At 41.0% G+C, this 57,671-nt stretch carries 52 protein-coding genes and 1 tRNA gene; 24 read left to right on the top strand and 29 right to left on the bottom strand.

From position 1 onward, the window contains the following. Positions 1-159 precede the first annotated feature (159 nt). Complete coding sequence (locus MTBBW1_RS18230) at positions 160-1,935, top strand: formate--tetrahydrofolate ligase (RefSeq protein WP_080805691.1); 1,776 nt, start codon at positions 160-162, stop codon at positions 1,933-1,935. A 243-nt stretch (positions 1,936-2,178) separates the two neighbouring features. Beyond that, entirely contained in the window at positions 2,179-3,078 is a 900-nt protein-coding gene (folD, locus tag MTBBW1_RS18225; protein WP_080805689.1) for a bifunctional methylenetetrahydrofolate dehydrogenase/methenyltetrahydrofolate cyclohydrolase FolD, read from the top strand. A gap of 223 nt (positions 3,079-3,301) precedes the next feature. On the opposite strand, the gene MTBBW1_RS18220 is transcribed toward folD, so the two are convergent. Further along, on the bottom strand, positions 3,302-3,730 hold the full coding sequence (locus MTBBW1_RS18220) for a hypothetical protein (RefSeq protein WP_080805687.1): 429 nt from the start codon (positions 3,728-3,730) through the stop codon (positions 3,302-3,304). A 267-nt stretch (positions 3,731-3,997) separates the two neighbouring features. Between MTBBW1_RS18220 and MTBBW1_RS18215 the strand changes: the two genes are divergently transcribed. The 11 genes from MTBBW1_RS18215 (at position 3,998) to MTBBW1_RS18160 (ending at position 14,143) form a co-directional block, all read left to right on the top strand. Further along, positions 3,998-4,780, top strand: a complete 783-nt coding sequence (locus MTBBW1_RS18215; protein WP_080805685.1) for an ATP-binding protein — start codon at positions 3,998-4,000, stop codon at positions 4,778-4,780. A 13-nt stretch (positions 4,781-4,793) separates the two neighbouring features. Further along, a complete protein-coding gene (gene acs, locus MTBBW1_RS18210) occupies positions 4,794-6,917 on the top strand; it encodes an acetate--CoA ligase alpha subunit (RefSeq protein ID WP_080805683.1) in 2,124 nt (707 codons plus the stop codon). 180 nt (positions 6,918-7,097) lie between these two features. Then, a complete protein-coding gene (locus MTBBW1_RS18205; RefSeq protein ID WP_186441460.1) occupies positions 7,098-7,697 on the top strand; it encodes a 4'-phosphopantetheinyl transferase family protein in 600 nt (199 codons plus the stop codon). Between the two features lie 416 nt (positions 7,698-8,113). Then, positions 8,114-8,434 (top strand): DUF1844 domain-containing protein, encoded by a 321-nt coding sequence (locus MTBBW1_RS18195; RefSeq protein WP_080805677.1) that lies wholly within the window; start codon positions 8,114-8,116, stop codon positions 8,432-8,434. Continuing rightward, complete coding sequence (gene ispE / locus MTBBW1_RS18190; protein WP_080805675.1) at positions 8,434-9,321, top strand: 4-(cytidine 5'-diphospho)-2-C-methyl-D-erythritol kinase; 888 nt, start codon at positions 8,434-8,436, stop codon at positions 9,319-9,321. Before MTBBW1_RS18195 ends, ispE begins: the two co-directional genes overlap by 1 nt. A gap of 82 nt (positions 9,322-9,403) precedes the next feature. Beyond that, a tRNA-Gln gene (locus MTBBW1_RS18185) sits at positions 9,404-9,478 on the top strand. A 47-nt stretch (positions 9,479-9,525) separates the two neighbouring features. Beyond that, positions 9,526-10,464: a ribose-phosphate diphosphokinase gene (locus tag MTBBW1_RS18180; RefSeq protein WP_080805673.1), complete on the top strand. Its 939-nt coding sequence runs from the start codon at positions 9,526-9,528 to the stop codon at positions 10,462-10,464. 358 nt (positions 10,465-10,822) lie between these two features. Then, positions 10,823-11,443 carry a 50S ribosomal protein L25 gene (locus MTBBW1_RS18175; protein ID WP_080805671.1) on the top strand — a complete coding sequence of 207 codons (621 nt, stop codon included), beginning with the start codon at positions 10,823-10,825 and terminating at the stop codon, positions 11,441-11,443. A 9-nt stretch (positions 11,444-11,452) separates the two neighbouring features. After that, the gene (gene pth, locus MTBBW1_RS18170; protein ID WP_080805669.1) at positions 11,453-12,046 is read left to right on the top strand and encodes an aminoacyl-tRNA hydrolase; all 594 of its coding nucleotides are present in this window, start codon (positions 11,453-11,455) and stop codon (positions 12,044-12,046) included. Positions 12,047-12,346: 300 nt separating this feature from the next. Continuing rightward, entirely contained in the window at positions 12,347-12,856 is a 510-nt protein-coding gene (locus MTBBW1_RS18165) for a CarD family transcriptional regulator (RefSeq protein WP_080805667.1), read from the top strand. A 261-nt stretch (positions 12,857-13,117) separates the two neighbouring features. Then, positions 13,118-14,143, top strand: a complete 1,026-nt coding sequence (locus MTBBW1_RS18160; RefSeq protein ID WP_080805665.1) for an RluA family pseudouridine synthase — start codon at positions 13,118-13,120, stop codon at positions 14,141-14,143. Between the two features lie 225 nt (positions 14,144-14,368). Here MTBBW1_RS18160 and fdhF read toward each other — a convergent pair whose 3' ends face one another. Then, the gene (fdhF, locus tag MTBBW1_RS18155) at positions 14,369-17,143 is read right to left on the bottom strand and encodes a formate dehydrogenase subunit alpha (RefSeq protein WP_080805663.1); all 2,775 of its coding nucleotides are present in this window, start codon (positions 17,141-17,143) and stop codon (positions 14,369-14,371) included. Between the two features lie 715 nt (positions 17,144-17,858). On the opposite strand from fdhF, the gene MTBBW1_RS18150 reads away from it, so the two are divergent. Next, positions 17,859-20,114: an RnfABCDGE type electron transport complex subunit B gene (locus tag MTBBW1_RS18150; RefSeq protein ID WP_080805661.1), complete on the top strand. Its 2,256-nt coding sequence runs from the start codon at positions 17,859-17,861 to the stop codon at positions 20,112-20,114. 115 nt (positions 20,115-20,229) lie between these two features. Here MTBBW1_RS18150 and MTBBW1_RS18145 read toward each other — a convergent pair whose 3' ends face one another. From MTBBW1_RS18145 to MTBBW1_RS18125, 5 genes are all read right to left on the bottom strand, one after another. Next, positions 20,230-21,150 (bottom strand): manganese-dependent inorganic pyrophosphatase, encoded by a 921-nt coding sequence (locus MTBBW1_RS18145; RefSeq protein WP_080805659.1) that lies wholly within the window; start codon positions 21,148-21,150, stop codon positions 20,230-20,232. Positions 21,151-21,415: 265 nt separating this feature from the next. Continuing rightward, the gene (locus tag MTBBW1_RS18140) at positions 21,416-22,135 is read right to left on the bottom strand and encodes a pyridoxine 5'-phosphate synthase (protein ID WP_080805656.1); all 720 of its coding nucleotides are present in this window, start codon (positions 22,133-22,135) and stop codon (positions 21,416-21,418) included. Between the two features lie 8 nt (positions 22,136-22,143). Continuing rightward, positions 22,144-22,515, bottom strand: a complete 372-nt coding sequence (gene ybeY, locus MTBBW1_RS18135) for an rRNA maturation RNase YbeY (RefSeq protein WP_245809463.1) — start codon at positions 22,513-22,515, stop codon at positions 22,144-22,146. After that, complete coding sequence (locus MTBBW1_RS18130) at positions 22,505-24,808, bottom strand: HD family phosphohydrolase (protein ID WP_245809462.1); 2,304 nt, start codon at positions 24,806-24,808, stop codon at positions 22,505-22,507. Before MTBBW1_RS18130 ends, ybeY begins: the two co-directional genes overlap by 11 nt. Positions 24,809-24,895: 87 nt before the next feature. Further along, on the bottom strand, positions 24,896-25,852 hold the full coding sequence (locus MTBBW1_RS18125; RefSeq protein WP_080805651.1) for a PhoH family protein: 957 nt from the start codon (positions 25,850-25,852) through the stop codon (positions 24,896-24,898). Between the two features lie 244 nt (positions 25,853-26,096). Here MTBBW1_RS18125 and MTBBW1_RS18120 point away from each other — a divergent pair, with 244 nt between their 5' ends. The 4 genes from MTBBW1_RS18120 (at position 26,097) to hisF (ending at position 29,161) form a co-directional block, all read left to right on the top strand. After that, positions 26,097-26,672: a CvpA family protein gene (locus MTBBW1_RS18120; RefSeq protein WP_080805649.1), complete on the top strand. Its 576-nt coding sequence runs from the start codon at positions 26,097-26,099 to the stop codon at positions 26,670-26,672. A gap of 39 nt (positions 26,673-26,711) precedes the next feature. Next, entirely contained in the window at positions 26,712-27,536 is an 825-nt protein-coding gene (gene mazG, locus MTBBW1_RS18115) for a nucleoside triphosphate pyrophosphohydrolase (RefSeq protein ID WP_245809461.1), read from the top strand. 215 nt (positions 27,537-27,751) lie between these two features. Continuing rightward, the gene (gene hisH, locus MTBBW1_RS18110) at positions 27,752-28,378 is read left to right on the top strand and encodes an imidazole glycerol phosphate synthase subunit HisH (RefSeq protein WP_080805646.1); all 627 of its coding nucleotides are present in this window, start codon (positions 27,752-27,754) and stop codon (positions 28,376-28,378) included. 6 nt (positions 28,379-28,384) lie between these two features. After that, a complete protein-coding gene (gene hisF / locus MTBBW1_RS18105) occupies positions 28,385-29,161 on the top strand; it encodes an imidazole glycerol phosphate synthase subunit HisF (protein ID WP_080805644.1) in 777 nt (258 codons plus the stop codon). Positions 29,162-29,404: 243 nt separating this feature from the next. Here the strand turns inward: hisF and MTBBW1_RS18100 are convergent, their stop codons facing one another. The 5 genes from MTBBW1_RS18100 to MTBBW1_RS18085 all read right to left on the bottom strand — a co-directional run bounded on the left by MTBBW1_RS18100 (position 29,405) and on the right by MTBBW1_RS18085 (position 33,118). Then, positions 29,405-29,869, bottom strand: coding sequence for a hypothetical protein (locus MTBBW1_RS18100; protein ID WP_080805642.1), 465 nt, complete (start codon positions 29,867-29,869; stop codon positions 29,405-29,407). Positions 29,870-30,642: 773 nt separating this feature from the next. Then, positions 30,643-30,939, bottom strand: a complete 297-nt coding sequence (flgM, locus tag MTBBW1_RS18095) for a flagellar biosynthesis anti-sigma factor FlgM (protein WP_080805640.1) — start codon at positions 30,937-30,939, stop codon at positions 30,643-30,645. A gap of 341 nt (positions 30,940-31,280) precedes the next feature. After that, complete coding sequence (locus MTBBW1_RS18090; protein WP_080805637.1) at positions 31,281-31,709, bottom strand: DVU0524 family FlgM-associated protein; 429 nt, start codon at positions 31,707-31,709, stop codon at positions 31,281-31,283. A 119-nt stretch (positions 31,710-31,828) separates the two neighbouring features. Then, the gene (locus MTBBW1_RS30225) at positions 31,829-32,089 is read right to left on the bottom strand and encodes a hypothetical protein (protein WP_342743929.1); all 261 of its coding nucleotides are present in this window, start codon (positions 32,087-32,089) and stop codon (positions 31,829-31,831) included. Positions 32,090-32,137: 48 nt separating this feature from the next. Next, complete coding sequence (locus MTBBW1_RS18085; protein WP_342743928.1) at positions 32,138-33,118, bottom strand: class II fructose-bisphosphate aldolase; 981 nt, start codon at positions 33,116-33,118, stop codon at positions 32,138-32,140. A gap of 532 nt (positions 33,119-33,650) precedes the next feature. Between MTBBW1_RS18085 and MTBBW1_RS18080 the strand changes: the two genes are divergently transcribed. The 4 genes from MTBBW1_RS18080 to MTBBW1_RS18065 all read left to right on the top strand — a co-directional run bounded on the left by MTBBW1_RS18080 (position 33,651) and on the right by MTBBW1_RS18065 (position 38,881). Next, complete coding sequence (locus tag MTBBW1_RS18080) at positions 33,651-34,253, top strand: TetR/AcrR family transcriptional regulator (protein ID WP_342743927.1); 603 nt, start codon at positions 33,651-33,653, stop codon at positions 34,251-34,253. 456 nt (positions 34,254-34,709) lie between these two features. Beyond that, positions 34,710-36,710 carry a (Fe-S)-binding protein gene (locus tag MTBBW1_RS18075; RefSeq protein WP_245809468.1) on the top strand — a complete coding sequence of 667 codons (2,001 nt, stop codon included), beginning with the start codon at positions 34,710-34,712 and terminating at the stop codon, positions 36,708-36,710. 411 nt (positions 36,711-37,121) lie between these two features. Continuing rightward, on the top strand, positions 37,122-37,913 hold the full coding sequence (locus MTBBW1_RS18070) for an electron transfer flavoprotein subunit beta/FixA family protein (protein WP_080805635.1): 792 nt from the start codon (positions 37,122-37,124) through the stop codon (positions 37,911-37,913). Continuing rightward, a complete protein-coding gene (locus MTBBW1_RS18065) occupies positions 37,913-38,881 on the top strand; it encodes an electron transfer flavoprotein subunit alpha/FixB family protein (protein ID WP_080805632.1) in 969 nt (322 codons plus the stop codon). The genes MTBBW1_RS18070 and MTBBW1_RS18065 overlap by 1 nt, the downstream gene beginning before the upstream one ends. A gap of 191 nt (positions 38,882-39,072) precedes the next feature. On the opposite strand, the gene MTBBW1_RS18060 is transcribed toward MTBBW1_RS18065, so the two are convergent. Together MTBBW1_RS18060 and MTBBW1_RS18055 are read right to left on the bottom strand one after the other, a co-directional pair. Continuing rightward, positions 39,073-39,675, bottom strand: a complete 603-nt coding sequence (locus MTBBW1_RS18060; protein ID WP_080805630.1) for a coiled-coil domain-containing protein — start codon at positions 39,673-39,675, stop codon at positions 39,073-39,075. A 20-nt stretch (positions 39,676-39,695) separates the two neighbouring features. Continuing rightward, complete coding sequence (locus tag MTBBW1_RS18055) at positions 39,696-39,938, bottom strand: hypothetical protein (RefSeq protein ID WP_080805628.1); 243 nt, start codon at positions 39,936-39,938, stop codon at positions 39,696-39,698. Positions 39,939-40,449: 511 nt separating this feature from the next. On the opposite strand from MTBBW1_RS18055, the gene MTBBW1_RS18050 reads away from it, so the two are divergent. Further along, positions 40,450-41,367, top strand: coding sequence for an exopolyphosphatase (locus MTBBW1_RS18050; protein WP_080805626.1), 918 nt, complete (start codon positions 40,450-40,452; stop codon positions 41,365-41,367). Positions 41,368-41,542: 175 nt separating this feature from the next. Here MTBBW1_RS18050 and MTBBW1_RS18045 read toward each other — a convergent pair whose 3' ends face one another. The 14 genes from MTBBW1_RS18045 to MTBBW1_RS17975 form a co-directional block, all read right to left on the bottom strand. Continuing rightward, positions 41,543-43,261: a methyl-accepting chemotaxis protein gene (locus MTBBW1_RS18045; protein WP_080805624.1), complete on the bottom strand. Its 1,719-nt coding sequence runs from the start codon at positions 43,259-43,261 to the stop codon at positions 41,543-41,545. 72 nt (positions 43,262-43,333) lie between these two features. Next, the gene (locus tag MTBBW1_RS18040; protein ID WP_080805622.1) at positions 43,334-43,522 is read right to left on the bottom strand and encodes a hypothetical protein; all 189 of its coding nucleotides are present in this window, start codon (positions 43,520-43,522) and stop codon (positions 43,334-43,336) included. Between the two features lie 316 nt (positions 43,523-43,838). After that, the gene (locus MTBBW1_RS18035) at positions 43,839-44,573 is read right to left on the bottom strand and encodes a 16S rRNA (uracil(1498)-N(3))-methyltransferase (protein ID WP_080805620.1); all 735 of its coding nucleotides are present in this window, start codon (positions 44,571-44,573) and stop codon (positions 43,839-43,841) included. Positions 44,574-45,072: 499 nt separating this feature from the next. After that, entirely contained in the window at positions 45,073-46,653 is a 1,581-nt protein-coding gene (serA, locus tag MTBBW1_RS18025) for a phosphoglycerate dehydrogenase (protein WP_080805616.1), read from the bottom strand. Positions 46,654-46,801: 148 nt separating this feature from the next. Next, the gene (locus tag MTBBW1_RS18020; protein ID WP_080805614.1) at positions 46,802-48,502 is read right to left on the bottom strand and encodes a peptide chain release factor 3; all 1,701 of its coding nucleotides are present in this window, start codon (positions 48,500-48,502) and stop codon (positions 46,802-46,804) included. Between the two features lie 341 nt (positions 48,503-48,843). Then, positions 48,844-50,526, bottom strand: coding sequence for an energy-dependent translational throttle protein EttA (ettA, locus tag MTBBW1_RS18015; RefSeq protein WP_080805613.1), 1,683 nt, complete (start codon positions 50,524-50,526; stop codon positions 48,844-48,846). A 327-nt stretch (positions 50,527-50,853) separates the two neighbouring features. Further along, positions 50,854-51,138 carry a hypothetical protein gene (locus MTBBW1_RS18010; protein WP_080805610.1) on the bottom strand — a complete coding sequence of 95 codons (285 nt, stop codon included), beginning with the start codon at positions 51,136-51,138 and terminating at the stop codon, positions 50,854-50,856. A 73-nt stretch (positions 51,139-51,211) separates the two neighbouring features. Then, positions 51,212-53,425, bottom strand: coding sequence for a DEAD/DEAH box helicase (locus MTBBW1_RS18005; protein WP_080805609.1), 2,214 nt, complete (start codon positions 53,423-53,425; stop codon positions 51,212-51,214). A 274-nt stretch (positions 53,426-53,699) separates the two neighbouring features. Next, a complete protein-coding gene (locus tag MTBBW1_RS18000; RefSeq protein ID WP_080805607.1) occupies positions 53,700-53,879 on the bottom strand; it encodes a helix-turn-helix domain-containing transcriptional regulator in 180 nt (59 codons plus the stop codon). 5 nt (positions 53,880-53,884) lie between these two features. Continuing rightward, positions 53,885-54,061 (bottom strand): type II toxin-antitoxin system RelE/ParE family toxin, encoded by a 177-nt coding sequence (locus MTBBW1_RS30425; protein ID WP_080805882.1) that lies wholly within the window; start codon positions 54,059-54,061, stop codon positions 53,885-53,887. A 250-nt stretch (positions 54,062-54,311) separates the two neighbouring features. Next, positions 54,312-54,770 carry a hypothetical protein gene (locus tag MTBBW1_RS17990; protein WP_080805605.1) on the bottom strand — a complete coding sequence of 153 codons (459 nt, stop codon included), beginning with the start codon at positions 54,768-54,770 and terminating at the stop codon, positions 54,312-54,314. A gap of 11 nt (positions 54,771-54,781) precedes the next feature. Then, complete coding sequence (locus MTBBW1_RS17985) at positions 54,782-55,477, bottom strand: M48 family metallopeptidase (RefSeq protein ID WP_080805603.1); 696 nt, start codon at positions 55,475-55,477, stop codon at positions 54,782-54,784. A gap of 178 nt (positions 55,478-55,655) precedes the next feature. Continuing rightward, the gene (locus tag MTBBW1_RS17980) at positions 55,656-55,901 is read right to left on the bottom strand and encodes a hypothetical protein (RefSeq protein WP_080805601.1); all 246 of its coding nucleotides are present in this window, start codon (positions 55,899-55,901) and stop codon (positions 55,656-55,658) included. Further along, positions 55,856-56,941 (bottom strand): type I restriction endonuclease, encoded by a 1,086-nt coding sequence (locus MTBBW1_RS17975; RefSeq protein ID WP_080805599.1) that lies wholly within the window; start codon positions 56,939-56,941, stop codon positions 55,856-55,858. Before MTBBW1_RS17975 ends, MTBBW1_RS17980 begins: the two co-directional genes overlap by 46 nt. Before the next feature lie 146 nt (positions 56,942-57,087). On the opposite strand from MTBBW1_RS17975, the gene MTBBW1_RS17970 reads away from it, so the two are divergent. Beyond that, positions 57,088-57,300 (top strand): type II toxin-antitoxin system HicB family antitoxin, encoded by a 213-nt coding sequence (locus MTBBW1_RS17970; protein WP_080805597.1) that lies wholly within the window; start codon positions 57,088-57,090, stop codon positions 57,298-57,300. A gap of 20 nt (positions 57,301-57,320) precedes the next feature. On the opposite strand, the gene MTBBW1_RS17965 is transcribed toward MTBBW1_RS17970, so the two are convergent. Further along, positions 57,321-57,596, bottom strand: coding sequence for a BrnA antitoxin family protein (locus MTBBW1_RS17965; RefSeq protein ID WP_080805595.1), 276 nt, complete (start codon positions 57,594-57,596; stop codon positions 57,321-57,323). Positions 57,597-57,671 lie beyond the last annotated feature (75 nt).

The following is a 57,671-nucleotide window of genomic DNA, read 5'->3' as shown; positions in this document are numbered from 1 at the left end:
CCAATTAAATTTACTTGCTGATGCTCTTGGCTTTAATCGGCTACCCTATATCATGAAAATGAGACAGGGTTTTGTAATGGCAAGTTAAATTATGTTATTTATGATGTGATCATCTGTTATGATGAGCTTAAACATTATTTTCAAAAAAGGAGTTTTAAAATGGCATTAGATCCAACCAAACATGCTGACTGGGAAATTGCACAGGATGCAGAAAAAGACATGCTGACCATCTATGAAATCGGTGAAAAGCTTGGGCTCACAAAGGAAGAACTTCTTCCCCAGGGACATTACATCGCGAAAATTGATTTCAGGGCTGTGCTTGAGCGTCTTAAAGACAAGCCTAATGGAAAATACATTGATGTGACAGCTATTACTCCGACTCCACTTGGAGAAGGAAAATCAACTTCTTCCATGGGTCTTGTGCAGGGACTTGGCAAACTTGGGAAGAACGTTTGTGCGGCCATTCGTCAGCCTTCAGGCGGACCTACCATGAATATCAAGGGTTCTGCCGCAGGTGGAGGCCTTGCACAGTGTATCCCTCTTACACCTTTTTCCCTTGGTTTCACCGGCGATATCAATGCCATCATGAATGCACATAACCTTGCAATGGTTGCACTTACATCCCGTCTGCAGCATGAGAGAAACTACACTGACGAACAGCTTGAAAGACTCTCCGGCATGAAACGCATTGACATTGATCCCACAAGGGTTGAGATGGGCTGGATCATGGATTTCTGCTGCCAGGCACTGCGAAATATCATTATTGGTATTGATGGTGTTAATGGAAAATCCGATGGTTTCATGATGAAATCAAAATTCGGTATTGCCGTATCTTCAGAGGTTATGGCAATTCTTTCCGTATCCCGTGATCTTAAGGATATGCGTGAAAGAATGGGCAAGATAGTTGTTGCATACACCAAAAAAGGCAAACCTGTTACCACAGAAGATCTTCAGGTTGCAGGTGCAATGACAGCTTGGATGGTTGATGCTCTTAATCCGTCTCTGATGCAGACCCTTGAAGGTCAGCCGGTTATTGTCCATGCAGGTCCTTTTGCAAATATCGCAATTGGCCAGAGTTCAATTATTGCTGACAGAGTTGGTCTCAAACTTGCTGATTACCATGTAACAGAATCTGGATTTGGTGCTGATATCGGATTTGAGAAGTTCTGGAACCTTAAATGCCGCTTCAGTGGCCTTGTACCTGACTGTGCAGTTGTTGTTGCCACAATCAGGGCATTGAAATGCCACGGTGGTGCTCCTGTGCCTGTACCAGGAAAACCAATGCCCCAGGAGTATCTTACAGAGAATGTTGAGTGGGTTGAAAAAGGTTGTGCAAACCTTATTCATCACATCAGAAACGTTAGAAAAGCTGGTATCTCTCCTGTTGTATGTATCAATGCATTTTATACAGATACCGATGCTGAGATTGCCAAGGTTCGTGAGCTGAGTGAGGCAGAAGGCGCCAAGGTTGCTCTCTCCCGTCACTGGGAAAAAGGTGGTGACGGAGCCATTGAGTTTGCAGAGACAGTTATTGAAGCCTGTGAAGAGAAGACAGAGTTTAAATTCCTCTATGAGCTTGATATGCCCATTAAAGAGAGAATCGGCCTCATTGCCAAAGAAGTTTATGGCGCAGACGGTGTTGAATACTCTAACGAAGCCAATGCTGCCATTGACAGAATCCAGGCCGATCCTGAGCTGTCAAAAATGGGTATGTGCATGGTAAAAACACATCTGTCACTTTCAGACAATCCTGCCCTCAAGGGAGTTCCCACTGGCTGGACCCTCAAAATCAGGGAGGTTCTCACATATGGTGGAGCCGGATTTATCGTGCCTGTTGCAGGTACCATAAGTCTTATGCCAGGTACAGGTTCCAATCCTGCTTTCAAACGGGTTGACGTTAACCTTGAAACAGGCAAGGTTGAAGGTGTATTCTAAACCACGTTATTTCAGGGTTTCTCATTATAAAAGCTTGAGAAAACAGCAGCTTGTTTCAGGCTTTGTCATTATATAAGCTTGAGAAAAACAGCAGCTTGAGAAAAAAACGCATAATGTAGAGACAAGGCATGCCTTGTCTCTACAATTATGTTTTTAATATGGGATATTTGTAATTATTGCTTTATGCAGTTTGTGAAATCAACAGTGTTCATTATTTCTGTGTTGAGCATAGGGAGATGAAGAATGACCGCAGAACTTATAAGTGGTACCGAGATACGCAAGGATATCCTTGCAGAAGTTAAAGCAGAAGTTGAAGAGATGAAGGCTAAACATGGCATGGTTCCGGGCCTTGTAACTATCCTTGTGGGTAGCAGTCCAGCATCTATTAGTTATGTGACTCTCAAGGTTAAAACAGCTTTAAGTGTTGGTTTTAAAGAGATTCAGGATGATCAGCCTGATGATATTTCAGAAGCGGATCTGCTGGCACTTATTGATAAATACAATAATGATCCAGAAATCCACGGAATTCTTGTGCAGCTTCCACTGCCAAAGCATATTGATGATAAGAAGATTCTCAACGCCATTAACCCGGACAAGGATGTGGATGCATTTCACCCTGTTAATGTCGGACGACTTATGATTGGCGGAGATGAGGCTATTTTCCTTCCCTGTACACCTGCCGGTATCCAGGAGATGATAGTTCGTTCCGGTACTGAGACGTCAGGAGCTGAGGTTGTTGTTGTTGGGCGTTCAAATATTGTGGGTAAACCCATTGCAATGATGATGGCCCAGAAAGGTGTGGGTGCCAACAGTACTGTCACCATCGTTCATACAAGAACAAAAGATCTGGCAGCTCACTGCCAAAGAGCTGATATTCTGATAGTTGCTGCCGGTGTACCGGATCTTGTAAAACCAGAGTGGATAAAACCTGGTGCCACAGTTATTGATGTTGGTGTGAATCGTGTTGGTATGAATGAAAAAACAGGTAAGGCAATTCTCAAGGGCGATGTTGATTTTGAGAAAGCCAAAGAGATTGCAGGGAAAATTACACCTGTACCAGGTGGCGTAGGGCCAATGACCATTGCCATGCTCATGAAAAATACTCTGAAATCAGCACAGTATGCCATCAAGAAAAAAGCATAAAGCAATTTAGTTGAATGTGTAAAAAAGTCGATAATTAGTGTTTTAAGTCTTAAGATGCTGATTTTATTTTATATGATAGTCTCAATAAATAGCTGTTTTTAGAACAACTTTCATTCCTTCGATTGTGGCGGGCATCCGCCATGTACGTTATATTGAGATTCAGATCAAAAGGGCAGGTATATATTTTTAAATGCCTGCCCTTTTTTAAAAGCCTGATAAGAATCTAAATCTCAACCTCATCCCCAGAGTAAGTTCTTATCTCCCCGTCAAATGTCAAAACAGTCCACTCCCCTGACTCATCCTTGGCTTTTACAAGGCATGGTAGGCTGTCATTGTTTTTTAATTTTAATATGCACTCCTGTGACTCACTCAGGGCTATAATCTCCTTGAATTTTTTTTCAGAAGCAAGTTTCTTGAATTTTGCGGATGCTTCTTCAAAACGCACAATCCTCTCAAACTCTTCCGGATCGATCTCTTTTATTTGTGTTCTCAGTTTAGCTACCTGATCCTTTTTTTGCGAAATGAGACGAAGAGTGTTTTCGATCTCCTGTTTATTATCTGAAGGAATGGAAAAAATAATCTGTCTGTGAATCTCCATATCTGCTTCAATGTAGTTGATTTTTTTTAAAATATCCTGTGTTGTTAAACCCATTTTAATATCCGTTTCTATTTTGTTTTTATTTAGTATTTAAAAAACCATCAAAATGTCGATTTTGAGTAAGTATGGAGAATAGTATATTGCCATATATCTGTGCAAGGTAAATCTGAAAGTGGAGAGCTTGAGGCTTGATTTTCACGAACATCTTGTTATTTTATATTTTTTATGGGAGAAGAATCACTGCGACAAAGGTCGGATTATTATTTATTAGACTTTTTTTATTTTCCGAAAATATATAAAAAGATACATCTTGGAGACGTAATGAGTAAAATTATAGCACTTGCCGGTAAAGGTGGAGTTGGTAAAACAACTGTGGCATCCCTTGTTCTGCGCTACCTGTCAAAGAGGGGACACTCTCCTATCTTAGCTGTTGATGCTGATCCCAACAGCAATCTTGGAGAAACCCTTGGAATGAATGTTGAAAAGACAGTCGGAGATATCCGTGAAAATTTTATGAAGGATCCCCAGGGCGTTCCTTCAGGGATGGACAAGATTGTTTATCTTGAGATGCTCATGAATCAGGTATTGATGGAGAGAAAAGAGTTTGACCTTCTTGTTATGGGACGTCAGGAGGGCCAGGGATGTTACTGCATGGTTAACAATATCCTTAATCGTTTTACAGAAGAGCTTGAGAAAAACTACAAATATCTTCTTGTGGATAATGAGGCTGGCATGGAGCATTTAAGCAGGCGCACTTCAGGCAAGGTGGATATGTTGCTTTTGGTGACTGACTATGCCTTGAGGGGATTGAGAGCTGTTGGGAGGATTCACTCAATGCTTGGTGACCTGAAACTGACTGTTGGAAATGTTGGTCTTGTTGTCAATAGAGCTCCTGAAAAGCTTGGCATCACTTTTATGGATGAGGTTACAAAAATAGGTATTCCTGTTGTGGCGTCCATACCTTCTGATGACTCACTTCTTGAGTTTGACATGGATAGAAGATCCCTTATTGAACTGCCTGATGATTCCCCAGCAGTAACTTCTGTAGATTTGATGATGGAAAAGGTGTTGTCAACAATAAATTCCGGCACAAAAGCCCCTTGATGGAGATTTTTTTATGGATAAGCTTGATGCCATATTTGCACCTGATTCCATAGCTGTTCTTGGGGCTTCCACCCAGAAAGGCAAAGTTGGTCATGATATTTTTGCAAATATCCTTTATGGAGGTTACCAGGGAACCCTTTACCCTGTTAATCCCAAAGCTAAATCAATATTAAGTGTTAAATGTTACGGAAGCATTACTGATATTCCGGACCCTGTGGATCTTGCCATGATCATTTTACCGCCGAGGCTCTCATTAAATGCAGTTGAAACCTGTATTGCCAAAGGTGTAAAAGGGGTTGTGATTGTCTCAGCAGGATTTAAGGAGGTTGGTGGAGAGGGGCTTGAAATTGAAAAAAAGATACAGAATATGTGTAGGGAAGCTAATATCAGACTGGTTGGGCCTAACTGCCTTGGAGTTATAAATCCTGCCCCGTCAGTTTCTCTTAATGCAAGTTTTTCCAAAAGAATGCCTTCTGCCGGCAATATATCATTTATATCCCAAAGTGGTGCTCTTTGTACCGCAGTCCTTGACTTTGCCGCTGACAAGGGTTTTGGTTTTTCAAAGTTTATATCCATTGGTAATAAGGCCGATGTTGACGAGCTGGATCTGCTGCGCTATTACCACAAAGACCCCAATACAGATGTTGTGATGATTTATATGGAGGAGCTTTCAAGGAGCGCCGAAGAGTTTATCTCCGAGGTAAGAGAGATGACATCTGGTATCAACCCCACTCCTGTTATTGTAATAAAATCAGGAACATCCGATGCTGGGGCTGCGGCTGCTGCATCCCATACAGGATCACTTGCGGGTTCTGATACGATTTATGATGCCATATTTGAGCAGTCAGGAATCATACGTTGCCACACAGTTAACGAGCTTTTTGATTATGCCGAAGTGCTTGCTTCAAAAAAGGTTCCCCAGGGTGACAGAATTGCAATTGTCACCAATGCAGGCGGCCCTGGCATAATTGCCACAGATATGAGCGAGCATTCTGGCTTGAAACTGGCTGTGTTTTCCGAGGAAACCATTAAGGAGTTGCATAAGTATCTTCCACCCACTGCCAATTTTCACAATCCAGTTGATGTTATAGGAGATGCTGCAAGGGATCGGTATGAAAACACCCTTGCCACCGTAATAAGCGACCCTGGAGTTGACAGTGTCCTGATTATTTTGACACCACAGTCAATGACAGACGCTGTAGGTACTGCCGAGGCAATTGTCAAGATTGCCAGGTCAGCGGTAAAGCCAATTGTATGTGCATTTATGGGTGTTGTGGATGTTTCCGATGGTGTTGGATTACTTCAAAAAAATCACGTACCAGTGTATCAGTTTCCGGAAAGTGCTGCCCGTGCTCTGGGTGCTCTTTATGCACAGACACGCTGGCTCTCCAGAAGAGTGCTTCCCCAGTACAACATTGAATTTGACAAGGTAAAGGGAGAGGCAATTATAAATGAGTGTATGGAAAAGGGTATGACAGTTCTGGGAGAGCTTGAGGGAAGTCGCCTTCTTAAATGTTACGGATTTAATGTTCTTGATATGGAGATTGCCCGATCTTCTGAAGAGGCTGTTCGTATCGCAGAATCCATTGGATATCCTGTTGTCATGAAAATTGTTTCATCCCAGATTCTGCACAAATCCGATGCAGGTGGAGTCAAGGTTGGCATAGAAAATTCTTCTGATGTTGTGGCTACTTTTAATATGATCATGGAAAGGGCACGAGCCTACAAGCCTGATGCTGAACTTGATGGCGTACTTGTACAGCAGATGGCTAAACAGGGTAAAGAGGTTATTCTTGGGGTCAGCCGTCATCCGGGTTTTGGTCATGCTGTTATGTTCGGCCTTGGTGGAATCTTTGTTGAACTCTACAAAGATGTTGTATTCCGTATGGCCCCCATGGGAAGAAATGTAGTTAGAAGGATGATTAAAAGCATAAAAGGTTATCCAATTTTAAATGGTTTTCGGGGGGAGCCTAAAACCGATATAGAAACCCTTGAAAAAAATCTTGTAAGTCTCAGAGCCATGGTTAAAAACCATCCGGTTATAAAGGAGCTGGACATCAATCCGCTTTTTGTGCATAAAGAGGGAGAGGGTACAACTGTTGCAGACATTATTATCAAACTTGAGCCCGTGGATTAGCTGCTCCTAATTGATGAACTTATCACTGACTAGTGTTCTTTCAAGGTTTGATTATCGGGTAGAAAATGCCTCTTAGCTTTGCATTGCCTGTAAAATCACCCGACAGTTTAAACTTGAAGAAGCATTAATTAATATGGTGGTTGCCAAAGATATCATGCTGGAATCTCAGGAGCTTGCATAGTGCTTTATCCTGCAATATTAAAGGTGCCTGACTTTGTTGCCGGGCTTAAAGTGCGGGAAAAAAACAGGGCACTTTCTGTATGTGCCCGAAGATCCCTTTTAGTTTCGGCAGAAGCTTCAAATATTTCACTTGAACACCTTAAAAAGGGAGAATTTGGGGAGCCTCTGCCGTGTGAAGGGGTATATTGGTCAATAACCCATAAGTCAAAATATGTTGCAGGAGTTGCTGCAAGATTTCCTGTTGGCATTGATATTGAAGAGATAAAGCCAGTTAGACTTTCACTTTTCAGAAAAATATGCAGTGATGAAGAGTCTGAATTTTTTGATAACATTTATGAAAAAGAGACAGTTTTTTTTAGAGTCTTTACAGCCAAGGAAGCGGTTCTGAAATCCAGGGGCAGAGGCATTTCACATCTTTCATATGTAAAGGTCGCAAAGGTACCTGACAGTGAGAGTATGTTGCTTTTTTATAATGAATTTAATGGGGAAAATAGAGGGTATTATTGCGTAAAGAATTTTTATTATAAAGAGCATGTACTCTCTATTGCAACTGCTTCTGAGGAATACAATAAATTGAATTGTTCTGTTTTGTTATACTGAGTGTTTGAAGATTATTACTGCTTATGATTGTTGATGGCCTTGTAAAAAGTGAGGAATGCCAAAATTGAGATTAATATTTTTAGTTGGTTCTGACTGATCAATTTTCGCCATTGTACTTTTTTTACATGTTCATCAAGGTTCCCGTAACAGCTTTTTTTTAAATGGCTTTCAACGCTTCTATTGTGGTGGCTACCCGCCTGTACGTTTTTATATGAAAGTCTCGGTAACAGCCTGTTTTTAAAAACGACTTTCATCTTTTCGATTGTGGCTATCATCAGCCATGTACGTTTTATAAGAAAGTCCCCGTATTTCAAGGTTTTTTTCAGGGCTTTCATGCTTCGTTGTGGCAGGGGTGTCTGCTATGGCCGTTATAGAGGAATATTATCTAATACACATTCCTGATAAGGAGGTTTTGTATGTTAGCACAGGGAAAGGATTTTGTAATGAACGAGTGTGCAGAGCCGGGTCCGGAGAAATGTCAATGCAACTCCCTTCCTGCGGTTGATTTTTCCACATTTATGATATCGTTATACTCATCGGCTTTGGTCCAGCTTGGAGAGATGCCTGATCCATCCACAGGCTCCAGAAGTAAAAATCTCTCAGTGGCAAGGCAGACCATTGACATGATCGATATGCTGGCCCAAAAGACTCATGGAAACCTGGATTCTGAAGAAGAGAAACTCATGAAGAGCCTCAATCATGAGCTTAAACTTGCATATGTAAAGGCAAAGTGCTGATGCATCAGGTAAAATCCTATGCAAAGATTAATCTGTTTCTTTATGTGACAGAAAGAGCACCAAGTGGCTATCATGAACTGCTAATGCTGATGAGCTGCATTGAGCTTCATGATAAATTGACGGTGGAGTTTGATCAGTCTGAAATCACAGTGATTTGTGATCATCCTGATGTTCCGGAAAATGAATCAAATCTTGTATTTAAAGCTGTCAGTATTTTTTTTAGCAGTTTGACATGCAAAACAGGTTATCTCAACCGCCAAGGAATTCGTGTAACCATAGAGAAAAATATTCCTGTTGGAGCCGGACTTGGTGGAGGAAGCAGTAATGCAGCAGCAGTTTTAAAAGTCATGAACCATTATTATGGTCAGCCTTTTTCCCCGCAGGAACTGATGACGATTGCTTTTAAAATCGGAGCTGATATCCCGTTTTTTATTGATGCCCGTACTTCGATTGTAAAGGGGTTCGGAGAGCAGATTTGCCCAATCGGAGCTCTTTCTGATTTGCCCGAATCTATACTTCTGTTTTATCCTGGAGTCGCAGCTTCTACTGCAGAAGTATATAAAAATCTGGATTTGGGATTGACAAAACAGATTAAATTTAATATTAACTCCCTCTTAAAAACATCAGGCAACAATAAGATGTCGGATATTGATGGAATTATGCACAATGACCTTGAAATTTCTGCATGTGCACTGTATCCCGAAATTGGACAATTCAGGAAAGAGCTGATAGAAAGCGTGCCGCAAAAGATAATGATGACAGGAAGCGGTTCAACTTTTTTTGCACTGTTCGATGATTATATAAAGGCAAAACACTGCTATGAGGCTTTGGCCAAAAGATGGAATAAGACCGGAAAAAGGGTTTTTATGACAAGTTTTGTTGTATAATATATCAATCAAGGAGTAAGCAATAATAGGTAATGTCCTTTCAATAATTGCGACTTAATGCATAAGTCCATGTCAAAAATACTGGGGCGTCGTCAAGCGGTAAGACACAGGATTTTGATTCCTGCATTCGGAGGTTCGAATCCTCCCGCCCCAGCCATAAAACTAAAGATTTTTTAAAAAGAATGCGCTTCAAAGAGAGATGCTATGAATTCAATGTCAATATTTTCAGGGAATTCAAATCTACCCCTTGCCCAGAAAATATCCGATTATCTTTCAAGGCCCCTTGGTAATACAAAGTTGACCCGTTTCAGTGATGGAGAGATTCAGGTTGAGATTCAGGAAAATGTAAGAAGACAGGAGTGTTTTGTAATTCAATCAACCTGTCACCCTGTAAATGATACTATTTTTGAACTTCTGTTGATGATTGATGCGTTAAAACGATCTTCTGCAAGCTATATTACAGCGGTTATCCCTTATTACGGGTATGCACGTCAGGATAAAAAGGTTGTGCCAAGGGTCCCCATCAGTGCCAAACTTGTGGCGGATCTGCTTACAAATACAGGTGTGAACCGCGTCATTACCCTTGATCTTCATGCAGGCCAGATACAGGGTTTTTTTAATATTCCTGTTGATAATCTTTATGCCGCTCCTGTGATTCTTGACTATATAAAAACAAATTTTCAGGATGAACTGGTTGTTGTCTCTCCTGATGCAGGGGGTGTTGAGCGTGCAAGGGCATTTGCAAAGCGTTTGCATGCAGGACTTGCAATTGTTGATAAACGCCGCAGCGCACCAAATCAGGCAAAGGCCATGGCAATTATTGGTGATGTCGAAAATAAGGTTGCAGTTATTTTAGATGATATGGTTGATACGGCAGGAACATTGACAGAGGCAGCAGGGGTTCTTGAAGCCAAGGGTGCTAAGTCAGTCCATGCCTGTTGTACTCATGCTGTTCTTTCGGGTCCGGCTGTTGACAGATTAGAGCAATCCTCCCTTAAAACCTTGACAGTAACTGATACAATTCCTCTTGCACCCAAAGCCCAGGAGTGCAGTAAAATTAGACAGCTCTCCATTGCAAAGCTTGTTGGTGAGGCCATAATAAGAAGTTACAGAGGCGATTCAGTAAATTCACTTTTTGTTTAGATTTTTATTTCGATTGTATGCAATCTTTTTAATCCTTTTTTGCACTTGTTTATATGATGTATTGTGATTTGACATTAAAATAATCTCTGCTTTACCGTGAAAATTTTTCTATTATGTTCATGATACCGGTGTCGATCAGGCCATAACGGTTCAGCTTAATTTTTTATGTTGATGATATATCCAATATCTTATATAAGACAAGATTTGAAGGGAAGGGTGGGATTGCATATTTGCGTTTTGGGAACAATCTCTTTTGGAAGATCATTTGGAATAAAATCTACAATGATGTTTAACGTATGTTGATTTAATATATTTTGTAGTGCTGCCTTCTTTGAATGCAGACATGGAGGAAAGAAAATTGGAACTTATTGATTTGAAAGCTGAAATCAGAAAAGGCAGTGGTAAAATAGCAGCTCGTGCTTTGAGAAAAAACAAGTCAGTACCTGCGGTTCTTTATGGCTCAAAAATTGAACCTCAATCAATTGCAGTCAATACATACGAATTTTCGGAGCTTATAAGAAAAAATGGCTCAAGTGGTCTTTTTATCAATCTTAATATAGCGGGTGACACTAAACCTTCCAGAACCGTACTTCTGAAAGAAGTTCAGATGGATACATTCAGACTGAACTATCTTCACGCTGATTTTCAGGAAATTGACATGGATGAAAAGGTTTCAGTTATGGTACCTGTTGAGCCTGTGGGTGCATCTCCTGGAGTTAAAGCAGGTGGTCTTCTTCAGGTTATCAGAAGGGAGCTTGAGTTGTGGTGCCGTCCTGCAGATACCCCTGAATCTGTTTCAGTGGATGTCTCTTCTCTTAATGTGGGCGATGCAGTTCATGTTGAAGATATTGATCTTGGCAGTGATATTGAGATTCCGCATGAGGTTAATTTTACTGTAATTACTGTGGTTCCACCTGTCACTTCAGGTTCTGATTCAGATGAAGAGGTTGAAGAAGAAGAGGAAGAACTTGAGGCATAATCAAGGGTAATGATCAGAAACAAGACATACATGATTGCGGGGCTGGGAAATCCTGGTCAGGAGTATTCCCAGACCCGTCATAATATGGGGTTTCTTGTGGCTGATGAGCTTGCCCGACGCTACTCTTTATCCTTCAGTAAATCACGTTTTGATGCCCTGACTGCAAGGGGTAGGATTGCAGGTGATTCTGTTGTTCTTGTTAAGCCTATGTCCTACATGAATAGAAGTGGCTTTCCTGTACAGAAAGTATCTGCCTACTTTAACATTGATCTTCCCAGTATAATTGTTGTTCATGATGAGCTTGACCTTAAACTCGGACGTATAATGATTGTGAAAGATCGTGGTCATGGCGGACACAATGGAATCCGCTCTTTGATTGATCTTCTTGGCAGCAGAAATTTTATAAGGGTACGCCTTGGAGTTGGCCGTCCCGACCATTGTGGCGAAAAAAACGTGACATCACATGTGCTCGGAAGATTTTCAAATGAAGAAAAAGCAGAGATTACCAATATTGTTTCTAAAGCAGCAGATGCTTGTGAGATTATAATTTCAAAAGGCGTTCAACATGCCATGAACACCATTAATACTAACCCTCCTTCCTGATTTCTCCTTCAAATGTTGTTTTTTTCAAAACACTGCTTCCTGATTTCTCCTTCAAATGTTGTTTTTTTCAAAACACTGCTTCCTGATTTCTCCTTCAAATAGTATTTTTTGAAGACACTGCTTCCTGATTTGTCCTTCAAATAGTGTTTTTTCAAGACACTGATTTTTCTCTGGATTCTTATATCCCTTTTTTTGTTTGATAAGAATATGAGCTTGTGGTATATTATTCGATGATAGCAGTACTGTTTGGTGAATAATCACAACAAAATACTGGTGCTTAACTATAGGGGGTAAGTCATAATGACAGTTGTTCGTGAACTTGGCAAAAAAGAATTCAACAAGGGAGATCTGGCTGTTTATCCTGCACATGGGGTGGGGTGTATTGAGTCCATTGAGAGTAAGGAAATTAATGGCGAGAACATGAACTTCTATATGATGAAAATCATTGAAAATGGAATGGTTATCATGATTCCTACTTCAAATGTGGATTCTGTGGGACTGAGAGAAGTTATTGCTGAACAGGAGATTCCCCAGGTTTACAAAGTCATGCAGGAGAAGGCGCAGGTGCCTGATAACCAGACTTGGAATCGAAGGTATCGTGAATATATGGATAAAATAAAAACGGGTTCCATATATGATGTTGCAGAAGTTTATAGGGATCTGTTTCAACTGAAACTTGAGAAGGATCTATCATTTGGTGAGAGAAAGTTACTTGATACTGCTCAGAGTCTTCTTGTGCAAGAGCTTTCCATGGCAAAATCTGTTGATGAAAAAGAGATGATTGTTGAGATTGAAAATCTGTTTGCCTGATGGTTTTTAATTTTTGTCACCTTTTGGCAATGTTGATTTCCAGAAAAATATTTTGGCATCTCAATTTTGAAGGGCAAGCAAAAAGGAGTGCACCCACAATTTTTTTGCCAATTATATTATCTGGAATACTATAGAATGAAGAAAATTGAGTCCAATATATAGTTTTGAGACCGGCCTTACTCTAATACATGAGTGATGCCGGTTTTTTGTTTTTTAAATTCATAGAGATGCCTTACTCTAACCGAGATTTTGAGTTATTCCATGGATATTAAATTTGTTGTCATGTCAGACTATCATGGGGTGCGCCTTGATCTGTTTTTGGCAGCTCAATGCCCTGATTATTCCAGATCAAGAATTTCTGCTCTGTTGAAAGAGGGCGCCATTCTTGTTGGTGATGAGAGGAAAAAAGCTTCATATAAAGTAAGTGTTGGTGATATTGTATCTGGCTCTATTTGTTCTTCGAATGGCGATGAAGGGGTTCCGGTTCCTCAGCCCATTCAACTATCCATTCTTTATAAGGATTCCCACATATTAGTGATTGATAAACCTCCTGGTATGGTTGTTCATCCTGCTCCAGGAAATACTGAAAAAACCCTTGTAAATGCTTTGCTTGATTATTGCCCTGAGATATCTTCTGTGGGAGATGACTTTCTAAGACCCGGTATTGTGCATCGGCTGGACAGAGATACAAGTGGTGTAATGGTGGTTGCCCTCACTAATCCTTCATTTGAATTTCTTAAGAAGGAGTTCATGTTCAGAAGAGTTGAAAAAAAATACCTTGCTTTTATTTCTGGTAACCTGGAGCAGATGAGTGGGAGGGTTGTAATGCCCATAGGGCGCCATCCTGTAAAGAGAAAAATGATGTCAGTTGTTAATGAAGCTGAACGGGGACGTTATGCAGAAACAATTTGGCGGGTATTAGAGCGGCATGATGGTACTGATCTTGTTGAGGCAGAGCTGAAAACAGGAAGAACCCATCAGATCAGGGTACATTTTAAGGCGTTGGGCCACCCATTAATAGGGGATAGTGTCTATGGGTTTAAAAGTGACTTCAGAAAGAGATCAGGTGGACTGTGTCAGGGTGGACAGTCGAGAAGGGTTAAAGATATATATAATTATGATATTGTGGATGATATGAAAAATAAGGCTAAACGGCATCTTCTGCATGCATGGAAACTAAGCTTTCGTCATCCATGGACAGGGCGTAGGATGTTTTTTACTGCACCTGTGCCTGAAGATATGAGAAAGTATATGAGAGGTGAATTGCTGATAAACCCTCATGACTGATAGGTATCACAATGATACATAAAATTATTTATATATCAGTATGTTATGAAGACTTTCTAATAAGCCCCCATGTTTGCTAACGCATCACAACGATACATAAAAGGTTATTTATGTCAGCATGTTATGGAGGCTTTATAATAAAACTTGTAATAATCGAAATCAAATAAAAAAACTCCCTCTCCGTATATGGATAGGGAGTTTTTCATAGATCAGGTCAATTTATTTTCAAGCTGCCTTTTCTATTGTAATTGCACATACCTTGAATTCAGGTATTTTGGCAACTGGATCAATTTTGGCGTTTGTCAGACGGTTTGCAGCGGCCTTTGCAAAATGGAACGGGATAAAAACTGTTCCATTGACGGCTTTTGGTGAAATCTGTGCCCTTGCCTTTATTTTACCTCTTCTTGAAAAGACATTTATCATTTCACCGTTGGCAATGCCCATTCTGTCTGCATCTCCTGAAGATATTTCAACAAAACACTCTGGTGACATAATGTTTAGCCCTTCGGACTTCATTGTCATTGTACCGGTGTGGTAATGGTATATTACCCTTCCTGTGGTGAGCATCAACGGATACTCATTGTCTGGAAGCTCTGCAGGAGGTTGATGATCAATGGCATGGAAAAGCCCTTTTCCCCTTGTAAACTGAACTGTATGGAGAATAGGAGTTCCAGGGTGATCTAATGTCGGGCATGGCCAGTGAATGCCTATTTTATCAATGCGTTCCCATGTTATGCCGGCATAGGATGGTGTGACACTTCTTATCTCTTCAAAAATCTCCTCTGCATTGTCATATTTCATGGGGGTACCCATGCGAGTTGCAATTTCACATATGATTTTCCAGTCTTCCCTTGCAAATCCAGGGGCTTCAACAGCTTTTCTTATCCTTTGAACCCGTCTTTCTGTATTGGAAAAGGTGCCGTCTTTTTCAGCAAAACAGAAGGATGGGAGAACAACATCTGCCAAGGATGCGGTTTCCGTAAGGAAAATATCCTGAACCACAAGAAATTCAAGATTTTTGAAGGCTTTTTCAGCGTGGTTTAGATCAGGGTCAGAGACCAGAGGATTTTCACCAATTATATAAAGAGACTTAAAATCACCATGTTCAGCTTTTTGTATCATCTCTGTAACAGCAAGGCCAGGCTTTGATGATAATCCTGTAATATTCCATGATGTTTCAAATTTTTTCAAGGCTCCTGCATCATCAACCTTCTGGTATGCAGTGAGAACGTTTGGAAGGCCGCCCATGTCACATGCACCCTGAACATTGTTCTGCCCCCTGAGAGGATTGACACCACCGCCGGGTTTTCCCAGGTGTCCACAGAGCATGGAGAGGTTGGCAAGAGATTTTACATTATCTGTGCCACAGGTGTGCTGGGTTATACCCATACAGTAACATATACTTGCTCTTTTGGCTTTTGCAAATATACGGGCTGTCTGAATTATATCATCTGAAGAAATACCTGTTATATCTTCAACATACTTAGGAGTATATTTTTTTACGGTTTCTTGAAGAGCATCAAAACCTTCTGTGCGATTTGATATAAAATCGCTGTCCATAAGATTTTCTTCAATTATGACATGCATAAGGCCGTTTATCCACGCAATGTCAGTTCCAGGAGTAGGACGCAGCCATTTTGCAGAGTGTTCGGTCAGTTTTATCTTTCTTGGGTCAATAACAATAACGGTTGTGCCCTTCATGGCAGCCCGTTTTATAAAGGTTGAAAGTACCGGATGATTTTCAGTGGTGTTTGAACCTGTAACAAGAATCACATCCGCAGTTTCAATATCAGCAATGGTGTTTGTCATTGCGCCACTTCCAAATGCTGCGGCCAGACCGGCCACTGTGGAGGAGTGTCAAAGTCGTGCACAATGATCTATATTGTTGGTCTTAAGAACTGCTCTGGTGAATTTCTGGGCAATGTAATTATCTTCATTTGTTACTCTTGCAGATGTGAGAACGCCCATTTTATCTGCCCCGTGCTTCTCCTTGATCTCTTTGAGTTTTTCTGCAACAAATGAAAGAGCTTCATCCCAGCCAACTTTTTCAAGAGAGCCGTTTTTCTTTATAAGAGGGGTTGTAAGTCGGTTTTCAGAGCTTACAAAGTGATACCCATATCTACCCTTTACGCACAGGCTGCCGTTGTTTGGAGGGCAATTATCAACACCGTTGACTTCAACGATTTTATTGTCCTGGACTGTAAGGTTGAGCTGGCATCCAACACCGCAGTATGAGCAGGTTGTTCTAACTGTGTTTGTAGTTGATTCATCAAAGCGTTTTTTTGTTGCCAGTGTCTCTTTGGGGATAAGTGCTCCCACGGGGCAGACCTGCACACATTCTCCGCAGAAGACACACTCTGAATCCTTAAGCGGCACATCAGTACCTGCAACAATTTTGGCATCTGCTCCTCTGTAACCAAAATCAATTGCATTATTGACCTGTATCTCTCGGCAAGCCTGCACACATCGACCGCAAAGAATGCACCGGGAAAAATCCCTCAATATAAATGGATTTACCCGCTCCATTGGGTATTTGGATTCTGATATTGGCATCTCTTTTGTGATAACCTGATACCTGTATGCAAGATCCTGAAGCTTGCAGTCTCCCCAAACAGGACATAGTTCATTGTACTGGTCATCATTGAGAACCTTGAGATGGAATGAAGTCCAGTCATCCGGATCAAATTTTCTGATTGCACAGTTGTGGTTACCGGATGAGAGCATCAACTGGATGATATTTTTCCTGGCTTTGATGACTTCCCGGGATTCGCTGTGTACCTTCATGCCTGGTGCGGCTGGTGTGGCACATGAGGGGACAAGATCCCTTGCGCCTTCCACCTCAACAACACATACCCGACATGCGCCTGTTGGAGTGGTACCTTTAAGATGGCAAAGTGTGGGGATAAAAATATTATTCCTCTCAGCCACCTCCAGGAGGGTCTCTCCAGGCTCAAAGGTAAACGGATGATTATCAATTTGTATGATATTCTCTTTACCCATGAATTGCTCCTAAGTAATGGGTTTAAATAACTTACTCAAAGTCGACACCTATGGTCTTGTAAGCCTTGTCAACACTGTCTGAATCAGAATGCTCAAGATTAACAGGATAAGGCAGGATTATCTATCCTTAGCATCCTATTCATCCTGGTTATCCTGGTTCAGACAATGGCAATAACTTCTGAAAAAGCAATAAGATGTTGATTTTGAGAACTTAACCAAACTTCCTCTCTACAGCCATAAAAAGAGTGCTGGAATTGAGGCGTATGGGCAAGTTATTTAGACTCTGTTCCTAAGTTGATTGAAATTGAACAAGAAAAAAACAGTATATTAACAGAATTAAGTACAGGATAATCTTTGCAATGTCAATGAATGTACTCCATTTTGATCTCTCCATTTTTGATGCATATCTTGACTTTTTACTTTTCAGATGGTTATAAGAATTGAGTTATTAAATTTATGGAGCTTCTTGGTGGAAAATCGAGCAGATATAGTTGCCAGGATATCAAGTTTGATGAACCTGTAAAAAGGTCAGTTTATCGCATTTTTGCAATTATAATATAATATAATATAGATTATAATACTGAAATTAAATATTATAATACTGAAATTAATAATTGCGATTTTGCAGATTTTTACTTTTTACGAAACCATCAAATTTTACCAAATGTGTTTTTTTGCACAATCGGTTTTTCTGGAAACTGTAGAGAGGAGAAAAATGATACAGTCGGTAATTATGATGGGTGGCCTGGGTTTGGTTATCGGTGGTGCGCTTGCGTTTGCGTCCAAAATTTTTTATGTATATGTGGATCCGCTTGTTGCGGCAATAGATGATGTTCTTCCAGGGGCAAACTGCGGAGGATGCGGCTATCCTGGATGTACTCCAAATGCAGAAGCCATTGCAAGCGGGAAATCATCTCCGGATTCATGCGTTGCTGCAGGGCCTGATGTTGCCATTGCAATTGCCGCTCTTATGGGAGTAAGTATTGGAGAAAAGGAGCCTGAAATTGCCCGTTCTGGATGTTATTATGGAACAAAAGATGCTGATGTTAAATATCTGTATGATGGCATAAATGACTGCCGTGCTGCTGCAATGGTATTTGGTGGCATGAAGGAGTGCAATATTGGCTGCCTTGGCATGGGAACCTGTGTTGCTGCATGTCCGTTTGGTGCCCTGGAGATGGGTGAACATGGCCTTCCTGTTGTTGATGTTGAAAAGTGTACGGCCTGCGGTACATGCGAGAAAATATGCCCCAAGAACATTATTAGAATCACCTCTGTTTCCATGCGTATCATGAAGGAATATACAGAGGATAAGTGCATTACACCTTGTCAGAGGGCGTGTCCCACTGGAATTGATATCCGTGAATATCTGGCGAGAATCCGTCAGGGCGACAATGGGGGTGCTGTTCAGGTAATCAAGGAGAGAAATCCTTTTCCAACTGTAATAGGAAGAATATGCCCAGCTCCCTGTGAATCTGAGTGTAGAAGGCAACTTGTTGATGAGTCCGTTGCCATTAACAATCTGAAACGTTTTGTCTGCGACATAGAGATGGATCTCGGTAAAAGAGTTCAACCATATAAAGCACCTGCAACCGGTAGAAAAGTTGCTGTTATAGGTGGTGGTGTTGAAGGTTTGTCTGCTGCATTTTTTACAGCACGATTGGGTCATGAGCCTACTGTATTTGAGGCAACATCAATTCTTGGTGGACTTTTAAGAATTGCCATTGCTGATGAAAGATTGCCAATGGATGTCCTTGACTGGGATATTGAAGGTATCCTTGAAATGGGTGTCAATGTTAAAACCGGTATGAAAGCAGGTGAAAACTTTACAATTCCTTCTCTGCTTGCAAAAGGATACGAGGCTGTATTTACCGCCACAGGTGGATGGGACAGCAGGTTGTCAAGGGGTGAAATCTCTGAAATTACAACCGTTTTTCCAGGTGGATATCTCATGATTGACCTTCTGAGGGCTGATATTCAGAAGTCCCAGAGAATTCCATGTGGCAGAAACGTGGTGATTGTCGGTGGCGGTTCCATGGCTTCTGAAGCTGTGAAGGTGTGTCGTGAGCAGGGTGCTGAAAATATTACAGTGCTTTCAAGAAAAACTGCTGAATTATCTAACTTTGACAGTGATTCTGTTGATTCAATGACCGGAAATGGAGCCACAATTATTTATTCTGCCGGCCTTACCAAAGTAATTGGTCAGGATGAAAAGCTTTGCCAGATTGAATGTACAGATCTTGCCACAGGAAACAAGACGTTGATTGATGCCCAGACTGTTATTCTATCTGCCGGAAGGTTTCCTGAACTTGTTTTTATCAGGACAAACCTCAATGAGCAGGAAGGTGAGGAAAATGAGGCTGTTAAAGTGCAGGAAATTTCTGACAATTCTTCCACCTCTTCAACTGATAATGGTACTGCTTTTGCTGATAAAGATGAATTGTCAGATCAGGGTGCGTCATCAGATAAAAAGCAACAGCCTATTTTCTGGGAGGGTTATGAAATTTATAAAGCACCTTCAAATAAAGCAGAGCTTGGCTTTCTGTCCCCTGAAGATGAATTGAGCGGATACAGTGCTGCTGTTGTTGCCATTAATGGCGGAAGGCGTGCTGCTGCAACAATTCACAAGCTTATGTATGGCCTTCCTGTAAATGATGTAAAACGACCTGTGACAAAGCGTTCAATCCTGCAGGGAGTAACCTCTGTGGAAAATGTCCAGATAATGCCAAGAAATTTTATGCCTCTTAATGAATCTGGTGCATTAAAGGCTGGAAAAAATGGCAAAGTAGCTGAGCTTTATAATGGCTACACTCCTGAAAAGGCTCAGAATGAGGCAGAAAGATGCCTTAAATGCGGATTGCTCTGCTATGAAAGAACTTTGATTCAGGAAGAGGTGGATGAGGTAAATGAAAAGAGTGCATCTGAAAAGAACACTCCTGAAAAGAGTACTCCTGAAAAATCTGCTGCGTGATGTGATGATTATGATAACAGTTTGATTTAAAAACTAAAAAGGGGCAGATCCTTCGGGATCTGCCCCTTTTTGATTTATGAATTGGGATAAGATTTAAAATCAATCACCAAAGTTTTTATGCAAAGGCTTTCTCAAGGTTTGGAACAACCTGTTTTTTACGGCTCATAACGCCATCAAGCCATGCTTTTCCATCGGCAGGTTTTACGCCAAAAGCTTTTTCAATAACAGAGTCATCATCAGAAACGATAAGAACTTCAGAACCCTCTTTGATAATGTCTGTAAGAAGCAGGAATATACTGTGATGTCCGCCCTCTTTTTTCAGGGTGGCAATGTCAGCAGCAAGATCAGCTTTAACACCGTCAAGGATGGAAAGATCCACAACCTCAAGCTGTCCAATACCAACCTTATTTCCACTCATGTCAAAGTCTTTGTAATCACGTTTTACAAGGTCTCTTATTGGAGTTCCTTCAACTGCTGATTTAACCTTGAACATATCCATTCCAAGTGCCTGAACATCATCAACACCTGAAATCTTTGCAAGATCTTCACATGCCGCCTTATCTTTATCTGTGCAGGTTGCAGATTTAAAAATAACGGTATCACTGAGGATTGCACAAAGCAGGATACCTGCAATATCCTGTGGAATCTCCACATTAAAAAAGTTATACATTGATTTGATCACGGTGCAGGTACATCCTACAGGCCAGATCCAGCACTCTAAGGGCTGTGATGTTGTGACATCACCAAGTTTGTGATGATCAACAATACCCAGAATATTGGCCTTTCCAAGATCATCAGGACTCTGAGCAAGATCTGAATGGTCAACCAGGTAAACATCCTTGCCTGCATATGAAGTAACAACTTCCGGAGCAGCTACACCAAATTTTTCAAGAACAAACTTTGATTCAGGTGTCAGCTCACCCTGCATGGCAGGAGCAATATCTTCACCAAGTTTCTTTTTAAGATCTGCAAGTGCAATTGCAGCGCAGACAGAGTCTGTATCTGGATTTTTGTGACCAAACGTTAAAATTGACATAAAACCTCCTAAGTAAATTGTCTCTTTGGTTAATATAAAGCGATGATCAATGGGACAATTGATCATCAGTGTTTTTGTGGATTGTCTATAAGGTGGTGTCCCAAATATGTTGATGAGCTCTTCACAAACCTTGATTCAGCAGGGCTTTCACAAAAAGATATCAACACTTTTATGACACTACCGTCTATAATGATTGTTGCCTTGTTGAGGCAAAAGTTTTGCTATGCTGTTATAAAGATAAAAACAGATATTCTCAAGAGAAAATTTAAAGTTCTCTTACAAGTGCCACCATATCACGGACAGCCTGTTCCATACCTGTTATGGTGGAACGTGCAACTATGCTGTGACCTATGCTGAACTCATCAATGGCATTTAGCCCCCTGAAGCGTTTTATGGTGTGGTAGCATAAGCCGTGACCGGCATTTACACCAAGTTCAAGCTCTTTTGCAATCTTTGCGGCCTCCACAATGCGTCCAAACTCCTCTTCCCGCTCCTTTTCGGTCTTTGCATCGCAGAAAGCACCTGTATGAATTTCAATCATATCTGCGTTTAGTTTCTTGGCAGTTTTTATCTGCTCTAAATCAGGGTCAATGAAAATGCTGACCAGGATTTTAAAGCTTTGAAGTTGCTCAATAGTTCTGCTTATGGCATCTTTGTGGGTTATTATATCAAGACCACCTTCTGTGCTTATCTCCTCTTTTCTTTCAGGGACAAGGGTGACAAGATCAGGCTTGATATCTGCCGCAATGTCAAGCATTTCCGGAGTCGATGCCATTTCAAGTATAAGTTTTGTTCTGACAGTCTGCCTAAGAATTCTAACATCCCGCTCCTGTATATGACGTCGATCTCCCCTGAGATGAACAACAATACCATCTGCGCCTGCTGTTTCAGCAGCAAAGGCTGCTGCAACAGGGTCAGGATAGTTTATCTTTCTTGCCTCTCTGATTGTTGCTATGTGGTCAACATTAACTGCAAGTTGTGCCATGCTGCCTCCTAAAAATAGTCAAGTTCGCTTTCTGGTTCTATCAGTTTCAGAAGTTCAAGGCTTTTTTCAACCATTTTTCTCTCTTGATCTTCCCCTGTTTCATGGTCATAGCCGACAAGGTGCAAAATTCCGTGTACCAGAAGCTGGGAGAGACGCTCTTCAAGAGTGATTCCTGATTCAATGGCCTCTTTTTGTGCAGTTGGAAGAGATATTACAAGATCACCAAGAAGGTTTGCCCCCATATCCTGAAAATCACCTTCGATCATGGAGAATGAAAGTACGTTGGTTGTATTGTCAATGCCTCTGTAGGAACTGTTTAATTCCCGCATATGATCGTCATCGGTTATGACAATGGAAATTTCATGATTATCATATCCCAAGGCGCTTAAGATTTGCCTGATTTTTTGTTTTATCCGGCTGAGGCTGATCTTTGGCAACTTTTGCAGGTTCTGAATCTGTATGTTCCGGTTTTCCATTTTTCTCTTTTTTAGGCTCCTGGGGTTTATTGTCGTACTCTATTCTGTGGTGGTAAAGCCCTGTAAGAATTTTGTTGAAACTTTTGGCAATCTGGTGAAGATCTTTTAGTGTAAGTTCACACTCTTCAAGCTGCCCGTCTGCAAAAATTGCGTTTATCAGCTCCTGCACCCTGCCTTGAATCCTTGCCGGAGTTGGCCTTTCAAGGGTTCTGAGAGCAGCTTCAACAACATCTGCAAGCATGACAATTCCGGTCTCCCTTGTCTGGGGTTTAGGGCCGGGGTATCTGAAATCGCTCTCTTTAACTCCATCTTCTCCGTGTATTTTGATGCTTTTGTTGTAGAAGTAGCGAATGAGGCTTGTGCCGTGATGCTGCTGGATTGTATCCATTATATCCTGACCCAGCTTGTACTCCCTGGCATACTCTACCCCTTTTTTTGTATGCTGGATTAAAACAAGCGCTGACATTGAAGGAGATATCTTGTCATGGCGATTTTTACCATCACTTTGATTTTCAATAAAGTAGAGCGGTTTATCAAGTTTGCCTATATCATGATAAAATGCACACACCTTGGTTTTAAGGCCGCTTACTCCAATGGCCGATGCGGCAGCTTCTGCAAGATTTGCAACAATTACACTGTGGTTGTAGGTGCCAGGTGCCTCTATCATAAGTCTTCTCATTATTGGCTGATCGAGGTTGGAGAGCTCAAGGTACTTGATCTCGGTTGTATAGGAGAAGACAATTTCAATTACAGGGGTAAGTCCTGCTGTGATTATTCCTGCCGTGATTCCCCCAATAGCTGCAAGGGCTGTGTTTTTAAGTAACACTGTAATGTCCGGTTGGGGCTGAGCTGAATATATGCCAAGGGCAATGGCAAGTACGGCATTGAAAAGGGCAAGTTTAAGGCCAGCTGTAATAAAAATTTTTCTCTCCCTGCACTCTTTTATCCAGTATGCACCTGTAATGCTGCTCATCAAAATAAAAATGAATACTTCCATTTTGCTGGCAAATATTATGGTACACATAAGTGATAGAATCAGGGAAAAGCACATTGCAACCTGAAACTCAAGAAAAAGACAGACAGTCATGGCTCCGGCAGCAAGTGGCACCACAAGGTAGAGGGATTCGACTGTTATGCTAAGTGGCATGTCAAGGGGAACTTTTCCTGCAATGGGAGCTGCAATTCTGGCAATACTTAGAAACAGAATGAGCATAAGTGATAGAAAAATGATATTTTTGTTGTGGTATTTTTCAATTGACTGGTGGTGTCTAAGGGATACAATATAGATAACAAGAAGTGATAAAAAAATCACAATTGCCACTCCGCCCCGGGCAAGCATCACATTTTTTTCCTTGATCTGGCTTGTCAGTGCATTGAGCTTGATGATTTTAATCTCATCCACCCGCTCTCCTTCCCTTAAAATCATCTCCCCTTGTTTGATTTTGTATAGGACAGGTTTTATTGTATCCTCTGCTGCCTTGATTCTTTTTTCCGTTTCATTGCGGTTCATTGTGATATTAGGTCTTAGCATCTGTTGGCAGATATCAACAATAAGGTTGCTTAAATTGTAGTTGATTCCCTTAAGAAGTGGGTCTCCTATTATTCTCACCATGGTTTTTGACTGGTCAGGTCCATAGAATATTTTCAGATTATCCACCACTTTTTCCGATGACGAGTCAATGGTTCTGAGTATAATTCCCTTACCATCCTCTTTTAAAAGCAGATCCTTGTTTGCCACAACGCCATTTTTAAGGATCTCTGTCAGTATGATCTTTATTTTATCGGAGATTTCTGTATCAAAGTTATACTTATAGAGTATGTTGAATGCCCCTTTCCCAATTGGAATGCCGAGAATGCTTTCAAATTTATCTTTTGTGGTCATTATGGTTTCAAAGGAAGGGGAAGTTGTCTCTGTTGTCAGGGGGTCTATAGTGTAGAGTTTGCGGGGAATTGAAAATGCCTGATCAATTTTGTCAGAAAGCTGCTGGTGCAATGCAGGATCATAGTCATATACAATTTGTATGTTGTTTCCGGCTTTGTGGCGATTTTCCTGGGTTGCTTCACGATCTTCAATGAAAAAATCCCTGGGCGCCTTGATGTCTCTTTCTGCAATGTCACCCTGTTCGTACAGGTAGCTGATTTTTCCGCTGTGTGGATACAACAGGAAAGCCGAAAACATTGTTATGAAAACCAGCATGCCCCATATTACCGAGGGATGACTCTGGAAAAATGTACTTACTGCCTGGATTGATTTACCTTGTTTCATAGTAGAAAGTATAAAATATTATTTGTGTGTTTTTTTACAATTTTTATCATAGGCATCTATTATTTTGGATACCAACTTATGCCGTACAACATCATTTTTTGTAAAGTAACTGAATTTTAAACCTTCAATGTTCTGGAGAATGTGCTCTGCTTCAACAAGGCCGGATCTCTTGCCGGCAGGGAGATCAGTCTGGGTAACATCTCCTGTGATTACAGCCCTTGAGCTAAAACCTATACGTGTCAAAAACATTTTCATCTGTTCTGAGGTTGTATTCTGGGCTTCATCAAGTATGATAAATGCATTGTTCAGTGTTCTTCCACGCATAAATGCAAGTGGGGCAATTTCAATGGTACCGTGTTCAATAAGTTCCCTTGCTCTGTCAAATGATAGCATGTCGTGCAGAGCGTCATAGAGAGGTCTTAGATAGGGGTTGATTTTATCAGAAAGATCACCCGGCAGAAAACCCAGAGCTTCTCCTGCTTCCACTGCGGGGCGTGTCAGAATAATACGGTTTATCTCTCCTTTGCCAAGGGCAGCCACAGCAAGGGCCATGGCAAGGTAGGTTTTGCCTGTACCGGCAGGTCCTATGGCAAATACAATATCGTGGCGTCGGGCAGCATCAACATATTTTTTCTGGGCAGGATTCCTTGGGGAGATATTTTTTTTTCTGAAAGTGGTGAAGATTGTGTCCAGAAAAATGTCTCTGAGGCTGCATGAATGGTCTTTTTTAAGGGCAAGTGCGGCTGATTCAATGTCTGCCGGATGGATGGTAAATTTTTCCTTTACCAGTTCATAGAGCTGGTTGAGGATTTTTTCTGTAAGGTTGACAGATTCCTGGGAACCCTTGATGACAAGGGTGGTTCCTCTGCTGTCTATTCTGACCCCGGTTGCTTCTGAAATCCGTGCCAGGTTATCGTTGTGATGACCAAACAGATCCCTTGCCGCACCGGCATTGTCAAAGGTGATCTCTTTCATGCCCCATAGATTGCACGCTATTCCACAAAAGGTCAATAAAAACTTGACTGAAAATAGATGCAACTGATAATTAATCCCCTGTTCTGCTGTATTATCTATTACTCGTCAGTTATAAGTTTTTTCAATGATATCTACCAATGGTATTTATAAGAAATAAAAACACAACATATGGTGGCCGATCTGGGAACTTACGACTCTTAATCTATGATTGATGTAGGAAATATAATTGATGTAGGAAATATATATGAACCTATTTGATGTTTTTGTTGTTATCGTACTCTCTTTTTGTCTGATAAGGGGTTATTTCAGGGGTTTCATCAGGGAAATTTCTTCCATCGTAGGGGTCGTTGCGGGTTTTTATGCAGCTCACACATATTACATCATGTTGGCAAGCTATCTTGCCAACTGGGTGGATTTGGGTGTATATGGCAATATAATCTCTTTTATTCTGCTTTTTTGTGTTATCTTTTCATTGACATCCCTGATTGGCCATTTGATCCGTCTTCTTCTCAATGTTGCATTTCTTGGATGGGTCGATGGGTCGTGTGGTGTTTTGTTTGGTGCACTTAAAGGTTTTCTTGTTATTTCTGTTGCCTTTATTATATTGACAGCTCTATTGCCCGGGGGGGCATCATTGATTGAAAATTCTCGTACTGCCCCTTATGTTGCACATTTATCAGAAATGACAGCAATTTTTGCATCCAAAGAGCTCAAGGGTGAGTTCAGGATAAAATTTGATAAAATGAAAGCATTTTGGGAAAAACAGAAAGGAACCATACAGGAAATTCAGAAGAAAAATTTGCCTTTGAAAGGGGCTTGATTTAACAGTGATAATAAAAGGCTTGAAGTGAATAAAAAAATGCAACAAATATGTGATGAAAAGCAGAAATCTGATGATAAAATGGGAAACCTTAACACTATAATCGAAATCATCCAGAGACTGAGAGGAGAGAACGGTTGCCCCTGGGATCGAAAACAGACCCCTAAAACCATGTGGAAATGTCTTGCAGAAGAGATGTATGAACTCCTTTCAGCAATTGAGGGAGATGAGCCAGAAGAGATATGCGATGAGCTTGGTGATGTTTTGTTTCAGCTTGTTTTTATTGCAGAGATCTACAGGGAAAAAGGCACCTTTGATATTGGTAAGAGCATTGCAAAAAGTGCTGCAAAAATGATTCGCCGTCATCCTCATATATATGGAGACAAGACCCTTAAAAATGAACAGGAACTCTGGAACCGATGGGAACGCATAAAAAATGAGGAGAAAAAAGAGGCTGGCAAGAAAAAGCCAGAGTCCCTTCTGGATTCTGTACCCGCAGGTATGCCTTCACTAATGAGGGCATATAAGGTTTCCGAGCGCGCTGTGAGAGCAGGTTTTGACTGGAAAGATATGGAAGAGGTTACTACAAAGGCTTTCGAGGAGTGGAAAGAGTTTGCAGATGCCCTTGAAAATGGAAAGTCCGAAGATATTGCCATGGAATTTGGAGATATTCTTTTTACCCTTACCAATGTTGCACGCCTTGCAGGTGTACATCCTGAGGTAGCTTTGGCTGGTTCAACAGAAAAATTTGAGAAACGCTTCAGATACATGGAGCATCAACTTGGTATTAATGGTCAATCTTTAAAGGATGTGCCGCGGCAGGAGTTGGAAGTATTGTGGGATATGGCAAAAAAAAATATATGATGGCATGAATTTTTTATGTAATACGTGACTTTTATGCAATAAACCCTCATGATAGCGATGGTATCACAACAATGTATGAAAGTCTTTATATGTCAGTATGTTAGGAGACTTTCTAATAAACCCCCATGTTTGCTGACGCATCACAACGAAACATGAAAGTCGTTGTGTATCAGCATCTTATGGAGACTTTCTAATAAATACATAAGAGAGCATATATGATTGTAATAGTTGATTATGGTGCAGGTAATCTGACAAGCGTGCAGCGTGCTGTCTCATATCTGGGATATGAATCGTTGATCACCAATGAGCCTGAAAAAATTGTGAATGCTGAAAGAATCATTTTTCCAGGTGTGGGAGCCGCTGGTTCTGCCATGGAGGAGATGAAGGCAAGGGGAATTGATGATGCCCTTGAAAAGGCGTTCAAATCAGGAATACCAATGCTGGGAATCTGTGTTGGGTGTCAGATTATCATGGATGGAAGCGAGGAGAATGATGCTGTCTGCCTGGGTCTGATTAAAGGAACGGCCAGGGCTTTCCCTTCAGGTATGAAAGAAGAGAATGGAATATTATTAAAAGTTCCTCACATGGGTTGGAATGGTCTTAATGTTGTGCAGCCGCATCCACTTTTTAATGGAGTAGGGAAGGAGGATGAGTTCTATTTTGTCCATAGTTATTTTCCGGAGCCTCTGGATAGGAACAACGTTTTTGGAGTGACTGAGTATGGAGTTGAGTTTGTTTCTGCGGTTGGCTTAAAAAATCTGTTTGCCACACAGTTTCATCTTGAAAAAAGCGGCAAGCCAGGACTTTTAATTTTAAAGAACTTTTGTATATGGGAGCCATAGAGAGCCATGTTGAGTAAACGAATTATCCCCTGCTTAGATGTACGGGAGGGCAGAACAACCAAGGGTATAAAGTTTGAGAACAATGTGGATATCGGTGATCCTGTGGATATGGCACGTTTTTATTATGAGGCTGGAGCTGATGAGCTTGTCTTCTATGATATTACCGCTTCCCATGAAAAACGTAACATCATGATTGATGTTGTAAGAAGGGTGGCTGAGACCATTTTCATACCTTTCTCTGTAGGCGGCGGTATCAGAACTCTTGAAGATATGAGAGCCGTACTCCTCGCAGGTGCCGAAAAGGTAAGTGTAAATTCTGCTGCTGTTAAAAATCCGGATATCATTTCACAGGGCGCAAGGGCATTTGGAAGCCAGTGTGTTGTTCTCGGTATGGATGTTAAATATGTAGGTGAGAAAGAGGGTATTCAATCAGGGTATGAAATTGTAATCAACGGTGGCAGAACCTACATGGGAATGGATGCCCTTGAATGGGCACAAAAAGGTGAAAAACTGGGTGCCGGAGAGATATGTCTCAATTCCATTGATGCTGATGGCACAAAAGATGGTTATGAAATGAATTTGACTCGCCTTGTTTCAGAAAATGTCAACATTCCTGTTATTGCCTCAGGTGGGGCAGGTACTCCAGAACATCTTGCTGATGTACTGACAGAAGGCAGAGCAGATGCTGCCTTGATTGCCTCAATGGTTCATTATGGAACCTACACCATTGCTGATATCAAGGCCCACTTAACCGATAAAGGTATTAAAGTTAGAAAAGCATAAAATATACACTTTTTGTAAATTTTAATTAACACCTTCTGATAATGTCAAGTTAAGCCTAATCCGGCTTAACTTGATAGTATAGGAATTTCCATTTTATCTCCTGCAAAAGCAAGTGGTTATGGAAAAGCCCGCCCGCAGGGCGCTAAGTTCATAGTATAGGAATTTCCATTTTTATCCTGCAAAAGCAGATGGTTATGAAAAAGCCCGCCCGAAGGGCGCTAAGTTCATATCCGGTTCCATAATCTAAAGATAATCCCCCCTTTGAAATTTGATATACTCTGACTGTGCAGTTATGGCACAGTGACAGGCAATATCTTTCAAGGCAGCATCATTTTCAGATAACCCTTCAGTATTTTCTGTCTCCTGTAGCAGACTCTGGGCATTTTTATAGATATCTTCAAGAAGTGTGCTCATCTCCTTCAGAGTAACCTCAGGATTATCCAGTTTTCTTGAATATAGCTCAAGTTTTGAAAGAAGCTCATCTGTCTGGCTTTCAAGAATTCCAGGAGATTCCTCAATTGTCAGGTTAAAAGGGGAAGAAATTTCCCCCAAGGGGGAAAAATTGTTCTGTCCCACTCTTCCTGATTCCTCACCAGATGCCTTTTCCAGAAGGTTCCTGAATAGCTGTCCCTGCTCGGTGTCAGTGGTTTTTCCGGCAGCACTGCTGGTCTGTGTGGATGGCGTGTATGCGTGTATTGGATTAATCATTGGATTCACCTGCTTGCCCTGCGCCTTTAACAGTTAAAAATTTCTTGTAAGTTGATGTTTCAGGTTTCTTTTTCAAGTTGTATTTAACGGAAGAGATAGTGATTTAAAATAAGAAATAATAACTGTTTCAGCATTGGTTGTTGTTATTGTGGTCTTCTGTTTATAGAAGACAAATGCAATATGCATGCCGATTTAAGCTGTCTGGATTGATATTCCCGAAAAATGTACATGTTTTTTCAGACGTTGCAAAACGGCAAATGAAATTTGCAAATCAGGAGATCTATTTTGTTTAAGATCGGCAGATTGATTTGTGAAATAATAATATTTACCATGATTTTAAGATCATGTTAATCATTAAATCTATTTGATAAGGTTGGGAAAGATTTTTGGTGAGTAGATGTAGATTTGGAGGTGATGGAAAGTGATAGCAGAATATTTTTGTTAAGCTGAGGAGAGTAACTTTTAAGGTATCTGATAACCCATGGCCTGATTTCGTCCTCTTCTGATCATTAAATTTGAATTTATATCCACTATAATTTACATGGCGGATCACCGCAAAAATCGAAGAGATGAAAGATGTTTAAAAAAAACAGCAACTTACTGAGGCATTGATATTACTGAGGCTTTCATGTAACGGCCATGGAAGATCCATCTGCCACAACGAAGCATGAAAGTCCTTTAGAGACTTAAAAGACGGGGACTTTTTTATAAAACATTAAACCCGGATATGTTTCCGGGTATAGTTTTTTGATTAAAAATATTGTTGACATGAGTTATCCCATAAATGTGTTTAAAAGTTTTTCAGCCACTTGATCCGGATTTACAGTGTATTCACCATTTGCAATGGCGCTTTTCAGGGCATTTATCTTTTCCGCTCTGTCTGTCCTGGGAGTGTCCATTGCAGAGGCAACCTTCTGGAGCTGGCGGGTTGTGTTCGACAGCGTTACACTGTCTCTTTTTCCAGTAGTTCTGGCAACAGGCTGATTTGCTGTATTTTTTGATGAACGACCCACATCTGAATTGGAATAGGCCGTCTGAATCATAATGCTGCCGGGATAATTGACTTTCATGATACACCTCTCAGTTCTCTGACACCAAAAAGCTTTTCTTCTTGAGCCAAAAAGCCTTTTTTCTTGAACCTTAGTTTTTAAAAAAGAAGCCTTGCGGTATTGGCCTCAAATAGATTCTGTTGCTTTTTCAAAGGTAAAAAATGAGTGAAAATTGCTGATATCCTCTTGCTGAACTTCATGGCTGGCATCCTTTAAATCCATCATTTTAAGTAATGATATGGCAGTCATCATTAGAATGATATGGAATTTTAAGTACTAATGATAATTGTGGAAGCCAGCGGCTCCTAAATTAGGCACAACAATGCTGTGTATAAAATTTAAAAAGTACTCTCGGGATAATATTAAATATCCTCTTCTATGTTTACAGCCTGTTTTGCAAGTTGATTCATGCGATTGAGTATAAACTGTGAATCTTCAACAGATAGAGTTTTGGTGGATTTTTGATTATTCTCATCAATTGAATTGAACATGAATTTTTCACCTTTTTTGGGGCTGAACTCTATTTTTTTGCCACCAGTCTCTTTTTCAGTCTGAATTGCTATCTCTTTTTCCATTGTTGCCCTGGGGCCGACCTTTGTAATCTTGTCAACAATTCCTGATGCCACTTTTTCAATGATTGAGGCCTTTTTCCCTTCGGCAGAGATCCTGACACTGTCAGCAGACTGCTGCTGGTTCCCAGCTTTTTCATTACGGGCAATAATACGTCCCTGGCTCAACTGCTTGCTGTAAACCTTCAGTACGTTTTGTATTTGATATGAAGGTACCTGCATCTCATTTTTCTCCTTTAGCCTCTATATCGGCACGGAAGGATGTAAACTGAAAGATTATTTTTAATAATTTCTGGTGCTCATGTCAAAAATCAAAATATCAAATGTGAGTTTTAACTCTGTTAGTCATCAAAATCACCGGATGGACCAGTGGGGTTGTCCATGAGTTTGCCTTTTTCCAGGATTTGTTCCTTTGTCCAGTTTTCGGGATTTTCAATTATTCCTGTTTTATTACCGGGATCAGGAGTGCCTGTCCTTATTATATCTTCAATGGCAATGGAAGCTGTATCTTCAGCATTAAAGACATTGACCAGAATATTGTACACAAACTCTTCAACACCCTTTGCCATTCTTTCACGGATTGATTTTGGCTGGGCAAGCAAAACTGGTTCAAATGGAAGATTCAGCTTTTAAAATCTCCGCCTTTAAGCTTATGCGCATCTGCATATTGCAGCATCTTTTGCCAGGTTTTCATTAACACCAAGATCTGGCTCTTTTATAAAGTTGCCGTTGTCATCAAGTATTGCATTGCCATAATCATTTACCTGAACTCCCCAGGAGATCATCTGAAGTGCTGTGGCAACATTGGCCTTTGTTGTAAGTGTGTTTTGTGCAATGTTTCTGAGCCGCTGGGAGCTGTTGCCAGAGGTTCCGTGCTGTGCACCTGAAACATTGTAGGGCTTCAGGGTATCATGAATTTGTGCTGTTAATTCAACATTGATTCCTGAGTCACTTGATTCAATTCCGTGGGTGGTTCCGTTGTTGAGTGCAATCCAGTTTGGGAAAATACCGTGGGCATTAAGACCCTGAATAAGGAAAAGTGCCTCTTCTGGTGTGGAGAGACCAAGATTTCCTTTTATCTCACCAACTTCAGTTTCAAGGCCAGCCCAGTCAGGTATAAATGGTTTTAGTGCAATGTTTGCAAGAAGATTTTGATCATCAGGCAGATGGGATGCATCTATGGCAATGGATGTTACTCCTGCATCAAAAAGGGTTGGAATCTCAACGCTTGCCTGCTCAATTTCATCAGAACTTTTAATTCCAAAGTGGTCAGCATGAATGGCTACAGGGATGGTGATATTAAGTTCATTGCAAAGTGCATCCACATGACGGGCAATGTTCCAGAGGTTTACAGCGCAGTATGCCGATGTACCTCCTTCGGAACGGGCAATTTCGATAATAATGGCGGCATTTGCCCTTTGGGCAGCCATGAGAGAACCTTTTATTACAAAATAATTTCTTCCATTGGCTGCTATGGTCATTGCTTTGCCTTTGGTGAGCATGGCTCTGTCAATATATTTGCCGCTGACGATAAGTGCGCGGGAGTTGGGGAAAATCGATTTAATGTTTTCCGGTCTTCCTGCTTCAAGGGCTTTTGTAAAATCCCTGGTATTAATTGAATGGTTGGGCACGTTATCCTCCTTGATTCTATATTTTATTATTGTTCAAGTTTTTGCATGGAACAGGAAAAAAATCAAGGACTTGCTTTTAAATGAATTGATACTCATAAGCACTATTCGGGTTGATTGTTCATTTTATTTAAACTATCCTGTTTGTAATATGTGTTTTAATGCACTGATTTTAATTGATTTTTTTGCAGTACTTTTTTTTCGATGAAAATAAAAATATCATCTTGACACATGGAAAAAAAATTTGATAGTGTATGAATATAAATTCATTTGAGGTTTCTGGTGTGATTGTTTTATCCTTATGTTTTTGATTAACGTACATGGCGGATACCTGCCACAATCTAAGGAGTGAAAGTCGTTTTTAAAACAGGCTGCTACCGAGACTTTCATATAAAAACCTTCATGGACGGACTCCGGCAACCCCCGATCATGAAAATGATAGGGTATTTTCACGGTAAAGTAAAAAGAAGGCTTGGGCGGATGGCTGCTTACGGGTTTATTTTTGTATATTTCCACAAATTGAAGGGGTGAAGCCTTGCTGAAAGAGAGAGAAAGAGAAAAAACAGAAAAATACTATTCAATTTTAAACGGTGCCGGAGCAGTCTTTGCCAGATTTGGTTTTCATAAATCTACTATCTCCCAGATTGCGGCTGAGGCAGGAGTTGCAGATGGCACTATCTATCTATATTTTAAGAATAAAGATGATATACTGTATCAGTTTTTGAATTTTAAGAGTACCCATTTTTTCCAGAAAATGAGAGATGCCGTTAATGGTGCTGAAAACGCTGAATTGAAACTCAGAAATCTAATTGAGTGTCATCTCAGGGAGTTTCAGAATGATATTAACATGGCGGTTATTTTTCAGTCAGAGGTGAGGTATCGCAGAGGTATTGAAAGTCACCTTAAGGATGTCTCCAAGGTCTATCTGGAGTTTCTTTCGGAAATAATTGAACAGGGGCAGATGGAAGGGCGAATGCGTCAGGATCTTTTTGTTGGACTTGTAAAGAGATTTATCCTTGGTGCTGTTGAAGGGGTCATAAACACCTGGGTTGCAGCAGATGGCAAATATGATCTTGTATCCATGGCAGACCCCCTTGTGGATTTATATATGAACGGCATTCAAAACAATGCCGCATAATAATAATGCCTCATAATATATGGTTTTTCAGGCATCTTTCATTTCCCAGTTTACACTTTCCCGAACAGAATGACCGTTTTTCGAGGATACTGTTCCGGAAAGTGTAAAGTACTTTCTGTATTATATGTAAGGATGTCGTTTTTCAGCCCTGGTTTATTTTAAAAAAAATATTTTATCTGGAGAACTCATATTTTTGACCTTGGAAATTAAGGTGTACAACTTTTTTGGTGGAAATTTATAGGAACATATATGATCTGAATGGCATATAGAAGCTAAATAGCCTTTTTTCTTGACGTTTCGCATATTGTTCATTAAACATGTGAATCCATATTCAGTAAAGAGGAAAAAGGTGTTCACGTAATATTAATAATTTTATTTATGGAGTAACATCATGTCACCATTGATTGGACCAGCAAGTTTCAAGTTTTTCGGTTTTTCCCTGCTGTTATTTTGTCTGTGCTCATACCTGTGGCAGGAATAGGCTTTTTTGCCTATATCATGGCAAGGCGTATTGCACCACTTGTAAGGGCAGCCCCTGACAATCGCTTTGATAATATTGTTGACCGTTTGAAAAATCTTTTTTTCATCTGGCTTGGCCAGCTCCGTCAGCCACGTTACAGAACAGCGGGTATTCTGCATATTGTCATCTTTGCAGGTTTTCTTGTACTTTCCATTCGCTCCATATCCCTTGTATTAATTGGCATATCCCACGATTTTGTATTACCGGGTTTTAATGGATTTATTGGGGATATCTACAATTTTTTCAAGGATTATGCAGCAACAGCAGTGTTGATTGCCTGTATTGTTGCAGCGGTGCGAAGAGGTATTGTAAGACCATCAAGGTATGATGTTCCTGAAAAATATGGAAAAGATCATACAGCAGAAGCTGTTTTTGTTCTCGGTGTTATTTCAACCCTCATGATATCCGAAAGCATGTTTGAGGCAACAGAACTTGCAGCAGAAATGCAGCATACAGGACATTCTGAATTCATAGCTCCGCTTTCACTTGTCTGGTTTTTCCGTGGCATGGTTTCTGAATTTTCCCACAGCACCCTTCAGGGACTGCACCTTGTCATGTACTATATACATGATCTTACCTTTTTCTTCTTTCTCTGCTTTCTTCCCATGGGAAAACATTTCCATGTTATTACATCAATATTCAATGTCTTTTTCATGCGTGTCAAAAAGGGCAATATCAAGCCGGTTGTACATGGAGTCTCTGTGGAAGGGCTTGACGATCTTGAATCATTTGGCGTTAAAAATCTTGAGGATTTCACATGGAAGCACATGCTTGATTTCTACTCCTGTGCTGACTGCGGCCGATGTTCTGATCAATGTCCAGCCAATGCTGTGGGACGTCCGCTCTCTCCAAGATTTATCACAATCAAGGCAAGGGATCTGATCTTCAGAAATTATCCCCTGTCAGGAGAGATCTACAAAAGCGAGATGTTGGTGCAGGATATCTATACAGAGGATGAGATCTGGTCATGTACCACCTGTGGTGCCTGTGAAGAGGAGTGTCCCCTTGGTATAGAGTATATTGACAAAATGGTTGATATGCGACGAGGTATGGTGGATGAAGGGATGGTACCCCAAAGCCTTCAGAAACCTTTAAAAGCCCTTGAAAAACGTGGAAATCCATATGGCATCATGGAGAAAAAACGTGCGGACTGGAGCAGTGAAAAAGAGTTCAAGGCTGAGTGTGAAGTTAAGGTCCTTGAAAAAGGCGCTGTTGCAGATACTCTCTTCTTTGTGGACAGTATCACATCCTTTGATGACAATATAAAGACAATTGCCCAGAATACTTCAAAGATTCTCAAAAAGGCAGGGGTTGATTTCGGAATCCTTGGCAAGGCGGAAAAAGATAGTGGTAACGAGGTGTTAAGGTTTGGTGAAGAGATGCTTTTTCAGGATCTGAAAGCCCAGAACACAGCAGCTATTCTGGATTCAGGCGTTAAAGAGATTGTGACAGCAGACCCCCATGCCTACAATGCCCTTAAAAATGACTACAGTGATCTGCCACCGGTAAAACACGTAAGTCAGGTTATTACAGAAAAGATTAAATCCGGTGCCTTGGCACTTAAACCTGCCATTGATCCGGATGCAGTTTATGTCTATCATGACCCCTGTTATCTTGGACGTCATAACGGTGTATATGAAGACCCGAGAGAAGCCCTTGATGCCATAAAGAATCTCAACCGTGTTGAGCTTGAAAAAAGCCGTGATCGTTCATTCTGCTGTGGTGGTGGTGGTCTTATGCTCTTTTATGAGCCGGAAGAGGAGACAAGAATGGGCGTTTTGCGTGTAAACATGGCAGCAGAAGCCGGTGCCACTGTGATTGTAACAGCATGTCCCTTCTGCCTTGTAAATATTCAGGATGCAATCAAGGTTGCAGGCAAGGAAGGTGAAATTATCGCAATGGATTTTACCCAGCTTATTGAAGAGCATTTGGCATAAAGCCTAAATTCAGGCATTCTTCATATCATACAGAAAGTACTTTACACTTTCCGGAACAGGAGCTTCTAAAAACGGGCTTCTGTTCGGAAAAGTGTAAACTGGCAAATGAAAGATGCCTAAATTCAAACATAATTTTTTATATGATCTTTGTGGATTTTTATAGTTTTCCAGATGAATGAAATTGCCAATCGTACTGTAGGGGGCAGCCCTTATTGGGCTCTCCTCTCCAAAGTTGATGAACCTGTAAAAAGTCCGAAATAGCAAACTCGCTATTAATAATTTAAGCATGTTACAACTCAAAAAATGCTGAAATCTGGCTTTTTACGAGACCATCAAAGTTGAGATTTCAAAATTATTTTCTGGCAATCTATAGTGATAAAAGATCTATTTTAACTGAACCTGGAGGTAGCAATGGAAATTTTAGTCTGTGTCAAGCGCGTTCCCGATACTGCAGAGAACGAATTTGAGCTTAACAGTGAAGGCAATGATCTTGATCGTGATGATCTGGTCTATTCCGTAAATGAATGGGATAACTATGCAGTTGAAGAGGCCATTCAGATTGTGGATAATGTGGGTGGTAGCGTTACTGTGGTTACTGTTGGGGATGATGAGTCAGAAGAGGTTTTAAGGCGCGAAATGGCAATGGGTGCAAATAATGGTATCCTGCTCTCTGACGATGCTTTTGAAGGTTCTGATGGAAAAGGTATTGCCACAATATTGAAAGCAGAAGTGGAAAAAGGCAAATATGACCTGATTCTTACAGGTGCCCAGGCAGACGAGGGCGCAGGTCAGGTTGGTGGAATGCTTGCCGCAATGCTTGATCTTCCCTATGCATCCCTTGTGAATAAAATAGAGGTTGATGGCGATTCAACAATTAAAGTTGGACGTGAAATTGAAGGCGGAAATCAGGAGATGAACGAGATTGATCTGCCATGTGTGCTTTCAATCCAGACAGGTATTAATGAGCCACGTTATGTGGGTATCAGGGGTATTCGTAAGGTTGCCCAGGTTGAAATTCCTGTAAAGAGTGCTTCAGATCTTGGTATTGATGCCTCAAATGTAGGAGAGGCAGGAGCAAAGACCAAACGTGTTGATTACTTTGTACCGGATCTTGGAGAGGGTGCAGAGATGCTTGAAGGCTCCACAGATGAGATTATTGCTCAACTTATTGAGAGAATCAAAAGCAAAGGAGGGCTTGCATAATGGCTAAAATTTACGCATATGTTACACATGCCGATGGCGTTGCAGATGATGTGGCAATGGAATACATTGAAGCTGCAAAGAAAATTGACTCTTCTGCTTCTGTAACTGCTGTTGTGACAGGTTCCGGTGCAGATCTTGACAAGGTTGCCCAATCTATTACATCCCTTTATTCTGAAGTTATTAAAGTGGATAACGAAGCCCTTGCATACCCCAATGCTGAAGTTGTAAGAAAGGCTCTTTGCAATATCCTTGATGCATCTGCAATTGTTCTTGCTCCCCATAACACCTTTGGCATGGATCTTTGCCCTGGTCTTTCCATCAAGCTTGATTCTGCCTTTGCCGCGGATGCTGTGGATTTTGAAGGTGTTGACGGAACTTCACTTAAACTTGTTCGACAGGAACTTGGAGGTGCTGTAAGCACCCATGTAACCTGTGATATTTCAGCAGGTGCAGTTATCACCATCAGACCGGGAGCTTTTGCTCCGACAGAAGGAGGTTCAGCAGGCGGAACTGTTGTTGATAAATCAGGTGATGCAGGCGATTTGACTTCAAAAAGGCGTTTTCTTGAGGTTGTTGAGGCCGAGGTTGGTGATGTTGACATTACCAAATCAGATGTCCTTGTTTCAATTGGCCGTGGTATTGAGGAAGAGGATAATATTGAAATTGCCCAGGAGCTTGCAGAGGCCATGGGTGCTGTTGTCTCATGTTCAAGACCCATTGTTGATGCCAAATGGCTTGAAAAATCCCGCCAGGTTGGAACATCCGGTCAGACAGTTAAACCCAAGGTATATATGGCCATGGGAATCAGCGGTTCCTTCCAGCACATGGGCGGCATAAAGGGAAATCCCTATATTGTTGCTGTTAACAAAAACCCCAAAGCTCCTATTTTCCAGGTTGCTGATGTGGGTATTGTTGAAGATATCCTTGAGTTCATGCCGGCTCTGACAGAGGCAATAAAAGAGATGTAATCTTACCTTTTAGGGGGTAGAGTTCTTCTTGGCTTTTAAGGAGGGAATACTCAATATTCGTGCCTTCCTGATGTTGATTTTTTTAAAGTAACAGGCCATGCAATTATTGTAATTTTGCATGGCCTGTTTTTTTTATCATTTTTGATTTTCGTCTCGGTGATTCACCCGTTATTGATAATGGTTTCCAACTGTTAAAGCAATGCTAACCCCCGCATGATTTCAGCAAACTCCGGATTTTTGCCTGCAAACTGTCTCAATGCCTGAAGCTGCCTTCTCAAAAGAGAACCATCTGAATGATTCAAATCAAGATCGTTGTTAACTTGACGCTCAAGACGATTGAGTTGATCAGCAACTGGTTTAACCATTGTTCTTCGATCCCAGACTATATAACCAAAAAGAGCGACAATCAACGTTATAAGTGAACCAAAAAAAACAAGCATTGTGTTATAAGAATCATCCAGTCTCGTATTAAGGGCTTCATAGCTTGATTTCATTTCAGATCTAAGGGATTCATTGGTTGATTTCATTTCGGATCTAAGAGCTTCATTGGTTGATTTCATCTCGGATCTAAGAGCTTCATTGGTTGATTTCATCTCAGATCTAAGTGCTTCATTAGTTGATTTCATCTCAGATCTAAGTGCTTCCAGGCCTACCTCTAATCTTGCAAGCTTTTCGGTAATCTCACGGTCGGATATTGGAGGTGCAGGTTCAAGTGCAAAGGTTGACAACGGAGACAGACAACCCAAAAATATCAATATAAATATCATAAAATTCAAAACTTTTAAATTTGTCATCGTTTCCCTCATTAACAATTTTATAATATAAGAAAATAAATTGGTAGTGTCATAAAAATGTTGATATCTTTTTGTGAAAGCCCTGCTGAATCAAGGTTTGTGAAGAGCTCATCAACATATTTGGGACACCACCAATAAATTCTCTTCCGTGCATACAAACGGTCATGGTAGCTCAATCTACATTCAAAATCGACACCTATGATCTTGTAAGCCTTGTCAACACTGTCTGAATCAGGATTCCCAAGATTAACAAGATAAGGCAAGATTTTCTATCCTGAGCATCCTATCCATCCTGGTTATCCTGGTTCAGACAACTGAAATAACTTCTGAAAAAGCAATAAGATGTCGATTTTGAGTACAACGAAGTATGAAAGTCCTGGATTGAGTTTCTCTAAAGAACAGGTTTTTCCTGAAAGCGTAAAGCGGCAAAGAGCGCCCTCATATTTTATATGAAAGTCTCCGTAACAGCCTGTTTTGAAAATGACTTTCATCCCTTCGATTGTGGCGGTAATCCGCCATGTACGTTATTATTAATATTTAATATAAACATCAGGGAAACAAAAGACAACAAAAAAGGGAGCAACTATTTGCAGCGTTAAGTATTCAGTTCAGGCAATCTTTACTCGAACAGGCCAAATATTTTCAAGATATAAAAAAACAGGTGTTATCTGTTGCAAAGCAACTGATTATTTTGTACAAATAGCATTTATTAATATGAAACTGTGTTGCAAAAAATAGATGAATCATCACTGCTTAGGAAAAAGGGAGATAACTATGAGACTTTTGACCCGTTCAGACTTTGATGGCCTGGGCTGCGCTGCATTGCTTAAGGAAAATGGGATAATTGATGATATTAAATTTGTTCATCCCAAAGATATTCAGGATGGCAAGATTGATGTGAATGAAAACGATATTCTTGCAAATATACCCTATGTTCCAGGTTGTGGTCTCTGGTTTGATCATCATTCAAGTGAAATGGAACGACAGGCCTACGGAGATTTCAATGGTAACAGCGATCCTTCTGCACCAAGTGCCGCACGTGTTATTTATAATTTTTACGGCGGTTCAACAGCATTTCCAAGCCCCCATGTCAATGAGCTTGTAAAGGCTGTTGATAAAGCTGACTCCGGCAATTTTACAGCAGATGAAATCCTCAACCCCAAAGGGTGGGATCTGCTCTCCTTTGTCATGGATCCAAGAACAGGACTTGGGCGCTACAAGGATTATCGAATCAGTAATTACAATTTGATGATGGACATGATCGACTACTGCCGCTGTAAAAGCGTTGATGAGATTCTTGAGATTGAGGATGTAAAGGAGCGAACTCGTCGATATTTTGAACAGGATGCACTTTTCAAGGATATGGTCAGGGAAAATACAACCATTCACGACAATGTTATTGTGATGGATTTGAGAAACCAGGAAGAGATTTACACAGGTAACCGTTTCCTGCTCTACAGCCTATATCCGGAACAAAATGTCTCAATTCAGGTTATGTGGGGTTTCCAGCGACAGAACATTGTCATGACCTGCGGTTACAGTATTTTAAATAAAACCTGCAAGGTGGATATTGGTTCACTGATGCTTCAGCATGGCGGTGGAGGACATAAAAAGGTGGGTACCTGCCAGGTTCCTGTTGAAAAGGCAGATGATGTGCTGAAAGATCTTATTGAAGCTATGAAGGGTAATTGATTCTTACCATTGCCAATCCTTTACCCCCTTTCCGTTGCCGGAGAGGGGGAGGATTGGTTGCCAATTCGACAGTTAAAACTTGATAGTATAGGAATTTCCATTTTTATCCTGCAAAAGCAAGTGGTTATGGAAAAGCACGCCCGAAGGGCGCTAAGTTCAAAACACAACTATGAATCTAAATTTTAAACTGACTAACAGTTGCTTTCATCTTTTCGGAAATTTCATACAGCTCACCTGATTTTTCATTGAGTCTGGCACTGTTTGACGACATCTCCTGGGCGGACTCATTTACATCTGAAATATCCCGGGCAATCTCTTCTGATACTGCAGATGTCTGTGATACATTTTCATTTACTTCACTTATTCCTAAAGATGCCTGTCTTACATTTTCTGCAATTTCGCTTGTGGTTTTTGACTGCTCCTCAACAGAGACAGCAATTTCTGAAACCGTTGTGTTAACATTGTTGATAACATCCGAGATCTCTTCAATATCCTTTACAGTCTCCATGGTGGATTTCTGGATACCTTCAATCATGTTATTGATTTCACTTGTGGCTTCAGATGTCTGCTTGGCAAGCTCTTTTATCTCATTGGCAACAACAGCAAAACCCTTTCCTGCCTCTCCAGCCCTTGCAGCTTCAATGGTTGCATTTAGTGCCAGAAGATTTGTCTGCTCTGAAATGCCACTTATGGATTCAGTTACCTTTCCGATTTCTGTGGCAGCCTTGCCCAGCTTGTCAACCCTTTCCGATGCTGTCATTGCCTGTTTCACAGCTTTAAGGGTAATTTCCCTTGCTTTATCTGAGTTGTTTGAGATGGTGTGAATATTTCTTGTAATGTCTTCTGCCGATGTTGCAACAATGCTGATATTTGTGGATGCCTGTTCCATAGCAGCAGCAACAGAGTTCATGTTGGCACTCATCTCTTCTGCTGCAACAGCCACGGTATTTGCATTACCGGATGTCTTTTCAGAACCCGAAGATAATGAATCGGCAATGGCCTGAAGCCCGCTTGATGAGTTGAACAGAACCTGGCTGTTTCCGGATATCTCCGTCATCATGCTTCTGAGGTTTGCTGCCATCTCATTGAGGTTGTGAAACATTTCGCCAAATTCATCCTTTGAACTCTCTTGAATGCTGTCGGTCAAATCTCCCTTGCTGATTTTTTTGATAAACTCTCTTGAAGTTTCAAGGGGTTTCACAAGGTTTATTCTGATAAGCAGCCACACCATAAGACTAATTACAATAAGGATTGAAGATGTCCAGAGGGTAATTGTCAGCCTGGCCTTTGAGACAGCTTCATTGGCAGCATCAAGGGAGGTTATTATCTCAAATGCTCCATGGATTTCTCCCTCTTTCCAGCCTTCCATTGTGCCTCCTGTTGGATCTTTTTGTCCCTTTGGATTTCCATGACAGAAGAGGCACTCCTTTGTTAGGCGTACAGGTTTAAAGTAGCGGATTTGATCTTTTTCAATAACAATTTTTTCTTCCAGATTATTATTGCTTATCTCCTTAAGTATGGCGCTCTCAAGTTCTGTGGGAGTGTTTTGGGGGTTTCTGGGATTGAATTTTGGAACCCTGAATTCATATCCTGCCTTTTCAGCATTGATTTTTGCCATGTGAATTGCAGTTATTATGGGAACAGCCTCCACAATTTTACTTTTATCAATCTCCTTGAAAGGCTTCATTATCCCCAGCTTAAGTTTTGACGCCATCTCATTTCTGCCGGCTTCTGCCATAAGAACCACAGCGCGGCTCTTCTCAATGGTGGATTTTTCAGCCCATACCCTGATATCATTAACCCTTTGAACCGCAAGTATCAAAGCTACTGCAATGGGGCCTGCCAGGACAATTCCAAAAATTTTCCATTTGATACTGATTTTTTTAAAATCCATTATTAATTATCCTTTTTGGGGTTTAGTATTTAGTGAGATGGTTTTAACACTAAAACCAAGAGGGGTAAAGAATTACTCTCTTGAGACTATGAATTCTTCAAGTTTCTTGAACATTGATTCCGGCCACTCTTCTGCATGGAGAAAAAGCTCTTTTTCCGTTTCATCCATACTGTTCTTTATATGGGGTGGAAGGCTTTCAAAGGCCATTTGACGTTCAGGGTCTGTTTTGGGATTTTGTGAGACAATCTTTTTTTTTGTCATTTTTTATATCCTGTTTATGATAATAGTTTTCCAGATAATGAAATCGGCAATCGTAATGTAGTGCACTGCCAACACTTAATTTTAGGCTTATCTGCAACGTAGAGACAAGGCATGGCTTGTCTCTACAATTAACCGAACCCTAATTTTTAGCTTTGACAATACAGTAGGGGCATCCCTTTGTGACTACCCTTTCAAAAGTTGAAATGCCAAAATGTTTTTCTGGAAATCTATAGTAATGTCTGGGTATCTAATAATTGTGTTAATATATAAAAAATGATCAGCCCGATTTTTGAGCATTTCAAGTTATTTGCAACAACTACTTAAAAAGTCTGGCTGTCACATAAGGAATGGCTGTTTCAAGTCTTAATATTCTGTTGCCAAGCTGTACTGTTTTAAAACCAGCTTTTTCAAGAGATGCAATTTCCTTGTCAATAAATCCGCCTTCAGGGCCCATGGCAAGGATTGTGCGCTGTTTGACCTTTTCAGGACATGGGGGCAGTTGTTCTCCTGGATGGGTTGTCAGAAGAAGGGGAGGGGATTCAATCTGGGAAGATTGTTCAATAATATCTGGTAAATCTTCTGTGATAAATGGCATAAACAGCCGCTTGAGATGTATTTTGGGCAAAAGAGTGTCTTTTGCCTGTTCCAGTCCAAGTATCAGCTCTTTTTCAAGGTTTTTCTGATAGAGAAGCGGAGAAGACCAGAAGCTTTTTTCAACACGCCATGTATTTATAAGATATATCTCCTTTATCCCAAGGGAGGCTGTTGTCTGTAGTATCCGTTTAAGCATTTTGGGACGTGGCAGTGCAAGAATAAGGGTCAGAGGTAGGGGAAGAGGGGGGGCATATGTCAGGTCAACACTCATTTGAATTGAGTCTTCTGAGATGGAAGTTACTGTGCCTTTTCCCATCTGGTGATTGAGCAGCCCCACTTTCAATGTATCCCCTGGCTTTACGCGGTTTACATTTTCAAGGTGGGCTTTTCTTCTACCCCAGAGCGTAATGGTCTCCGGTCCTGTGAAATCACTTTGGAAAAGGATAATCATGTTCATTTTGGCTGGTTTTGTCCTGTATTTTTAGTCTATTTGGCCGGATTTTCATCCGGCCATGCTTGCTTTAGTATGATGGGTCGTAAAAAGTCCGATTGCAGTTTTTTTACCGTGAAAACACATTCTGTTTTCATGATCGGGGGTGGCCGAAATATCATTTGGCCATGAGGGTTTACCGTGAAAATGGATACAAATTTTCATATTCGGGGGTGGCTGAGTCACAGCCATATCCGTTTACCGTGGAAATAGATACAAATTTCCATATTCGAGGGGGCTGGATGCCGGCCATGACCGTTTACCGTGGAAATGGATACAATTTTCAATATTCCGGGGTGGCTGGCTGGCAGCCATGACCGTTTACCGTGAAAATGACTATCCTGAACATCCTTTTTATCCTGATTCAGACAAATGCAATAACTTCTGAAAAAGCAATAAGATGTCTATTTTGAGTTAATAGCAAATTGGCCTGTTTGGACTTTTTACAGGGGCATCAAGTATAGTTCTAAAATTCAAAATTTATTATTGAATGAACTTTGTCAAGGGATTCAATCTCATTGGAGACCTCTTCCGATACAGGAGTATCAGTTCTGATGAAAATAATATTGCGGTCTCCATCATCTTCCCTGCCGACCATCATTCTTCCGATATTTATGTTGTGCTTGCCAAGGCATGTTCCTATGTCTCCGATGGCTCCAGGAACATCTTTGTTATGGATAAGGGAGAGATATCCTTCTGGCACCACTTCAAGACGGAACTTGTTGATTCTGATGATTCTTGCGTCATCCTTTCCAAAGATGGTTCCTGAAATAAGGTTTGTTCCATCTTCATAGGTAACCTGCATACGGATTAGGTTAATGTAGTGGGCGCTCTCCTGACTTGTACTTTCAGATATTTTTATGCCCATATTCCTTGCAAGTGCATTGGCATTGACCGAGTTTACTTCATACTTGACAAGCGGAGTAAGAATACCACGGACAGCAGCAAGGGTTACAGGTTTGAGATCCAGATCCATAAAATTGCCGGCATACTCAATGTTGATCTCTTTGATGGGCCCCTGGGTCATGAATGTGTGCATTTTTCCAATGCGTTCTGCAAGGTAGAGATAGGGCTGAAGCTTTTTTAACAGCTCTCCAGTTACTGATGGAACATTTACGGCATTTATAATGGTATTGTATTTAAGATAGGCAATGATCTGATTTGCCACAGCAACCGCTACATTGGTCTGGGCCTCCTGGGTTGATGCTCCAAGATGAGGTGTTGCAATAACTCTGTCAAGTGTCAATAGGGGATTGCCCTTTGGCGGCTCTGTTTCAAATACATCAAGTGCGGCTCCTGCAACCTTTCCACTTACAATTGCATCATACAGATCCCCTTCGTGTATGATACCACCCCTTGCGCAGTTGATGATCATAACCCCCTGTTTCATCATTTCAAAGGCTGCCTTGTTGAGAAGGTTGGTTGTGCTTTCAAGTTTTGGCACATGAATTGTTATGTAGTCAGAACGCTGGTAGAGCTCTTCTAAGGTTACACACTCATATCCAGACTTTTCAATGTGCTCGCAAGTTACATTGGGGTCAAATATAATGACTTTCATTTTAAGACCCTGGGCAAGGGAAGCAACAATAGAACCAATATTTCCAAATCCAATAAGCCCAAGGGTTTTGTCGAAAAGTTCACGTCCCTGGAGATTTTTCTTTTCCCAAAGAGACTGCTTGAGAGTGGCTGTACCCTGGGGAATATTGCGGGTCAGGGACATCATCATGGCAATGGCATGTTCTGCTGTGGTTCTGGTGTTACCGCCAGGAGTATTCATGACTGCGATACCTTTCTGGGTGGCAGCCGGAATATCCACATTATCAAGCCCTATACCTGCTCTTCCAATTACTTTTAGATTGGTGGCAGCATTTATAATGTCGCTCGTTACCTTTGTGGCGCTTCGTATGGCAAGACCATCATACTGACCGATTATCTCCTTTAGTTCTTCAGGAGAAAGGCCTGTTTTTACATCTAATTCAATTCCCTCTTCATTCCTGAATATATCAAGACCTGCTTCACCCATCTTGTCACTGACAAGAACTTTCATCTTTCTGTCTCCTTTATCTATTTTAGCATGAAAATGACTATCGTTTCTATATTTGGGGGTGATTGATACGTAATCAATCATGCCCCTTTACCAGGAAAATGACTATCATTTTTATACTTGGGGGCGATTGATACGCAATCATGCCCGTTTAGTTATATTCCCTTGTTTTATGAAATTTTATATCCGGCCATGCTTCAATTGCAAAGCCGAGCTGGTATTCGCTGGTAGTAAGAAAAGTTATCCAACCCTCTGAATCTATTGCAATTGATGCTTCGTTTTTGCGGATGAACTCCTTAAGTTTTGCTTCGTTTTCACAGGTAATCCATCTTGCCACAGAAAGATCAACCGGTTCATGGGCGGCATCAACATTGTACTCGGCAGCAAGTCTTGCCATGGTGACGTCAAACTGGAGTACACCAACTGCGCCAAGGATATAATCATTGTTTATCTTTGGCCTGAATACCTGGATTGTACCCTCTTCAGCAAGCTGCAGGAGTCCTTTTTGAAGAGCTTTTGTCTTCATGGGGTTTTTAAGAAGTACCCGCCTGAAGTGTTCAGGGGCAAAGCTTGGGATTCCCAGGAATTTAAGCGGTTCCTTTTCTGTGAAGGTATCGCCAATTTTTATGGTGCCGTGGTTATGGATGCCTATGATATCCCCGGGATAGGCTTCATCAATGTTACTTCTCTCCTGTGCCATGAATATTGTTGCGTTGGATAGAATTACATCTTTGTTGATTCTGTGGTGACGTACCTTCATACCACGTGTGAACTTTCCTGAGCATATGCGGAAAAAGGCTATTCTGTCCCTGTGTGCGGGATCCATATTGGCCTGTATTTTAAATGTAAACCCTGTAAATGCAGGTTCATCCGGTGCAACATCCCTTGTTGATGCCTTTCGGATGCCAGGTGGTGGAGCCATTTCCACAAAAGAGTCAAGCATCTCCCGTACACCGAAATTGTTGATGGCACTTCCGAAAAATACAGGTGTCTGGGAGCCTTTAAGGTACTCTTCCATGTTGAAGGGGTCAGATGCTCCTTCAATAAGTTCAATATCATCCCTAAGTTCTTCGGCCTGTTTTCCAAGGCTTTTATCAAGCAGAGGATCGTCAAGATCATTGATAAGAATGCCGTCTCCATCCTTTGGTGAATATCCTGGGGCAAAGAGTCCAAGCGAGTGTTTCTGGAGATGATATACCCCTTTAAATCGTTTTCCCATGCCAATTGGCCAGGTTATGGGGGTACACTCAATCTGGAGTTTATCTTCCACATCCTCAAAAAGAGATAGTGGATCCATGCCCTCCCGATCAAGCTTGTTGATAAATGTTATGATGGGGGTGTTGCGCATCCGGCAGACCTCCATAAGTTTTCGGGTCTGTGGCTCCACTCCTTTTGCACTGTCAATTATCATGACTGCACAGTCAACTGCTGTGAGTACGCGGTAGGTATCTTCGGAAAAATCCTTGTGGCCCGGGGTATCCAGAAGGTTTACTTCATAGCCTTTGTAGTTAAATTTCATTACGGAAGAGGATACGCTGATGCCTCTCTCCTGTTCTATGGAGAGAAAGTCACTTGTGGCTTTTCGTTCGGTTTTCCTGGATTTCACAGCGCCTGCCTGCTTGATTGCACCGCCAAAAAGAAGAAGCTTTTCAGTCAGTGTTGTCTTGCCTGCATCGGGATGGCTTATTATGGCAAATGTTCTGCGTCTGCCGATCTCCCTGAGTGTCCGAACATCACTTCTGGTCTTTTTGGGGGTGGATTCAAAGGTTTGACTTGATTGCTCTGAATCTGTGGGGTGAATAAGGGGCTCTGAGTCTGCGTCGCTATTTAGGGTTGCTGAATCGGGGTTCATGGTTTCCATAGGGTTCTATTGCTATTTTCAGTAAAGTGAGTTTTATAAATCATTCAGGATAATTAATCAATTAAATATTAAAAAAACAGGGTCGCATAAGATCTCTATTGCGGAATTCATCAATTGTTCAAAAAAGAGGCAGGATTACATAATCCTGCCTCATATCCTTATGACTCGTTTATTTTTTTGTAACTTATTGAATTTATTTCATGTTAATTTTGACATTTTTCATATCAACTCAAAAGTACTTTACACTTTTTGGGGTGAGCTGCTCGAAAAATGGGGGCTATGCTTCAAGAAAGCGTAAACCGGAAAATGAAACATGCCTTAATTATCTGCATCTATCGGGTAAGATGCCTGTATTTTATTCTTTCAGGCTGATCAGCACTGATGCCAAGGCGTTTTTTTCTGTCTTTTTCGTAGTCAGTGTAGCTTCCTTCAAAGAATACCGTGGTGCTGTCACCCTCAAAGGCCAGGATATGGGTTGCTATTCTGTCAAGGAACCATCTGTCATGGCTTATCACAACTGCACATCCTGCAAAGTTTTCAAGGGCATCTTCAAGTGCCCGAAGGGTGTTGACATCAAGGTCGTTGGTTGGCTCATCAAGAAGCAGAAGATTTGCCTCTTCTTTCAGCATTCTTGCCAGATGAACACGGTTTCTCTCTCCTCCTGACAGAACTCCGACCTTTTTTTGCTGATCTGAACCTGAAAAGTTGAATTTGGAGACATAGGCACGGGAGTTTACTTCTCTTCCGCCAAGGGAGATGGTCTCATTACTGCCTGAAATCACTTCCCAAATTGTCTTTTCAGGGTCAAGTATATTTCTATCCTGATCAACATAGGCAATTTTTACTGTCTCTCCAAGTTCAATGGTTCCTGCATCTGGTTTCTCTTTTGATGTTATCATGTTAAAAAGAGTTGATTTACCTGCCCCATTTGGACCTACAACGCCTATGATTCCTCCTGGTGGAATGATAAAGCTCATATCTTCCACAAGAAGCTTCTCCCCAAATGCCTTTGATACTCCCTGGGCAATAACAACCTTGTCCCCGAGTCTTGGGCCTGGTGGAATAAAAATTTCCAGATCCTGTTCTCTCTCTTTACCGGCTTGCTTTAGAAGTTCATCATAGGATGATAGCCTTGCCTTTGATTTGGAGCGTTTACCCTTGGGGGACATTCGTATCCATTCAAGCTCCCTTTCAAGTGTCTTCTGACGTTTGCTCTCCTTTTTTTCTTCATTTTTCAGGCGGTTTTGTTTCTGTTCCAGCCAAGAGGAGTAGTTTCCCTTCCAGGGGATTCCCTCTCCTCTGTCAAGCTCCAGTATCCAGCCTGCCACATTGTCTAAGAAATAGCGGTCATGGGTTACGGCAATAACTGTTCCTTCATATTGACTCAAATGCTGTTCAAGCCATGCAACAGAAGCGGCGTCAAGGTGGTTGGTAGGCTCATCAAGCAGCAGGATATCAGGTTTCTGGAGAAGAAGACGGCAAAGTGCCACACGTCGCTTTTCACCGCCTGAAATTATATTGACAGGGGTATCTTCCGGCGGGCATCTCAGTGCATCCATTGCCATTTTAAGACGTGAGTCAAGATCCCAGGCGTTGATATGGTCAAGTTTGTCCTGAAGCTCTCCCTGGCGCTGGATGAGTTTATCCATCTCTTCATCAGACATGGGTTCTGCAAATTTTTCGCTTATGGCTTCATACTCATTTATGAGATCAACAGTCTCTTGAACACCCTGTTCAACAATCTCTTTTACTGTTCGGTTTTCATCAAGCAGTGGTTCCTGTTCAAGATATCCCACGGAAAATCCTTTGGATAGAATGGTTTCTCCATTATACTCCTTGTCCACACCTGCCATGATTTTAAGCAGGGAGCTTTTTCCGGAACCGTTAAGTCCAAGTACGCCTATTTTTGCACCGTAAAAATAGGAGAGTGAGACATCCTTGATAACGGGCTTCTTGTCGTAGAACTTACTCACCTTGATCATGGAGTAGATTACTTTTTTGGTATCTTCTGACATATATGGTATTTCCTGTTGTTTTTTTTGATAAAATGGGATGATTGATCAGCAATCATCATGTGTAAAAGCTCAAAGAGTTAAGGATCCAACCTCAAAATTTTATGTGTAAAAGCTCAAAGAGTTAAGGATCCAACCTCAAAATTTATGTGTAAAAGCTCAAAGAGTTAAGGATTCAACCGCAAAATATTATGAGTAAAAGCTTAAAGAGTTATGTGTACAACCTCAAAATGGTTTTCATCTTAAATATCTGTTAATCAGCAGAGGAGAAGTGAAATAGAGATGTATTGGCTGTTACGCAGAATATAAGGGGCATATTTTATGCTGACTCTAAGGTTTTGTCAACGGGGGTTTAATGGCATGGTATCCGTTCCTTCTTGCGTGTTCCGGAAAAAGGGCAATGGCATCGTTTAATGGAATGAATCCAGAAAAGGCTCTGATTTTCATCATTTTATAATTTTTGAGTAGGCCTGCAAACCCGATAATCCAAGATTGTCCGAACAGAGAATCCTGTTGGGACCATTCCATATTATTTACTCCAAATCTTTTTGTCCTGAAAAGAAGGTGCAGTATCATTTTCCAGTTTTCAAGGATATATTTTATTTTTTTGTTCATGTTTTGATGGTCTCAAATCAAGAGTTTATGGAAAAGCATGTCCTAAAAGGCCCTTAAATTCAATTCTGCAAAATCATACAAACGAGATTACAACAGGCTCTTTCAGGATAAGCTCGCAGGCCTCTTCACTGTTTTTTGCAATATCCGGAAATGTTTGCCGTAATCCTGAAAGCTGCCTTAAGTTTTCACCTGTTCTAAGTACAAGGCGGGCAAGGTCTCCTTCTGCCATGGAAGATCGTTTTACCGCATTTTCCCAGGGTTCATCCTGTGCCCATGAGAGCATTGTTGCAGCGGGCTGAAGATAGATACCTGGTACATGGAAACCATTTCTTATCATTCTTGAAGTAAAGGGGCGCAGCTCTTTTTTCAGTTTTGAAAAGCCCTGTGTCAATTTTCTTGGCAACAGCTTCAATGGCAGAAGTGAATCATCAAACTCCTTTTCATTTACAAAAGAGGCCATGAAAGCACAAAGAAGCATCGGATCTCTTCGCGGCAGAAGACCTTCCCTTATGCAGTGAGCAACCATAAGGGGTGAGTCAATTCTGAGCTTGGATGCCCAGATGCCATCTTCTGTCAACTGGCCGTCATCTGTGACAAATCCTTCGTCCTTCAAAAAGCTTAAGTGGGCAAGAAAGTCGTCCCACAAAAACTCAAGTTCTCGTCCGTATAGTTTTCTGGCATATTTTCCACGGCTGCCTTTGTTGAGCATATATGATGCAAAGGATTTTTTCAGAAGTTCTCTTATCTGTTCAGGGGTATGGGAGAGCAAAAGGTTCAGTACCATGGAAAAATCAATCCGCAACTGGCTCTGGACATCGGCAGGAGGGGCTGACACCATACGTGATGCATGCCTGATATCCATAAATTTTCCAGGCGTAACAATGGCAAAGCCAATATTGTCCATTCCCCTGCGACCGGCTCTTCCTGTCATCTGCTGGAATTCACTTGCTGTAAGGGGCAGAAAATCCTTGCCGTTAAAGCGGTCAGAGTTGAGAATGACAACGCTTCTGGCAGGAAAGTTAACCCCTGCTGCCACTGTGGATGTTGCAAACATGGCATCAAGAAGTCCTTCTGACATAAGTGTTTCAACAACCACCTTCCATGCAGGGAGATGACCGCTGTGATGGGATGCCGTGGCGGTTTTTTCCACCTGTTCCCGCTGGAGATGCCTTGAGAGGTGTCCATTCTCTCCTATCAGTTCAGCCATCCGCCGGAAAAGGGCATCTTGCCGATCAGGTTCCTTTGATATTAATTCGGAGTTGCAAAGCCTTATTGCGTGGTCACAGTCAGCTCTGGATTTCAGGAAAAAGATGGCAGGAAGAAGATCGAATTTTTTCAATACCCTTAGAATATCCGAAAAACGGGGGAGACGTCCAGTAGGTGCAATCTGGGGAGGGGATTCAAGTTTCAGAAAATCAAGGGTTGTTTTGTGCATTAAGGCTTTTTTGCCTGGCTGAAAGCCGTTTTTCAAAAGTGGCTGAAGCGTTCCTGATGGATGGAGAAACAGAGGAAAAAGTGGAACCGGTCGTTTGTTTTCCTGAATAATCTTGCACTCTCTTCCCCTGATTGTCTCAAGCCATCCGGAAAGATGCTCCGGATTTCCAATGGTTGCAGAGAGCATAAGAAGAGGGATTCTCACTGGCAGATAAATAATTATCTCTTCCCACACAACACCTCTTTCAGTATCACCAAGATAGTGGGCTTCATCAAGTATGACAAGATCGCACTTGAGATTCTCCCCTGTGAACATGGCATCATAGAGCTGATTTCTCAGTATCTCTGTGGTTCCTATTATAATGGTAGCATCGGCATTTTCCTTGGTGTCTCCAGTAAGAATGCCAACCTTATCCTTTCCAAAAATATGGGCAAAGCGCATATAAATGGAGTTTGTGAGGGCTTTAAGCGGTGTTGCGTACCAGATTTTGCCTCGGTTTTCTGTTTTTGGTTCCGCATTTGACTCTGAATTTGTTATTGTTGAGAAAGGCTGTTCAGGATTTCCTGCCTGGGTAACAGTTGATTTTTTTTGGGGATTGTCAATGATTTTTCTGGCAGCCTCTTCAGCTATCCATGTTTTTCCTGAGCCTGTGGGCGCAGTAACAAGGCAATCTGAATCACCAATTGCACTGATTGCCTGAAGTTGAAATCTGTCAGGAGAGAAATTGCTGGTGCCAGGAATTCCGATTTTTGAAAAGACACTTTTAAGCTCTTTGTCAGCCGCAGGCTTTATGTGGGGAAAGTCATTGTGTCGAATGGTTTGTTTGCTGTTTTTATAATATCGTTTTTTCATGGGTGGTATAAAACCACAAATTTAAAAATCTTGCAACTTAATCTGCTGGATGTGGAGAGATACCAACAAAAAAAGGGTTACAACCGATTGGCTGTAACCCCTTGATTTCCACTCTTTTACACCAGTTTCCCAAACACAAGATCTTCAATCTGGACGATACTTTTTGAGAAAAAAGCTTGAGCAGATACAAATGTGCTTGTGAGTGCCATTCGGCCGATAGGTCGATGATTTTTTCAAAACTTTTTCATAATATCAAAGAAATGCTGTTCAAGGTTTATGCGGCTTCCTTACTGTTGATCTCTAAAGACAGTTTGTTGGCATTAATAACATCCTGAAATGCGATACGTATAACCTCCTGATCTCCATCCATCAACGCTTCCGCAATATAGGCAGATGCATATTCAGGATCTTGCAACCGCTCAAGCAAGCCTTCTTCATAACTTATAACTGGCATTTTAATCACCTGTATTCCTTTTTATATGTTTTCCAATACTCATGGGCAATCTTTATGTCCTTATCTTGAGTCCGTTTGTCTCCACTGCAAAGTAATACAATGATTACATCTCCATGATTTGCAAAATAGATCCTGTATCCTGGGTCATAATCAATTTTGATCTCATGGATGCCATTACCTATGGCTCTTCATTGACAAATGCAATATTGTTTTAATTTGTATATTACCTTGTTTGGTCAGATGATTGACAGCACCTCGTTAAAAGCCAAAAATCAAAAAATTGTAAAAAACCGTTAGTTAATTGGTGTCGATGAGATACTGTTTCATAGTTATTTCCAGTCATCACGAATGTGTTTTATCTCTTCATCAATATTTTCAACGTTGGTTATGCCAAAAAACGCATCAAATCTACTCTCCATAACGCCCTCCGTGTTATCTCCAAAAATCATCACGCACAGGAATATCACCATTCAATACAAACGGTTCTAAAATACGTTCCAATTCCTCTCTTTGTTTGTATACCGCTGGAGAAACTTGAATCATCATATTTTCTTCATCATCAAACTTGAACCGATAACTTCGGATATCTCCGTCTTTGTAAAGAACAATTTCTGATAGTGTTTTTGCTATTTCACCAGAGTGTTCTTCTTCAAAACGGTGTTTAATTCTGATAATTTTATTATTCTCTATAATCAACTTCTGCCCACAAAATAGAACTTTTACCAAACGATAAACAATGTTGGCAGGAATTATCGCAATCAGCAAAAGCAAATACATCCAACCGCCACTCTGAAATGCCAAATGTACAAGGTAGGCAAGAATGCTACTAAAAATAAAAAACATGGCAATGGGAACCGTATAGTTTTGAATAAATTGTTTTGCTTCTGTCATCGCTTCCTCTTCTATAATTTTATATCCCCAAGTCTTTCATCCATATCTTCCCAATCAGGGGCATCTTTGGCGAGTTCTCGGTAGAAGTCTTTAGAGTGGTCTTTATGTTTGATATGGGTCAATTCGTGGATAACAATATAGTCTATGAGGCTGAATGGCAGTTTGACGGCATCAAAATTGATAAGGATGTCATTGTCGTTGGTACAACTTCCCCACCTTTTAGAAAGTTTCCTTAAACTGACGGAGTTGGGGATAAGTCCCATTGTTTCACTCCAATTCTTGACAAGGGGTAATATTTTTTCTTTAGCCTTATCCCGTGAGAATGTCTCCAGTGCTTTGTCTATGGCAGATTGTCTATCTTCTACATCCGGGTTGATGGTGATGTTAAATCTGGAGTGAGTGAATTGAACCTTGGCATCTTTAACAGTAGTGTCTTTGGTAATCTTAACATAATACCGCTTACCAAGGTACAAAAGCCTTGAGCCTGTAATAATTTCTCCCTGGGGGATACGCTCCACCAGTTTAATTTTCTCCACAATCCATCGGCCTTTACTGAGTATAAGTTTATCTGCCTTATCATCCTCAATAGGTGGAGTTTTCAAAATCACCCCTTCATAAAAACCCACGGTGATGTAGCCATGTTTTAGCGATGTGTCGATGATGTGGGAGTAATGAATTTCTGTGGTTCCGTACTGGGCAACGGGCAAATTCTAATTCCTTTTAATGAGGTCAAGTAGAGATACAGTTAATTTTTGGGCATCTTTCATTTATCGGTTTACACTTTTCTGAACCATGATTTTCATGATTAAGGGATTTTCTTGATTATTCATCATGTTAATCCTTAAATCCTTTAATCATGGTTCAAAATTTTCCGAAAAGTGTAAACTACTTTTGAGCTGATATGAAGGATGCCAATTTTTGTGCCTCTTTTACCTCAACTTTTCCTTTTAGAACACCCTTTATTTTCACACGCATTGATTTCATAACCTGTGCTCTATCCCACCAGCCCGCTATGGAAAGTTCACCATTTAGTTCCTTAAAGATAGTATGAGTTATATCCTTGGCATCGCCGTCTATAACATTCTCTAAGGTCTTGAATACAGCAAATTCACGCTGGGAAGTAAATCCCATAGCAGTGGCTTCATTGCTCTCATTGACGAGTTTCTGCTGAATCTTATCCAACTCTTCAAACAACTCAAGTTGTGAGATACGCTTTTCTTTTCTGGCCTGTTAAACCCATGCTTACCATCTGCTTCTATCTTCTCTTTGGAGACTTTGATGATATTCCCATCTTCATCAACCTCCTGAAACTTCTGTATGGTGGTGGTGATGGTTTTGCCGTAATCATCTTTCAAAAGTTTCTTTAAGTGTTTGACGGAGGTGGCCTGTATGGGATTGTTAATGGCCATTGACAATATGACAAAGTTGCGTATTAAATCAAGGAATTTCTCTTTTTCAAAGAGGTTATAGATGAGGATGTCTTGATGTGTAGGGTCTCTTTCCAGTAATGCTTCAATGTCTTGGGTCTCATCTGATTTGTAATGCTGATAATGAACTTCTTTGGCCCCGACAGCCCCGTATTTACCACCAACCTTGTAAATACCGACACATACCTGATTGTATCTGAACAGTTTTTCACTGTTTATCTGATAATAAATAAGGTCATTGACACAATCGGAAAAAGCACCCTGGGCAGTGGGAGATTTACACTCTATGACGGCCAGGGGCAGGCCATTTACAAAGACAGCAAGATCTGGGATTGAGTTCTTTTCCTTACCCTTGAACTTCATCTGATTGACAATGAGAAAGTCATTGTTCTCGATGTTGATGAAGTCGATATAAGAAACGCCCCTGTAGGTCTCTTTACCGTCTATAATCTGTTTTGGGGTATATTCCTGTGTGCTGATGAGTTTATGGATGTGCTCATTTGCTTCGATAAATGATGTGGCAGATACAGAGGTGATTTCCTTAAAGGCGTTATTGACATTATTCTCGTTCAGCCAGGGATTTAACCGTTTAATGGCATCTTTTAAGCGGTTTTCCAGTATAACATCGTTGATGGATGAACGCTCATCGTTGGTTGAGCCGTTTTGGTAAGTATATCCCAGTTTCTCAAACAGTTGGATTGCTGGGAGTTCTGATTGGAGGTATTCTGGATTTAAGGTTGTCATATCTGCCCTATTAGATTAACATTAAAACCAAGGATAAACTCAAGTGAATATCACCTTGTAGGTTAACAAAATAAATTTAACTATGAATTGAGCCTGTATGAGCAAAATTGAAAAATTTTTAACAAAGTTGTTTAAAGGTCAATCAGATGAAATCCAAATATGAAATTATATTATATTGGAGCCAGGAAGATGAAGCATACATTGCCGAAGTTCCTGAACTGCCAGGGTGTATGGCTGATGGAGCAACATACCAGGAAGCCTTAACAAATGCGGAAGTAATTATTGCCAAATGGATAGAAACAGCAAAAGAATTAAATAGATACATTCCTGAACCTAAAGGCAAGTTGATGTATGCCTGATTATATAACCTGTTTGAAAATTACACTGAATTTCTATTCATTTCAGCATCAATGCGTTCGGAAAGAAACATTTTTAGCAAAGATTGATAGGGAACATCCCGCTTGTTTGCCAATGTTTTTAACTCATCCAGCATCATTTCAGGAAGTCTGATAGATATTTTCCTGGTTGTGGGTTTAAGCCGAGGAAAAGCAATTTCTTCAGCATCAGACCAGTCAATATATTCCGATGAATCGTGTTTTTGCCAGAAAAGGCGTTCTTCTTCCTCTGTCTTAAATTGTGGTATTTTTTTTGTCATTGTTCATACCTTTCAATCTCACTCAATGTCATATCTCGTGCCGAAATTACCCGAATGTTGTTGTATCGAACAGTA

Origin of the sequence: Desulfamplus magnetovallimortis (assembly GCF_900170035.1) — a bacterium.
Taxonomy (GTDB): domain Bacteria; phylum Desulfobacterota; class Desulfobacteria; order Desulfobacterales; family Desulfobacteraceae; genus Desulfamplus; species Desulfamplus magnetovallimortis.
The sequence above is the reverse complement of the archived record's forward strand: the minus strand, read 5'-3'. Positions and strand labels throughout refer to the sequence as shown.

Excerpts from the sequence above, each read along its gene's own strand:
- MTBBW1_RS18180 (WP_080805673.1), top strand. The coding sequence starts at position 9,526 with ATGAATTCAATGTCAATATTTTCAGGGAATTCAAATCTACCCCTTGCC.
- MTBBW1_RS18230 (WP_080805691.1), top strand. The coding sequence starts at position 160 with ATGGCATTAGATCCAACCAAACATGCTGACTGGGAAATTGCACAGGAT.
- MTBBW1_RS18005 (WP_080805609.1), bottom strand. The coding sequence starts at position 53,425 with ATGAAAAAACGATATTATAAAAACAGCAAACAAACCATTCGACACAAT.
- MTBBW1_RS18195 (WP_080805677.1), top strand. The coding sequence starts at position 8,114 with ATGTTAGCACAGGGAAAGGATTTTGTAATGAACGAGTGTGCAGAGCCG.
- MTBBW1_RS18125 (WP_080805651.1), bottom strand. The coding sequence starts at position 25,852 with ATGAAAGAGATCACCTTTGACAATGCCGGTGCGGCAAGGGATCTGTTT.
- MTBBW1_RS17980 (WP_080805601.1), bottom strand. The coding sequence starts at position 55,901 with ATGGGATTTACTTCCCAGCGTGAATTTGCTGTATTCAAGACCTTAGAG.
- ettA (WP_080805613.1), bottom strand. The coding sequence starts at position 50,526 with ATGTCAGAAGATACCAAAAAAGTAATCTACTCCATGATCAAGGTGAGT.
- MTBBW1_RS18035 (WP_080805620.1), bottom strand. The coding sequence starts at position 44,573 with ATGAACATGATTATCCTTTTCCAAAGTGATTTCACAGGACCGGAGACC.
- MTBBW1_RS18140 (WP_080805656.1), bottom strand. The coding sequence starts at position 22,135 with ATGGCACAACTTGCAGTTAATGTTGACCACATAGCAACAATCAGAGAG.
- mazG (WP_245809461.1), top strand. The coding sequence starts at position 26,712 with ATGCAACAAATATGTGATGAAAAGCAGAAATCTGATGATAAAATGGGA.
- MTBBW1_RS18150 (WP_080805661.1), top strand. The coding sequence starts at position 17,859 with ATGATACAGTCGGTAATTATGATGGGTGGCCTGGGTTTGGTTATCGGT.
- folD (WP_080805689.1), top strand. The coding sequence starts at position 2,179 with ATGACCGCAGAACTTATAAGTGGTACCGAGATACGCAAGGATATCCTT.
- MTBBW1_RS17965 (WP_080805595.1), bottom strand. The coding sequence starts at position 57,596 with ATGACAAAAAAAATACCACAATTTAAGACAGAGGAAGAAGAACGCCTT.
- MTBBW1_RS18040 (WP_080805622.1), bottom strand. The coding sequence starts at position 43,522 with ATGACAAAAAAAAAGATTGTCTCACAAAATCCCAAAACAGACCCTGAA.
- MTBBW1_RS18020 (WP_080805614.1), bottom strand. The coding sequence starts at position 48,502 with ATGAACCCCGATTCAGCAACCCTAAATAGCGACGCAGACTCAGAGCCC.
- MTBBW1_RS18090 (WP_080805637.1), bottom strand. The coding sequence starts at position 31,709 with ATGCAGGTACCTTCATATCAAATACAAAACGTACTGAAGGTTTACAGC.
- MTBBW1_RS18070 (WP_080805635.1), top strand. The coding sequence starts at position 37,122 with ATGGAAATTTTAGTCTGTGTCAAGCGCGTTCCCGATACTGCAGAGAAC.
- MTBBW1_RS18060 (WP_080805630.1), bottom strand. The coding sequence starts at position 39,675 with ATGACAAATTTAAAAGTTTTGAATTTTATGATATTTATATTGATATTT.
- MTBBW1_RS18145 (WP_080805659.1), bottom strand. The coding sequence starts at position 21,150 with ATGTCAATTTTAACGTTTGGTCACAAAAATCCAGATACAGACTCTGTC.
- MTBBW1_RS18215 (WP_080805685.1), top strand. The coding sequence starts at position 3,998 with ATGAGTAAAATTATAGCACTTGCCGGTAAAGGTGGAGTTGGTAAAACA.
- MTBBW1_RS18065 (WP_080805632.1), top strand. The coding sequence starts at position 37,913 with ATGGCTAAAATTTACGCATATGTTACACATGCCGATGGCGTTGCAGAT.
- MTBBW1_RS18165 (WP_080805667.1), top strand. The coding sequence starts at position 12,347 with ATGACAGTTGTTCGTGAACTTGGCAAAAAAGAATTCAACAAGGGAGAT.
- MTBBW1_RS18130 (WP_245809462.1), bottom strand. The coding sequence starts at position 24,808 with ATGCTGGTTTTCATAACAATGTTTTCGGCTTTCCTGTTGTATCCACAC.
- MTBBW1_RS17990 (WP_080805605.1), bottom strand. The coding sequence starts at position 54,770 with ATGACAGAAGCAAAACAATTTATTCAAAACTATACGGTTCCCATTGCC.
- flgM (WP_080805640.1), bottom strand. The coding sequence starts at position 30,939 with ATGAAAGTCAATTATCCCGGCAGCATTATGATTCAGACGGCCTATTCC.
- MTBBW1_RS18010 (WP_080805610.1), bottom strand. The coding sequence starts at position 51,138 with ATGAACAAAAAAATAAAATATATCCTTGAAAACTGGAAAATGATACTG.
- MTBBW1_RS18120 (WP_080805649.1), top strand. The coding sequence starts at position 26,097 with ATGAACCTATTTGATGTTTTTGTTGTTATCGTACTCTCTTTTTGTCTG.
- acs (WP_080805683.1), top strand. The coding sequence starts at position 4,794 with ATGGATAAGCTTGATGCCATATTTGCACCTGATTCCATAGCTGTTCTT.
- MTBBW1_RS17970 (WP_080805597.1), top strand. The coding sequence starts at position 57,088 with ATGAAATCCAAATATGAAATTATATTATATTGGAGCCAGGAAGATGAA.
- hisF (WP_080805644.1), top strand. The coding sequence starts at position 28,385 with ATGTTGAGTAAACGAATTATCCCCTGCTTAGATGTACGGGAGGGCAGA.
- MTBBW1_RS18045 (WP_080805624.1), bottom strand. The coding sequence starts at position 43,261 with ATGGATTTTAAAAAAATCAGTATCAAATGGAAAATTTTTGGAATTGTC.
- MTBBW1_RS18220 (WP_080805687.1), bottom strand. The coding sequence starts at position 3,730 with ATGGGTTTAACAACACAGGATATTTTAAAAAAAATCAACTACATTGAA.
- pth (WP_080805669.1), top strand. The coding sequence starts at position 11,453 with ATGATCAGAAACAAGACATACATGATTGCGGGGCTGGGAAATCCTGGT.
- hisH (WP_080805646.1), top strand. The coding sequence starts at position 27,752 with ATGATTGTAATAGTTGATTATGGTGCAGGTAATCTGACAAGCGTGCAG.
- MTBBW1_RS18100 (WP_080805642.1), bottom strand. The coding sequence starts at position 29,869 with ATGATTAATCCAATACACGCATACACGCCATCCACACAGACCAGCAGT.
- ispE (WP_080805675.1), top strand. The coding sequence starts at position 8,434 with ATGCATCAGGTAAAATCCTATGCAAAGATTAATCTGTTTCTTTATGTG.
- MTBBW1_RS17975 (WP_080805599.1), bottom strand. The coding sequence starts at position 56,941 with ATGACAACCTTAAATCCAGAATACCTCCAATCAGAACTCCCAGCAATC.
- MTBBW1_RS18000 (WP_080805607.1), bottom strand. The coding sequence starts at position 53,879 with ATGCCAGTTATAAGTTATGAAGAAGGCTTGCTTGAGCGGTTGCAAGAT.
- serA (WP_080805616.1), bottom strand. The coding sequence starts at position 46,653 with ATGAAAGTTCTTGTCAGTGACAAGATGGGTGAAGCAGGTCTTGATATA.
- MTBBW1_RS18160 (WP_080805665.1), top strand. The coding sequence starts at position 13,118 with ATGGATATTAAATTTGTTGTCATGTCAGACTATCATGGGGTGCGCCTT.
- MTBBW1_RS18050 (WP_080805626.1), top strand. The coding sequence starts at position 40,450 with ATGAGACTTTTGACCCGTTCAGACTTTGATGGCCTGGGCTGCGCTGCA.